Annotated in this window: 37 protein-coding genes and 8 pseudogenes; 27 read left to right on the forward strand and 18 right to left on the reverse strand. The window is 60.4% G+C overall.

What is annotated here, in order from left to right; translation table 11 throughout:
• Nucleotides 1-287 precede the first annotated feature (287 nt).
• Together DH10_RS15855 and DH10_RS15860 are read right to left on the reverse strand one after the other, a co-directional pair.
• The gene (locus DH10_RS15855) at nt 288-1370 is read right to left on the reverse strand and encodes a site-2 protease family protein (RefSeq protein ID WP_192384956.1); all 1083 of its coding nucleotides are present in this window, start codon (nt 1368-1370) and stop codon (nt 288-290) included.
• A 407-nt stretch (nt 1371-1777) separates the two neighbouring features.
• Nucleotides 1778-2291: pseudogene (locus DH10_RS15860) on the reverse strand (ABC transporter permease subunit); the annotation flags it as partial.
• 89 nt (nt 2292-2380) lie between these two features.
• Here DH10_RS15860 and DH10_RS15865 point away from each other — a divergent pair.
• Entirely contained in the window at nt 2381-3013 is a 633-nt protein-coding gene (locus DH10_RS15865) for an AraC family transcriptional regulator (protein WP_192384957.1), read from the forward strand.
• A gap of 576 nt (nt 3014-3589) precedes the next feature.
• On the opposite strand, the gene DH10_RS15870 is transcribed toward DH10_RS15865, so the two are convergent.
• Nucleotides 3590-5317 (reverse strand): adenylate/guanylate cyclase domain-containing protein, encoded by a 1728-nt coding sequence (locus DH10_RS15870; protein WP_192384958.1) that lies wholly within the window; start codon nt 5315-5317, stop codon nt 3590-3592.
• Nucleotides 5318-5396: 79 nt separating this feature from the next.
• Here DH10_RS15870 and DH10_RS36980 point away from each other — a divergent pair.
• A pseudogene (locus DH10_RS36980) lies at nt 5397-5588 on the forward strand (adenylate/guanylate cyclase domain-containing protein); the annotation flags it as partial.
• Between the two features lie 129 nt (nt 5589-5717).
• Here the strand turns inward: DH10_RS36980 and DH10_RS15880 are convergent.
• On the reverse strand, nt 5718-6323 hold the full coding sequence (locus tag DH10_RS15880; RefSeq protein ID WP_192384960.1) for a methyltransferase family protein: 606 nt from the start codon (nt 6321-6323) through the stop codon (nt 5718-5720).
• Between the two features lie 354 nt (nt 6324-6677).
• On the opposite strand from DH10_RS15880, the gene DH10_RS15885 reads away from it, so the two are divergent.
• Together DH10_RS15885 and DH10_RS15890 are read left to right on the forward strand one after the other, a co-directional pair.
• On the forward strand, nt 6678-7691 hold the full coding sequence (locus DH10_RS15885; protein ID WP_192384961.1) for an ABC transporter ATP-binding protein: 1014 nt from the start codon (nt 6678-6680) through the stop codon (nt 7689-7691).
• A complete protein-coding gene (locus DH10_RS15890; RefSeq protein ID WP_192384962.1) occupies nt 7688-9115 on the forward strand; it encodes an ABC transporter permease in 1428 nt (475 codons plus the stop codon). The genes DH10_RS15885 and DH10_RS15890 overlap by 4 nt, the downstream gene beginning before the upstream one ends.
• Before the next feature lie 88 nt (nt 9116-9203).
• On the opposite strand, the gene DH10_RS15895 is transcribed toward DH10_RS15890, so the two are convergent.
• Nucleotides 9204-9941, reverse strand: a complete 738-nt coding sequence (locus DH10_RS15895; protein ID WP_192384963.1) for a hypothetical protein — start codon at nt 9939-9941, stop codon at nt 9204-9206.
• A gap of 1044 nt (nt 9942-10985) precedes the next feature.
• On the opposite strand from DH10_RS15895, the gene DH10_RS15900 reads away from it, so the two are divergent.
• Nucleotides 10986-11843 carry a hypothetical protein gene (locus DH10_RS15900; protein WP_192384964.1) on the forward strand — a complete coding sequence of 286 codons (858 nt, stop codon included), beginning with the start codon at nt 10986-10988 and terminating at the stop codon, nt 11841-11843.
• A gap of 104 nt (nt 11844-11947) precedes the next feature.
• Nucleotides 11948-12412, forward strand: a complete 465-nt coding sequence (locus DH10_RS15905; RefSeq protein ID WP_192384965.1) for a hypothetical protein — start codon at nt 11948-11950, stop codon at nt 12410-12412.
• 160 nt (nt 12413-12572) lie between these two features.
• Here the strand turns inward: DH10_RS15905 and DH10_RS15910 are convergent, their stop codons facing one another.
• Nucleotides 12573-13865 (reverse strand): hypothetical protein, encoded by a 1293-nt coding sequence (locus tag DH10_RS15910; protein ID WP_192384966.1) that lies wholly within the window; start codon nt 13863-13865, stop codon nt 12573-12575.
• Between the two features lie 446 nt (nt 13866-14311).
• Between DH10_RS15910 and DH10_RS15915 the strand changes: the two genes are divergently transcribed.
• From DH10_RS15915 to DH10_RS15930, 4 genes are all read left to right on the forward strand, one after another.
• Nucleotides 14312-17428: an efflux RND transporter permease subunit gene (locus DH10_RS15915; RefSeq protein ID WP_192384967.1), complete on the forward strand. Its 3117-nt coding sequence runs from the start codon at nt 14312-14314 to the stop codon at nt 17426-17428.
• Nucleotides 17415-18293 carry a hypothetical protein gene (locus DH10_RS15920; RefSeq protein ID WP_192384968.1) on the forward strand — a complete coding sequence of 293 codons (879 nt, stop codon included), beginning with the start codon at nt 17415-17417 and terminating at the stop codon, nt 18291-18293. The genes DH10_RS15915 and DH10_RS15920 overlap by 14 nt, the downstream gene beginning before the upstream one ends.
• 74 nt (nt 18294-18367) lie before the next feature.
• On the forward strand, nt 18368-21532 hold the full coding sequence (locus DH10_RS15925) for an efflux RND transporter permease subunit (RefSeq protein ID WP_192384969.1): 3165 nt from the start codon (nt 18368-18370) through the stop codon (nt 21530-21532).
• A 293-nt stretch (nt 21533-21825) separates the two neighbouring features.
• Nucleotides 21826-22854 carry a metallophosphoesterase family protein gene (locus DH10_RS15930; protein WP_192384970.1) on the forward strand — a complete coding sequence of 343 codons (1029 nt, stop codon included), beginning with the start codon at nt 21826-21828 and terminating at the stop codon, nt 22852-22854.
• Between the two features lie 119 nt (nt 22855-22973).
• On the opposite strand, the pseudogene DH10_RS15935 reads toward DH10_RS15930, so the two are convergent.
• Together DH10_RS15935 and DH10_RS15940 are read right to left on the reverse strand one after the other, a co-directional pair.
• Nucleotides 22974-23156: pseudogene (locus DH10_RS15935) on the reverse strand (transposase zinc-binding domain-containing protein); the annotation flags it as partial.
• A 3-nt stretch (nt 23157-23159) separates the two neighbouring features.
• Complete coding sequence (locus tag DH10_RS15940; protein WP_343221551.1) at nt 23160-23498, reverse strand: tyrosine-type recombinase/integrase; 339 nt, start codon at nt 23496-23498, stop codon at nt 23160-23162.
• Nucleotides 23499-23526: 28 nt separating this feature from the next.
• On the opposite strand from DH10_RS15940, the gene DH10_RS15945 reads away from it, so the two are divergent.
• Together DH10_RS15945 and DH10_RS15950 are read left to right on the forward strand one after the other, a co-directional pair.
• A complete protein-coding gene (locus tag DH10_RS15945) occupies nt 23527-24045 on the forward strand; it encodes a DUF3363 domain-containing protein (protein WP_343221554.1) in 519 nt (172 codons plus the stop codon).
• A 192-nt stretch (nt 24046-24237) separates the two neighbouring features.
• Nucleotides 24238-24645: a hypothetical protein gene (locus tag DH10_RS15950; protein WP_192384972.1), complete on the forward strand. Its 408-nt coding sequence runs from the start codon at nt 24238-24240 to the stop codon at nt 24643-24645.
• A gap of 179 nt (nt 24646-24824) precedes the next feature.
• Here DH10_RS15950 and DH10_RS15955 read toward each other — a convergent pair.
• Nucleotides 24825-25016, reverse strand: a pseudogene (locus DH10_RS15955) (NADH-quinone oxidoreductase subunit D-related protein); the annotation flags it as partial.
• Between the two features lie 583 nt (nt 25017-25599).
• Here DH10_RS15955 and DH10_RS15960 point away from each other — a divergent pair.
• From DH10_RS15960 to DH10_RS15980, 5 genes and pseudogenes are all read left to right on the forward strand, one after another.
• Nucleotides 25600-26397, forward strand: a complete 798-nt coding sequence (locus tag DH10_RS15960; RefSeq protein WP_192384973.1) for a phosphodiesterase — start codon at nt 25600-25602, stop codon at nt 26395-26397.
• Between the two features lie 541 nt (nt 26398-26938).
• Complete coding sequence (locus DH10_RS15965; RefSeq protein WP_343221552.1) at nt 26939-27553, forward strand: protein-L-isoaspartate O-methyltransferase family protein; 615 nt, start codon at nt 26939-26941, stop codon at nt 27551-27553.
• Nucleotides 27477-27722: a protein-L-isoaspartate O-methyltransferase family protein gene (locus tag DH10_RS38205; protein WP_425515332.1), complete on the forward strand. Its 246-nt coding sequence runs from the start codon at nt 27477-27479 to the stop codon at nt 27720-27722. The genes DH10_RS15965 and DH10_RS38205 overlap by 77 nt, the downstream gene beginning before the upstream one ends.
• A 663-nt stretch (nt 27723-28385) precedes the next feature.
• A pseudogene (locus DH10_RS15975) lies at nt 28386-28510 on the forward strand (IS6 family transposase); the annotation flags it as partial.
• Nucleotides 28511-28812: 302 nt separating this feature from the next.
• The gene (locus DH10_RS15980) at nt 28813-29250 is read left to right on the forward strand and encodes a hypothetical protein (protein ID WP_192384975.1); all 438 of its coding nucleotides are present in this window, start codon (nt 28813-28815) and stop codon (nt 29248-29250) included.
• Between the two features lie 121 nt (nt 29251-29371).
• On the opposite strand, the pseudogene DH10_RS37920 reads toward DH10_RS15980, so the two are convergent.
• Nucleotides 29372-29579: pseudogene (locus DH10_RS37920) on the reverse strand (hypothetical protein).
• 588 nt (nt 29580-30167) lie between these two features.
• Here DH10_RS37920 and DH10_RS15985 point away from each other — a divergent pair.
• The 4 genes and pseudogenes from DH10_RS15985 to DH10_RS16000 all read left to right on the forward strand — a co-directional run bounded on the left by DH10_RS15985 (nt 30168) and on the right by DH10_RS16000 (nt 32994).
• The gene (locus DH10_RS15985; RefSeq protein WP_192384976.1) at nt 30168-30482 is read left to right on the forward strand and encodes a co-chaperone GroES; all 315 of its coding nucleotides are present in this window, start codon (nt 30168-30170) and stop codon (nt 30480-30482) included.
• Between the two features lie 50 nt (nt 30483-30532).
• Complete coding sequence (gene groL, locus DH10_RS15990; RefSeq protein ID WP_192384977.1) at nt 30533-32176, forward strand: chaperonin GroEL; 1644 nt, start codon at nt 30533-30535, stop codon at nt 32174-32176.
• Nucleotides 32177-32344: 168 nt separating this feature from the next.
• A pseudogene (locus DH10_RS15995) lies at nt 32345-32596 on the forward strand (4a-hydroxytetrahydrobiopterin dehydratase); the annotation flags it as partial.
• A 65-nt stretch (nt 32597-32661) separates the two neighbouring features.
• Nucleotides 32662-32994 (forward strand): GMC oxidoreductase, encoded by a 333-nt coding sequence (locus DH10_RS16000; protein ID WP_343221555.1) that lies wholly within the window; start codon nt 32662-32664, stop codon nt 32992-32994.
• 96 nt (nt 32995-33090) lie between these two features.
• Here DH10_RS16000 and DH10_RS16005 read toward each other — a convergent pair whose 3' ends face one another.
• From DH10_RS16005 to DH10_RS16040, 8 genes and pseudogenes are all read right to left on the reverse strand, one after another.
• Nucleotides 33091-33795: an SDR family oxidoreductase gene (locus tag DH10_RS16005; RefSeq protein WP_343221553.1), complete on the reverse strand. Its 705-nt coding sequence runs from the start codon at nt 33793-33795 to the stop codon at nt 33091-33093.
• Between the two features lie 71 nt (nt 33796-33866).
• Nucleotides 33867-34595 (reverse strand): SDR family oxidoreductase, encoded by a 729-nt coding sequence (locus DH10_RS16010; RefSeq protein WP_192248623.1) that lies wholly within the window; start codon nt 34593-34595, stop codon nt 33867-33869.
• Nucleotides 34596-34619: 24 nt separating this feature from the next.
• Nucleotides 34620-35384, reverse strand: coding sequence for a glucose 1-dehydrogenase (locus DH10_RS16015; protein ID WP_192384979.1), 765 nt, complete (start codon nt 35382-35384; stop codon nt 34620-34622).
• Between the two features lie 38 nt (nt 35385-35422).
• Nucleotides 35423-36691: a D-tagatose-bisphosphate aldolase, class II, non-catalytic subunit gene (locus DH10_RS16020; RefSeq protein WP_192384980.1), complete on the reverse strand. Its 1269-nt coding sequence runs from the start codon at nt 36689-36691 to the stop codon at nt 35423-35425.
• Nucleotides 36691-37680, reverse strand: a complete 990-nt coding sequence (locus DH10_RS16025; RefSeq protein WP_192384981.1) for a tagatose kinase — start codon at nt 37678-37680, stop codon at nt 36691-36693. Before DH10_RS16025 ends, DH10_RS16020 begins: the two co-directional genes overlap by 1 nt.
• A 34-nt stretch (nt 37681-37714) precedes the next feature.
• Nucleotides 37715-38932, reverse strand: coding sequence for an ROK family transcriptional regulator (locus DH10_RS16030; protein WP_192384982.1), 1218 nt, complete (start codon nt 38930-38932; stop codon nt 37715-37717).
• A gap of 124 nt (nt 38933-39056) precedes the next feature.
• A pseudogene (locus tag DH10_RS16035) lies at nt 39057-39281 on the reverse strand (ATP-binding cassette domain-containing protein); the annotation flags it as partial.
• 110 nt (nt 39282-39391) lie between these two features.
• Nucleotides 39392-40279: a sugar phosphate isomerase/epimerase family protein gene (locus tag DH10_RS16040; RefSeq protein ID WP_192248639.1), complete on the reverse strand. Its 888-nt coding sequence runs from the start codon at nt 40277-40279 to the stop codon at nt 39392-39394.
• A 294-nt stretch (nt 40280-40573) separates the two neighbouring features.
• Between DH10_RS16040 and DH10_RS16045 the strand changes: the two genes are divergently transcribed.
• The 6 genes from DH10_RS16045 to DH10_RS16070 all read left to right on the forward strand — a co-directional run bounded on the left by DH10_RS16045 (nt 40574) and on the right by DH10_RS16070 (nt 46251).
• Nucleotides 40574-42025, forward strand: coding sequence for an extracellular solute-binding protein (locus DH10_RS16045; RefSeq protein WP_246811571.1), 1452 nt, complete (start codon nt 40574-40576; stop codon nt 42023-42025).
• Nucleotides 42026-42145: 120 nt separating this feature from the next.
• Nucleotides 42146-43024: a carbohydrate ABC transporter permease gene (locus DH10_RS16050; protein ID WP_192384984.1), complete on the forward strand. Its 879-nt coding sequence runs from the start codon at nt 42146-42148 to the stop codon at nt 43022-43024.
• Between the two features lie 3 nt (nt 43025-43027).
• Nucleotides 43028-43864 carry a carbohydrate ABC transporter permease gene (locus tag DH10_RS16055; RefSeq protein ID WP_192248648.1) on the forward strand — a complete coding sequence of 279 codons (837 nt, stop codon included), beginning with the start codon at nt 43028-43030 and terminating at the stop codon, nt 43862-43864.
• A 4-nt stretch (nt 43865-43868) separates the two neighbouring features.
• A complete protein-coding gene (locus DH10_RS16060; RefSeq protein ID WP_192248651.1) occupies nt 43869-44120 on the forward strand; it encodes a DUF2160 family membrane protein in 252 nt (83 codons plus the stop codon).
• A 4-nt stretch (nt 44121-44124) separates the two neighbouring features.
• Complete coding sequence (locus tag DH10_RS16065) at nt 44125-45171, forward strand: NAD(P)-dependent alcohol dehydrogenase (protein ID WP_192384985.1); 1047 nt, start codon at nt 44125-44127, stop codon at nt 45169-45171.
• Between the two features lie 18 nt (nt 45172-45189).
• Nucleotides 45190-46251 (forward strand): ABC transporter ATP-binding protein, encoded by a 1062-nt coding sequence (locus DH10_RS16070; protein ID WP_192248656.1) that lies wholly within the window; start codon nt 45190-45192, stop codon nt 46249-46251.
• Nucleotides 46252-46660 lie beyond the last annotated feature (409 nt).

Here is a 46660-nt window from a genome sequence, read left to right on the forward strand (position 1 = left end):
TCTGGATCAATGAGTCCTGACCCTAGCCGTGAGACGGCCACAGGGGCGAAACGGCGCGGTCCTAGTTCAAACGCTGCAATACCGAGAAGGCGCGTCAATCAGTCTCGCGCGGGGTAGCCCGCAATTCGTGGGTCCTTCAGTCCGCGCCAACTCGTGAGAGAGAATGCCAGTAGAAACATGGTGGCAAGTGGTATTGATCTCCCGTCGAGCCACCTCCGCGAACGCCAGCGCAAGTGCATCTCACGCGCTAGCCGTATATCCATGGGCAGCGGCCTGACCGAGATCCGTCAGCTTGCGACGGCGCTGCGCAGCAGCATGAGCTCGCCGATGTTTTCGATGGTGACGTAGCCGATCAACCGGCCCCTGGCATCCACCACGGCGACGGCAGGTGCAGCTCCATTCTTCAGGGGCTCGAGCGCCTTGATGAGCTTCTCGTGGTCGCGCACCACCGGGATATTTGCGACCATTGCCTCGATCACAGGAGCCTGACCGCCGCGCTGCTGCAGGCCGGCGACGAGCCCTTCACGCGTCAGCACGCCGCGCAGCCTGCCGCCACTGTCGACGATCGGGAACTCGTGCTGCGTCGTGCGCAACAGCGCCTGTGCCGCCTCGTCGAGGGCCGCGGTCGCCGCCAGGCTTTCGAACCGGCTGATCATGACGTCGCGGACGTTAACGGCGCGCGCCGCTGCCTCGAGCCCCATCGCCTGCGTTTCGGCAGTGGCAGCGAGGTAGACGAAGATCGCGACGAATATGAGCAGCACGTTGCCAATGACGAGACCGATGAAGCCGAAAGCGAAGGCGGCGAACTGACCAACGGTCCCCGCAATCTCCGTCGCGCGCACGCGGTTGTAGCGCGTGGCGAGCAAGGCGCGCAGCACACGTCCGCCATCCATCGGAAAGGCCGGAATGAGGTTGAACAGGACCAGCCAGATGTTGACGGCGGCCAGGCGAGCCACGAACGCGACACGCGGGTTATCCATCGACGTCAGCGCGTCGATGCCGACGGTGGTCCCGAGCGCGACGACGAGGAAAGAGGCGATGACGACATTGACCAGCGGGCCGGCGAGCGCCACGGCGATCTCTTGCGACGGCTTCTCGGGCAAGCGCTCCAGCTCCGCGACGCCGCCGATCGGCAAAAGCGTGATCTTTGGAGTTCGGATGCCGTAGCGACTAGCGGCAGCGGCATGGCCGAGCTCATGCAATACCACGCAGGCGAACACGGCGCCGATGAAGCCGACGCCCTCGATCGCAGCCGACGTTCCACCTTCCTGGAAATAGGCGATGCCGATCCAGGCAAGCAGCAGCAGGAAGGTCAGGTGGATGCGGATCTCGGTGTCGCCGACACGGAGGATCGGGTAGGACCACTGCATGATGTGACTCCGTCGGGGTCGGGAAGCAGGCCGCGCCCGCCGAGCATGCCCCCGTTTGCAGTCGCGTCAAGTGGCTGGTCATTCGTTAGAGCGCGTCGCTCCGGCCGGCTGTCAATGCAGGGGATTTCGGCCGGTGCGCGCCTTCATGTCGGCGATAGAGATCAGCTTTGCGGTTTCCCGAAAGCTGACCACTTCGATGTGAACCCGCCTTTGACGAGCAGGCTTCCTACACAAAGGACATCCCGTGAAGATCGGATCATCGGCGCCGGAAATATCGGCACGACTTTGGGGGCGCCCTGCCAAGGGCGTCTAGACGACCTCTGTCTCTTGCTTGGCTTGCATTCGCTTTATCTGGGCCACATGGACACGATGAGCATCACCCCACGCACATAGCGGCACAAGTGCTGCAGCCAGTAGATCGTCATCCGTCGTGTTGTAGCATCGTAGACGTTGAGCGAAATCAACGATGTTCCCGTTTCGCCCTGCACCAGCCGGCGAGATTGACCAGCAGATGCGTCAACGCCGCGATCACCCACATGCCGATGGCGAATTCGCCGTTCCTCAGCCGCAGCATGAACAGCGACAGCGGCACCGACACCACGCCTACGAGGATCGCCGAAACGAAAAGCGAGGCGAAAGGGTTGAGGCCGGCATCGGCCAGCCGGATGGCGAAATAGGCGCCAAGTCCGAAGAACACCTGCTGCCCGACAGACACCAGCCCGCCAAAGCCGGCCAGCGCGTTCCACATCGCCGCCAGGATCACATAGATGAACAGTGCGGTCATTCGATCAACCGCGCCGGCCGACCGGAACTGCGCTGCAATCGCAAGCAGCGCGCGATGGTGACAACGACAGCCAATTCGGCGATCCGCGACGCCGGTGTGCCGCGCTCGATGGCCGGCGAGGACGAGGCTGCGCTCATGACGCGCTCCGGGAGGGCAGCCGCAACAGCCCGCGCAGGCCGAGGCCGGACGCTGAAAGCCGCACGAACAGCACGACGAGGAAGACAGCATGGCCGCCGATCAGAGCCGGCCAATTCAGCTTAAGATCGAACCAGGATTCCACTTTTTTGCGGTCCGCATTCGGGCCGGAATGGGTGAACATCTGCTGGGAATGCCCATTTCTGAACTTGCCGACAGAATTGTTCCGCTTGAGGCTGTTTGGGGACGCGAGGCTACGGTTCTAGCGGAACAGATCACAACTGCCGCGCTCGACAGTGCTCGTGTCAGATTGCTGAACCGCTTTCTCCAGCAACGCCTCATTCCTCCAACGGAGCGGCGTCCGCTAGTTGCCGCTTTCCGTTTTCTCGAGGCGGAGGCTTTGTCGATCACGGATGTCTGCGACCGGGTTGGATTGAGCCAGCGACAGCTTGAGAATCGCTTCAGGAGGGCGACGGCAAATTCGCCGGTCCGCTTTCGCCAACTTGCGCGGCTGAGACGAACTATCAAGGAGATATTGCAAAATCAAAACGAAAGACCGGCGCAGTTTGTTGATGACGCTTACTTCGACCAATCGCAAGTCATTCATGAGTTCCGCCGCTTTACAAATCTGAGTCCTATGGAATTTCAAGCATTGGCTAGAAGGTCCGCTCACTTCTACGAATTGAAGTCGCCGGTGTTGGCTCACCAGACCAATAGTGGTTGAGTTGATTTAAAAGCGCGCAGGCTCCGATAGCGTCAGGGCCGGGCCGGCTGATCAACAATTGGCGCAACGATCCGACGCACGATCGGAAGGACAATCAGCAGGCTGGGAAATGAAGGCGGTAGTTTTCTAATTTTCAAAACCTTGTCCCGTGACGTTTGCGTGGAAATCTCCCGATCAGAACAAATCTCCCAATCAGAACTATGTCGAGTACACGATTATGCAGAGCTGTCGACCCTCTGCTTCTAACGTCAAGGTAATGGGCAAATTTCTCTCAACATAACCGATATGATTTCCGAATAGAGAGCAAAAATAGCGATAAGATGAAAGAAAGTGTCGCTCGCCGTTCCCACACGGCTAAACCTACGGCAATAAGAAGGGTGGGTTTTCTGCGGTAGGTCTCATCGACAGGAACGAACAGCGAGCGCCACTTGCCGCCATTCTCAATCTGCCCCACGGACGGCCGCTATCGGTGCAAGGCGGGCGTTCCCTCCTGGAGGTAAGCGGGACAGCTGAACCATGCCTGCCATCCAATATCAGCCAAGATCATGAAGATGCCGTCGATTCAGCGGTTCTCGTTCAGTCTGGCAGGCCCGCTTTGCGATATCCGTCGACGAAATGGTCACGCGTTGCCTGATCTCGAAAGGGCTGTGAAGCGGCCCAATGGCTGATCGTGAAATGTGGATTGCTCGCCATGAACAGCGCGCCTTCCTGGTGGGCCTCGTCCGTTCGTCCCAGTTGTGCAAGGCTTGCTGCAAGCACGCGCCGCGAAATCGTTCGGTACGTGGCCTCATTGCGTAACGTGACGACTGCCAACTCATACTGGCGGGCGGCGTATTGCGCGAATCCCAGATCCCAATAGTACCATCTGGGCGGGTGCGGGTTCAGGCGCAGTGCCTTTTGGACCTGTTCAATCGCGGTGGCCGGCTTACCGCTCAGCACTGAAAAGTCCGAAAGGTCCGCCCAGGCATCGGCGTAATTCGGGTCAATCTCGAGCGCGGTCGCGAACTCCGAATCCGACGCGGGCCAGCGCCGTTCATATGCCAGCAAATGGCCAAGGACGAAGCGGCAGCCGGCATCGTTCGGGTCGAGCTTCACGGCTTCTTCTGCCATGGCAACGGCCACAAGCCGGTTGGGCACTTCTGGCTCGCCCCACTGCGCCCAAGCCTGCCAAAGGTGAAAGGCCAGGAGCCGATGCGCCTCCGCATAGTCCGGGTCGAGCGTGATCGCCCGCTGCAACAAAAGACGCGATTCGCGCGACGCCGTCGGCGAAATCCCGATCAGCGCCCGGCCACGCACGCAAAGATCATAGGCTTCCATGCTGTTTGGCCGGTTACGCGGCGGCCGTGTCACCAGGCGGCCGATCAGAGCCTCGACGATCTTGGCGGTCACCTCGTCCTGCACAGCAAAAATATCTTCAAGATCGCGGTCAAAGCGGTCCGCCCAAAGATGATTTCCACTGACGGCATCGATCAACTGAACGTTGATGCGCACACGACCGGCGGCACGGCGGGCGCTCCCTTCCAGCAAATAGCGGACGCCAAGATCACGGGCAATCAGCCGGATGTCGATCGACTTTCCCTTGTAGGCAAAGGTCGAATGGCGCGCGATCACGAACAGGCTGGCGTTCCGCGACAGATCGGTGATGAGGTCTTCAGTCAACCCGTCTGTGAACACGTCCTGTTCGGCGTCGCCGCTCATGTTGGTGAAAGGGAGTACAGCGATAGATGGTTCTGACGGTAGAGGCAGTGGCCCGGTTTCGCCGTCTTTCCGGTCTGCCAAATGCCGCACCCGGTAGACGCGCACGGGCTCATCGATATTCTTCAACGACTTCTGCCCGAGATCGTCGAACCCGGTCTCCATCTTCCGCTTGACCTGATCGTAAACGCTACCCGAAACGCAGATGTCTCCAGGTTCGCCCAATGTCTCCAGCCGAGCGGCAACGTTGACGCCGTCGCCGTAAAGATCGCTACCGTCCACAATGATATCGCCGAGATTGATGCCGATGCGCAGGATCACCCGCCGGGAGTCCGGCAAACTATCGTTTGCCTCGGCCGTGCGGTTTTGGAGGTCGACTGCGCACTGGACGGCATCGACCGCGCTGGCGAACTCGACCAACACGCCGTCACCCATGACCTTAACCAGGCGGCCTCGATATCGAGCGATCAGGGGAGTCAGAATATCGCGCCGTCGGGCCTTGAGAACCTCGAGCGTTCCTTGCTCGTCCGCTTCCATGAGGCGGCTGTAGCCAACAACGTCCGCGGCCAGAATTGCGGCAAGACGGCGCTGGACGCGTTGTTCGGCCATTGAGGTAGGCGCCTCAGAAAATTCACTTGCACAAATGGTATTGGGACCATGTATGTCCATCGGGCTGCCTGATTGCGACAGCATAGAAGCCTATCATTACGAGCTTCGAGGGCGGCAGTTGGCGCTCGAGCTGACCAAGCCGTACCTCGTATTGGCTCGACGCATGTTCGCCAAGGCGATCGAACTCGACCCTGGCTACGCCCGCGCATACGCCGGGATGGTGCTCTGCGACTGCTATCTATGCGACTGGCACGGCGAAGATATCGGTCTGCCTTTCACAGATGGGGACAACCTGCTCCCCCTGCGAGCCGCCCTGTCCGGCAAGGCCGTCGATTCAGAGTCCACAATCATTGTGGCCATTTGTCCCTGCTGCTGAGAGACTCTAGCACTTGGCGGATCCTCAGTAGATCGTAATGAGGATCGGTAGGTATCTGGCTGCTCGCAGTTGTTCGATTGCTTCAATCGCGGGAAAGGCTGCGGGGAAGTACAGTCCATCCAGGAAGTTACGCTTGAGCGCTTTCGGGGAGAAGACAACTTCCGGAGAGTCCGTATATTGGGACAGTTTCGGCCAGAACATCGGCGTACAGCGCTCATAGGAATCGTATCGCGAGCCGAAGATCGTCTTCAGGTGTTCGGCCTCCTTGGCTGCCGTGATGACAAAGATCAAATAGCTGAGAAGTCCTAGCACTAGAGCGACGGCGATCGATCCATGGATCAATCCGATCCCCGCTGCGCCAAGCGTAGAAAAGAGATAGAGCGGGTTCCTGGTCAACGAGTAGGGGCCGGAGGTAATCAACTCCAGGTTCTTCTTTGAACCGACGTAGAGAATGCTCCACATCCTGCCGACGAAGCAGGTGAGGACCAGGCCGAGACCCGCCATCTGGATAAGCTCGTGTACGCCCCTACCCAAACCGGGCTGCGAAAACAGGATAACGGTTGCAGCAACCAGCCCCGCTGCCCGAGCGACATGGATTCGCCTGCTTTGATTGACTGGCTGAACTCTCATGGTGGTTCCCGGGAATGAATAGGCCGCGTTTCTGGTTGGCTCAGCAGACCCAGGGCACGGTTCGTATATCCTTGATGACCGTCTCCGCGGGCGGTTTCGGTGTCCCGGCTTTCTGTCTCATCTTCGCTCCTTTGAAGCGCTACGATGAGCCAGAAAACCTCCTCTCTCAAGCAACCCCAGTTTGTCTCATTGGCGCTGACGCCGGACGCCACGGATGAGGCCCACTCGCCAAAAGGGGTAATCCTCCGCAAGCGAGTCGGCTCAACTGCCGAATCGTAAAGCCTGACGACTGCAGCGATAAATATCCGCGTCAGCCTGAAAACGTGCTGGCAGGCAACAGGGAGCCTGTACTGAATGTCGCACGGAAGTGTCGCCGTAGAGCCCGGCTCATCCGCTCACGTCTTGGTGGCCGAAGACCTTAGCAAGTCCTATGGGTCACGAAGGGCGCTTCTGGGTCTATCGTTCTCCCTGCGCGCCGGCCGGATTCTTGGCTTTCTCGGCCCAAACGGCGCGGGCAAAACGACCTCCATCCGCATCCTGACGACCATTCTGGAGCCTAGCTCGGGATATTTCGTCGTGGACGGAATCCATTCCCGGCACCCCGAGAGGATACGCCAGAGAATCGGGGCGCTTCCGGAGAGTCTGGGATTTCACAGGCAGATGACCGGGCTCGAGTGCCTGACGTTCTTCGGCAGGCTCTACGGACGGCCGGCAGCCGCAGCCACGGCTCACGGCATGGAACTCCTCCGTGAGGTCGGCCTGGAGAATCGCGCGAAATCCTCGGTGGGCTCGTACAGCCGGGGGATGCGGCAGCGCTTGGGGATCGCACGTGCGCTCGTCAACGATCCGGTGGTCGTCTTCCTGGACGAACCCACGCTCGGCCTGGACCCGCGCGGCCAGCAGGAGCTGCTCGCCCTCGTGCGGTGCCTTGCGCGCGAGCGCGGCGTGGGCATCGTCCTGTGCAGCCACGCGCTCGCAGAAATCGAAAGCGTCTGTGACGACGTCGTCATTTTGAACGCCGGCCAGGTCGTCGCGACGGGAACCGTCGCCGAGGTCCTCGGGAACGTTCAGGGACAGTCGGCCAAGCGCAACGCCGTCAGGATCCAGATTGTGGGCTCCCAGATCGAAACAGCGCGGCAGGTCCTGGAGGCGCTGCCGAGCACGGGGGACATCGCGCCCGTCAACGGAAATGCGGGCTGGCTGCGCGTCGAGCTTCTTGATCCGACGAAAGCGCTGCCAAGCCGCCACCTCAACAACGAAATCCTTAACGCCCTGATCCGCGCCGAGATACCGATCCTCGCCTTCGAGGCCGAGGGGGGACGGCTCCACGACGTCTTCCTGCAGCTGACCGAGGAAACAATCCAATGATCGATATCCCTGTTCAGCCGCACGGCAAACAAAGCCCGGGCAAGCGCGAGGGAGCGGCGCCCGTGTGGTGGATCGTGTTTACGCGCGAACTGGTCGATCTCTGGGTCTGGGGGAAGGCGCTGGTCCTGATCCTCCTGTTTAGCCTTCTGCTCAGCATCATGGCTTACATGCTCGCAAGCAACAGCGAGCTCAATTTGATCCCGCCGAAGGAAATGGTCTTCCTGACCCTCCAGACTTCGATCGCGGTTAGCCTTTTCATCGCCGTGATCATCGGCGCGGACACCATCAGCGGCGAGCGGGAGCGGGCGACACTCGAAAGCCTACTGCTCACCCCGGCAAGCCGTCGGCAGATCGTGGTCGGCAAGTTTCTGGCTGCCGCTTCGCCTTGGCCCGCGGCCATGGCCATAACTATTCCATACCTGCACGTCCTTGCACAGGGTGATCCCGTGTTCGGTCAGGGGGTGCTGTGGGGTGTGATCCTGGGGACGCTGCTGGTTCCGGCCTTCGCGGGGTTCGGAGTGCTCGTCAGCCTCTGGTCGAGATCGAACAAGACCAGCCTGACCGTGAGCCTAGTCGTCTACCTCCTGTTTCTCCTGCCGACGCAATTCCCCGGGAATGCGCAGACCGGAACGATGGGAAGGTTCGTCAAGAGGATTAATCCGATGGAGTCGATCAACCAAGTCCTTCAGAAGGTCCTTGTCAACAACCGTACGATTGACGAAATGCAGTCGTTTCTCCTGGCGCCAGTTGTCTTTCTCCTGATCGTGCTGGGGCTGCTGTTCCTCTATGCAGCTCCCCGGCTGAATCTCGATGGAGGCACGTCGATGCTATCGCGGCTGAGATGGAGCCGTCTCGCCCAGACGATTTTGGCTGCTAGCCTGTTAAGTTTGCCGGCCCTGCATTCGGGCCTAGCCGAGGAAACCGCGGCCCGGGAGGAAGCAGCGGAGACCGAGGCGCTGCCTTTGCAAATCGCCGTCGATATGGAGCACAGGGTCATCAAGGACGGCAAATCGGTCTACTTCAACACCAAGGTCACAAATGGGGGCACGGAAGCGTCGCCTCCCCTGATCCTGGCGATGAACATCATCAACGTCGATTCCGAGGGGGATGTCGTCGACCCTGAGGACTGGTCACCCGTGCGGACCCAGTACATCGATGAGCTGGCGCCAGGCGGATCAGCGTCCCATGCCTGGCGGATCGACCCGATCATCGAGGGTGACTATGCGGCTTATATAGTCGTCATTCCCGAGCCTGAAAGCGCCGAGGCCACGACCCACCCGATCGCAAGTCCGGCAATCCATCTGACCGTTGAGCGGTTCGTCCGGATCAACCCGGGCGGTGTGCTCCCCTATGCAATCGGAGCGCCGATCGTATTGCTGGTGGGCATCGCCCTCGTCTACCGCCTGCGGTACCGGAAGACGTGAAGGACGGCATCGGAGACAAGCTTCACCGCTTGCCCCCATCTCGCCGCCGCTGTCAGCGGCAGCCTTCAAATCTGTGCAAATCCGGCGCCTACTTGGTCCTGAACGCGCTTGATGAGAGGGTCTGATTGCCACTCTCCTCGATGGCGAGCACCTCCCATTTGTAAGGGGTTGCCGGCTCGAGAAAACCCCTTGGAATCTGAATCTGCGTCACCGTGGCGGGAAGATACATGCTCAGGCCAAGCTTGCCGATCATGTGCTGGTGCGGCTCTTCGTCTTTCTCGATGGTCAGTTGGTAGGAGATAATCTTGACGTCCTCGCCCTTGATGCTCTTGGTCACTGGCGACCAGCTGACCGTGAGTTCGCCTGCGGGAACCTCCGCATCCTGAGCAGGGGCCGTTAGCTTCGGGCCTTCGGGTATGACGTGCGAGAGCCAGGCCTTCGCGATCGTCCGGCCTCCCTTCTCGCCGTTCTCCATCACGGTGCCCTCGAACGTGTATTCGCCTTCGGGCAGCTTGGAGAGCATTTCCTCGATCGGCGTGTCCGCGTTTTCGGGCTCCACGGATTCGAAGAACAGTTCCGTCAGACCGAGCTGACGAAGTGCGCCCCTTCCCCGGAACGATGCCACCTCTCCGCCGGGCCCCTTCACCACGAGCTGTTCCCACCCCTCGCTGTCAACAAAGCCCTGGAAACCCGTGTCGCCGTCAGTGGCGTTGTGCTCGATGTTCAGTTTCGCTTCCTTGAGGCGGACGCTGTCCTGAGCGAAAGCGGCCGAAGACAGGACAAGCGCAATGCCGGTCAATATGTACGTGCTTCGCGGGAAAATCATCTGCGACTCCCTTGTCTGGAAGAGATGGTCCGCTTCCTTTCGACACGGGGCAGGCTCGGCGAGCATCCGTCGCGGAAGTCGAGACGGATGGCTGGCCGATCCGGCCGAGGCCCATCGCTTTCGATATCTTAGGCAGCGGTCACGAGACACCGCAACTGCCGCTATCTGCCGGTGTTCGGCCAGCGGAGACATTCGGACATACCGATCGAGGGCAATTGCCCTACCGCTTTCGGGTTGCCCACCGCCGGACTTGGATGATCCGCTACAAGCAGCCTTGCGTCTGCGGCTCTACCTCGCGGCCGTCGCCGAGCGCGGCGAGGTGGAAACGGAGGGTCGATCTCCATCCGCTTTGGGCATATCTCGCAGCCCTTGAGCGCGGCCTACGCCGTGGACCGGACATTCGAGGCGCTCGAGTCGTGGCTCGGCTTTAAAAGACTCCTGAAGATTTTAGGGTGCGCCGGCCGACAGATCGTTGAGCCCCGAGCGGGGCGGCTGTCAGCCGCACACGGCCTCGGCCCAGGCTCAGGTGCTCCGCCTACCAACTTTGAGATATCGCGGCTGGGCGGAAGGTCCATTGCGGCTGCGAGGTGCCCCGAGGGATAATGACGGCTCGGAGCGGCTGACTATCGGGCTTGGGCTACTGGCTCTGGATCATATGACGTTCGCTGACCGGGCGGGCAGCACTGTTTGGGTAAGATCCGGCTGCCCTAAGGCGGCCGGTTCTTTTTGGGGCGTCCGGAAACTTCGGACGGGCCGTTACGGCTTTCGGCTAGGCTGGCAAAGCCGTTTTGGGCTATCGGTCCGCCGGCGCGTTTTGTCCTATCTTTGGGACGCCTGATTTCCAACATCGGGTAGTGGTCGCGCTGGCCCCCCAGTCCACCCAACGCTCCGCCAGCTAGCGCGGCCGCTGGGGCGCGACACTCGTCAACTTGGCGAATCGCGGGGCTGCAGGCGGGAAGCCACTACGACCGAAGGAATGCAGCGGGAGAAGTTTCGGTGGACCTATCCAGGGACAGGCGTCCCTCTTGCGCATGGAGAGATGACATGACGATTTCTCGCATTGTTCTCGCGGCGGCCGCCTCGCTGATCGTGCCAGCTGCATCGGCAGGAACCGGCGTATCGCTGCTTGATGTCCCGACCGAGACACTCGATCCGAGCAGCTTCGATCAAACCTCGTTCCAGGTCACCAACGAGTGGCTACCACTGAAGCCCGGGACGCGGCTCGTATATAAGGGCGTCACGATGGAGGACGACGAGCAAATCCCCCATACCGAAATCTTCACCGTGACCGACCTCACCAAGGTCATTGATGGCGTGCGCGCGGTCGCCGTCTCGGACAAGGACTATCGCGCGGAGGTGATGATCGAATCCGAGCTCGTGTTCTTCGCACAGGACAAGGAGGGAAACGTCTGGCATCTCGGCCAGTACCGCGAGACCTACGACGAGGAGGAATTCGTCGGCGGCCGCGCCTGGCTTTCCGGACTGGAAGGCGCCAAGGCGGGCATCATGATGAAGGCGAAGCCCACGCCGGGAACGCCGAGCTACTCGGAGGGCTATGCGCCACCTCCATACAAATGGGTCGACCGGGCGCAGGTCGACAAGGTGGGGGAGAAGACCTGCGTGCCAATGCGCTGCTACGAGGATGTGCTCGTGACCGACGAGTTCGAGCCGCACAAGCCGGACGCCCATCAGCTGAAGTTCTACGCGAAAGGCGTCGGCTTCGTTCGTGTCGGCTGGAGAGGCGAGAAGGAAGCGGAGCGGGAAACGCTGGAGCTCGTCAAGGTCGAGCAGCTCGGCCCCGACGAGATGGCAGAGCTTCGCGCCGAGGCTCTGATGCACGAAGCCCGGGCCAATACATACAGCCGCACACCGCCCGCGGAGCCGATGACCAGCGGGGAGTAAGCGAACTCGGCGCCGCGGCGGAGGCGGCAAGGCGGCACGGCGTCCTGTCTGGTCGACGCCGGTTGACGCGAAAGCCGACGAGATCGTACGAAGGAGGTCCCCCCATGAAACCTGCTCGTTACTGCCTGGCGCCCGGCGCGTTCGTCCTCTTGCTTGCCGGGGCTACCGGCGCGTTGGCCGCGGAACAGCCGATCGCCTGCAAGAAGGTGCCGTCGGTGGTGCGGGACATGTTCCACAAGGATTTTCCCGACGCCAAGGTCAAGGCCTGCGCCCAGGAGGTCGAGAACGGAAAGCTGGTCTTCGAGATCGCAAGCGTCGAAGGCACAATGACGCGCGATGTGCTCTACCATCGCAGCGGGAAGGTCATCGTCGTCGAGGAATCAATTCCGATGGAAGCGGTGCCTCAGCCGGTGCGTGCGGCCGTCGATACGAAATTCGCAGGCGGAAAGATCAAGCTTGCGGAGAAGCTGATGCGCGACGGAAAGGTGAGCTACGAGTTCCAGATACGATACAAGGGCAAGAACGTTCAGCCCGTCTTCGATCCGGATGGAAAGGAGGTGAAGGGCTGATGGACGAAACTCTTGCACTGAAGGGTCGCTGACATAGCATCAATCAGCCTGAGGGAAGGAACAAGTCGGGCGCATGCAGACCGGCTTGCAGGTTGGCGCATCACTCGAGTTCAGCAGAAGACAGCTGTCAACAACCGCCGGAACATCCGGACGATCGAGCCTACCTGCCGAATTTCACGTCTCCGCCGAATTCGAGCGTCGCGCGCACACTGAAAGTGTGCGTTCTCTCGTCTTCAGCATTCTCCGCGAATGTGTAGGCGGCGCCGAGGTTCCATTTCGCCCCGTCGAACGGCGTGTCTTCTCCGGACTTATAAATCATTTCGAAATCCGCCAGGTGCTCGCGGGTATCCGGACCGTCGGCGACAAAGTTCCGCTGCTGCGTGTAGGTGGCTATGTAGGTCAAAGGTTCCACTTCCAGTGCGACAGAGCCGGTGAGAAGCAGAGCGTCGTCCGGACCGCTGTCGAAATGCTTGAGGTAGGCCGATTCGCCGAGAAGCCTCAGTGTGTTCCCGTTGAGGTCGAAACTTCCAGTGGCGGCAGCAAGGTAGGCCAATTCATTGCCCGGCGCCGGCTGCGGTTCCTCTTCTTCTTCCTCCCCTGTGTCGGCGGACAGCCCGGCCTTCTGGTATCGAATGCCAAGGCGATAGCCGAATTCACCGTCCTTATAACAATCGCCCTTTTCCGCCCCTTTGCAGCCATCAAGGGTAACTGAGAATGAGGATAAACCGGTGGTGTTGCCGGCACCGCCATCCGCCAGCGTGGTCCGTCCACGGTTGGTAAAGAGCGACTCGCTGAGGAACGTGCGGTCGGTTGTGAATGCCGTCGCGGCCAGGGCATGGTTCAGCCCAAAGCCCTCGAAGCCAACAACAGCTTCGCCACCCAGACGTTCGTCAGCATCGAAAGCAGACACCAGATCCGTGGAGCTTATCCCCGGCAGGGCTTCGCTGGCCAGGCTGAACACCGTGTCGAACTTTCCGGCCCTCACAGTCAAGGGATCGGCCTTAGCGAGAGCGTAGAGTTCACCGACATATGTGCCGATCCCTTGAAAGGCCGCATTCTTCCCGGGTTCCGGGTCGACCACGGGCTCGGTAACGATGGCACTCACGAACCGAAGATAATCCGTCGGCGCGTAGAAAAGATCCACCTCGAACTTCGGAGACAACACATCGGATCTCAGGAAAGACGGATCTGCGCCAAATATCCAGTCGTTCTGCAACTCCGCGGTAGCCTCGTACCCCGCGCAGGGCGCAGCGCATTCTTCGGCCAGAGCCGGTATCGCTTCTTCGGCCAGAGCCCGCTTCTGGTTCTGGGCCAATACCGAAGCCGAAGAGTACAGCAACCCTATGCCGCCGAGCGCTAAGATAAAAATTCGAATGACCGACGAGCCCCCATGAGATGCACCACGCGTCGATGATATCTGGCGGTTCCTCTGTGGCAACTGCGATTTCGTCATTTTGTCCCTTACAAATGCAACTTGTCCCTTACAAACGCGACGTGTCGGGCGCATCTCTACAACGCCTCTTCGCCATTCCAGGCCCGATACGCTCGCCGAGGACTGTCGGCGCAGCAATTGGGCGATCCCGCTTCGCCTTCCTCGATTCAGTATCCACATGGCATCTGCCGGGCCGAGGCAGATTGCGCCAGGGCACGTCCAGCCTTTGCTGGAAAACAGACGCGCACGCATGCAGACGACGCGAGCACTCAATCCTGATTCGCTCTCATAATAAATTTGTATGAACTATTTCTCTACTACGAAAGTTAGAGACTGTCGGATATACGGTAAAAGCGCCTTGCAATATTGAGTAATTATGCGGCGCCCTCCCGCATGATACCCTTTGGTACTGTTTCTGATCTGTCGCAGGCGCGCTTTCGCACGCCGCCGAATCGCGGGGGGTTGCCGTGCTGGAAACGCTCGTCAAGCTGAGTCTCGAATTTCGGCATCTGGTCCTAGCAGCCGCAGTACTCTTGGTAGCGGCGGGCGCCGTTCTGCTTCCCAAAGCCAAAATCGATGCTCTTCCCGAGTTCGGGGCGCCGATCGTGGAGGTGCAGACCGAGGCGCTCGGCTTGTCGACAGGCGAAGTGGAAAGCCTGGTGACCATCAATCTCGAAGAGATTCTGACCGCGACGCCCTTCCTCAAATCAATTCATTCCAAGTCGGTGCCGGGGATGGCTTCGGTGTTGCTCACCTTCGAGCCCGGCATGGATCCAATGAAAGCCCGACAAATGGTGCAGGAGCGTCTTACGATGGCTTGGGCCCTGCCCAATGTCTCGAAGCCGCCCACCATGCTGCAGCCGAAGTCGGCGGCAGGCCGGGCCATGGTCATCGGACTGTCGTCGAAGACCGTGTCGCTGATCGACATGTCGGTGCTCGCCCGGTGGACGATGACGCCGAAGCTGCTCAGCGTACCGGGCGTCGCCAACGTCGCGATCTGGGGCCAGCGCGCTCGCCAGCTGCAGGTGCAAATCGGACCTCATCGCCTGGAGTCGGCCGGCATCTCGCTCGAGGAGGCCATAGAGAGCGCCGGGGATTCGCTCTGGGTCTCGCCGCTGACCTATCTCGAAGCGTCAGTACTGGGAAGCGGAGGCTGGATCGACACGCCGAACCAGAGGCTCGGCATCCAGCATGTGCAACCGATCACCAAGGCCAGCGATCTGACGAAGGTCGCTGTCGCGTCTTCTGCTCTCAAGCTCGGAGACGTCGCCGACGTCGTCGAAGGCCATCCGCCGCTGATCGGCGATGCCATGATCAACGGACAGCCTGGCCTCATCCTCGTTGTCGAGAAGCTTCCCAATATCGACGCCAAGGCGGTCGTAGCGGGGGTCCAAGCCGCGCTCGCCGAGTTGGGCCAAGGCATGCCGGGCATCGACATCGACCCCTCCCTCTACCGCGCCTCCGACTACGTCGACAGCGCCTTCGCCAATCTTGCCCGGATGGTTATCGCCGCCGCGGTGCTGCTGTGCGTAGCCGTCTTCCTGTCCTTGACGCCGGTCGGCGCGGCGAGCATCGCCGTCGTCGCGATCGTCCTGTCGTATGTCGCGGCATTTGTGACGCTCTATTTCACCAGCCCCACCTTCAACCTGATCCACCTGGCCGGTCTCGCGGCCGCGCTTTCCGTCGTGGTCGACACCGCCGTAGTGGTTGCCGAGGCCATCGGGCGTCGCCTCCGCGCCGGTGGCGGCCGTCCGCTCGCCGCGGCCGTATTCGATGCGATCGGCGAAATTCGCAAGCCGATGATCTATGCATTGGTGATCGGTCTGCTGGCGGTCGCCCCGATTCTCGGACTCGACGGCGAAGCCGCGGCATTCTTCCGCCCGCTGGCCCAGGCCTATGGCTTCACCGTGGCCGCGGTCACGGCCGTGGTGCTCCTGGGAGCGCCCGCCCTCGCGATGGTTTTCCTCCGCTCGGGCAGCGCAGCAGAAACCAGTTCCGAACCCGTGGCGGCGCGGCTGTTCGGTGCGGCCTACGGGCGGCTGCTGGGGAAGTTCTCGGCGACGGCCCGTCCTGCCTATGCCGTCGCCGGTCTCGGTGCGTTGGCGCTACTCGCGGCATCGCCCTTCCTGAAGTGGTCGCCGTCGCCGCCCTTTGACGAAGGCACCGTCCGCGTTTCGTTCGAGGCCATGCCGGGTGCATCCTTGCCCGCCATGACCCGGACGATGGCGCAGCTGGAATCCGAAGTCCGCTCAATCGACGGAGTCAGCTCTGTCGCTGGCCATCTCGGCAGGGCCATCACGGGCGACCAGGTCACCGGCATCGAATCCGGGCAGCTCTGGGTTGGCCTCGACGAACGGGTGGACCGGGCCGCCACACTGTCGCGAATCCGCGACACGATGGCAGGCTTTGCGAACCTTGACGTGCAGGTTGAAGGCTATCTGGCCAGTACTGCTGGGCGGATCTTCGCCGACGCCGGCGAACCAGTGGTGGTCCGCATCGAGGGGGCCGAAACGACTGTGCTTGAAGAGCAGGCAAAGCTCGTTGCTGCGAAGATCGCCGCCATTGACGGCGTCAACTCCGTGCGTATCGACAAGAACGCTGTTTCGCCCGAAATCGAGGTCAAGGTCGACGTTGCGAAGGCGGCTGCACGTGGATTGAAACCGGGGGACATCCGGCGCGCGGCAGCTACGGTTTTTGCCGGGCTCGAGGTTGGCAGTCTCTTCGAGCAGCAAAAGGTCTTCGAAGTGGTCGTTTGGGGTGCTCCCACCGCACGCGGGAGCATCACCGACATCAAGAATCTTCTGATCGAAACGCCTGATGGCCCGCATGCACGCCTTGGCGATGTCGCCGAGGTGCGGATGGTTCCGCAACTGCGCACCATCGAGCGTGACGGCGTCACGCGCAGCATCGACGTTCACGCGAGCGTCGCAGGCCGAAGCGTCACGGCGGTGGCGAACGACGTGGCGGGTGAACTTAAGAAGGTGCAGTTCCCCTTCGAATACCATGCCTATGTTCGAGGCGACTATGCCGAAAGCCGTGCAGCCATGCTGCAGGTGGAGCTCTTCGAAGCCTCGGCGGCGGTCCTGATCTTCTTCCTGCTGCAGGCGGCGCTGCAAAGCTGGCGGCTGGCAACAGGCATGTTCCTTTCACTGATGGCGGTGTCGGGTGGCGTCGCGGTGATCCTCCTGGCAGTGACAGGCACTGTTTCGCTTGGGGCGCTTGCCGGGCTGCTCGCCGTCCTTGGGCTTGCACTCCGCAACAGTCTGGTTCTGGCCAGCCGCGTCGATCAGACCAGCGAGCAAACCAGTGGCGGGTCCTGGCCGGACCTTGTGACGGCGGCCGCGCGCGAGCGCTTCGCGCCTGTGCTGACGAGCACGCTGATCACCTGCCTCGCCTTCCTTCCCGCGGTGGTCATGGGCAGCGCCACAGGTCTGGAGATCCTGCATCCAATGGCCTGGGTTGTGATCGCAGGCGCAGTCATTTCAGTCCCGATCATTCTGTTCGTCTTACCGGCCCTGTTGCTCCATTCCGCTGCCAGCCCGGTTTCACGACGCCTGGGAGGAGTTGCGCATGCTTCGCAATAAGCTTTTTCTCACGTCATCCGCCGTCGCCGGTGCGACCTTCGTCGTGGTGGCGATGGTACCCTTCGCGGCCGCGGGGTCGCCCGCAAGGGCTCCTGCCCGGCTGGAAGAGGTCGCAGGTTCCCCATTTCCACGCGTGGTTCTGACTGAACAGGCCGCCAAACGGCTGAGCATCCAGACCGAAGCGCTGCGGGAGGAGATGGCGAAGCGGTGGACAATGATGAACGGCAAGGTCGAGATCGCGAGTGGCGGGTCGTCGGCGATGGCCGTTACGGAGACGGCTTCAATCGCGCCAGTCGGTGAAAGCGACCAAGCCCTGCAATCGCTGATCAGGGTGCCTGTGGACGCGGCGAGCCAGATGTTGATCGCGGTTGTCGTCGAAGAGGATGAAGTAGGCGAGATCCGCGAGCATGACGAGTTTGTCGAGTTTTTCGGCGTCGATAACCCTGCCGATGAGGATAAGGATGATCTGGTGGTCGTGCTGCTGACCGGCGAGGGCCACTCCGGCAAATATTACAAGGCGCGGCCGGTCGAGGTGAAGGACAGGGACGACGGGCGGTTCTTCGAACTCCTCGAGGCAAGCGGCGGCGCCAAGCCGGGCGATCAGGCGTTCGTGGCCATGAAGGCACCGGAGAGCGGCAGGATGGCGAAGGTCGTACCCTACTCGTCGGTCATCTACGACGAGCATGGAGACAGCTGGCTCTACTCCAATCCGGAGCCGCTCGTTTTCGTTCGTCAGAAGGTGGCTGTCGAGCGTGTCCTCGGCGACATTGCGGTTCTGTCGGACGGACCAGCGCGCGGTACGATGGTCGTGTCGGTCGGGGCGGAGGAGCTCATGGGGGTCGAACTGAAGGTTGGCGGGCACTGAGCGGGCGTGAAAGATTTCGCCGCTCGCGAACGCTGAGTTAGCCAGATTCCAATCATCGGACAAAGGATAGGGCCATGTTCCGCTGGATCATCGGCACGAACCTCAAATACCGGTATCTCGTCCTGGCCACGGCAGCGCTGATGGTGCTGCTCGGCCTGGACGTCTTCCGCAAGATGCCTGTGGATGTCTTCCCCGAATTCGCCCCGCCGCTGGTGGAGATTCAGACCGAGGGTATCGGCATGTCGACCGCCGAGGTCGAGGAGCTGATCACCATTCCCCTCGAGGATGCACTGCGCGGCACACCTGAACTCGACGTCATCCGCTCGAAAAGCGTGATGTCGCTGTCCTCGATCGTCATGATCTTCAAGCGTGGAACCGACATCATGCACGCCCGGCAGCTCGTCCAGGAGCGCGTGCAGCTTGCGTCGGCCAGACTGCCGTTCGGCTCGAGCCCGCCCGTGATGCTGCAGCCCTTGTCCTCGACCAGCCGCACCATGAAGATCGGCCTCTCGTCGAAGGAGCTCACTCCGCTCGACCTGTCGATGACCGCCTACTGGAAGATCCGCTTCCGCCTGCTGCGCGTGCCCGGCGTCGCCAACGTGGCGATGTGGGGCGAAAAGCTCAAACAGCTGCAGATCCAGGTCGATCCCGCACGCATGCTGAAACATGGCGTGACGCTGAACGAGGTCATGGAGGCTTCGGCCGATGCGCTGGACTTCGGCCTCCTGCCGATGGCGAACTCAGCCAAGAGCCAGACCGTAGGCTTTATCGACACTGCCAACCAGCGGCTGGATATCAGGGCCGAGATCGCGGCCGACGTGAAGTTGGACGACGTCAAGAGAATTCCGATCGAGTCAAAGGCCGGCGGGCAGCTGGTACTGGCAGACGTTGCCGATGTCATCTGGGGGGAACCGCTGCCGATCGGCGACGCGGTGATCAATGACGGTCCCGGCATGATGCTGATCGTCGAGAAGTTCCCGTGGGCGAACACGCTGGAGGTCACGCGCGGCGTCGAGGCCGCCTTCGCCGAAATGGGGGACGGCATCAAGGGCATCGATGTCGACCTACAGATCTTCCGCCCGGCGACGTTCATCGAGCTCTCGGTCCATAATCTGACAATGGCCTTGCTGGTCGGAGCGATCCTGGTGGTCTGCGTTCTCGGCGCCTTCCTGTTCGAATGGCGGGTGGCGCTCATCAGCCTGCTGGCAATTCCGCTGTCGCTGGTCGCTGCGGGACTTGTTCTCTACTGGCTCGGAACGACCATCAACACGATGGTGCTGGCCGGCTTCGTCGTGGCGGTGGGATCGGTGGTGGACGACGCCATCATCGACGTCGAAAACATCACGCGGCGATTGCGCGAGAATCGCAGGGCCAGCACGGGCAGATCGGTGGCATCGGTAATTCTGGAAGCGTCGCTCGAGATCCGCAGCCCGATCGTCGCCGCGACCCTCATCATCGTGGTCTCGGTGCTTCCGGTATTCTTCATGGGCGGGTTGTCCGGCACGTTCTTCGTGCCGCTGGCGACATCCTATTCCATCGCGCTCCTCGCTTCGATGGCTGTGGCGCTGACGGTGACGCCGGCACTCTGCCTTATCCTTCTTCAAGAAGCGCCGATCGAGCGCGTCTCGCCGCTGGTCGGGTGGTTGCAGCGCGGCTATGCCGCCATGCTGTCGCGGATCATCGCGGCTCCTCGCGCGATCTTTGCGACCACCGCGTTCGTCGTGATCGCGGGGTTGGCCGTTTGGCCGCTGCTCGGAACCTCGCTGCTGCCGTCCTTCAAGGAACGCGACTTCCTCATGCATTGGCTGACGCCGCCCGGGACATCGCATGCCGAGATGTACCGGATGACGGTAGCTGCCAGCAAAGAACTGAGATCCATTCCGGGCGTGCGCAATTTCGGCGCTCACATCGGTCGGGCCCTGGTGGCCGACGAGGTGGTAGGCATCGATTTCACGGAGAACTGGATCAGCGTCGATCCGAAGGTCGACTACGACAAGACCCTGAATGCCGTTCGGGACACGGTTGATGGCTATCCCGGCATCTATCGCGACGTCCAGACCTACCTCCGCGAGCGCGTGAAGGAAGTGCTGACTGGCTCGGGCGAGTCAATAGTCGTTCGGATCTTCGGACCCAACGCGGCGGTGCTGCGCGAGCAGGCGGTCAGGGTCCGCGACGCCCTGACCGGCATCGAGGGCTTGGTCGACCTACACGAGGAGCCGCAGAAGACGGTGCCACAAATTAAGGTCACCGTGGATATCGACAAGGCGGCTGCCAGGGGTCTCAAACCCGGGGATGTTCGCCGCGCCGCTGCCGTGATCTTCGCCGGCCACGAGGTGAGCGACGTTCATCGCATCGGAAAGGTGTACGACGTCATGGTATGGTCGACACCCAAATCGCGGCGCGGCCTTGACGACGTGCAGAACCTCCTCCTGGATACGCCCGACGGCGGCCAGGTCCGGCTCGGCGACATTGCCGAAGTCAAGATTGCTCCGGTGGCCAGCACCATCAAGCGCGAGAACGCCTCGCGCCGCCACGACGTGCATGCCAATGTGCGCGACCGCGATCTGGGCTCGGTCGTCCGCGAGGTCGAGGAGCGACTGGCCAAGATCGACTTTCCACTCGGCTATCATGCCCAGCTGCTGGGCGAGGCGGCGGAACGCAAGGCGGCGCAAAGCCGGCTCTTCTATGCCTCGGTCGTCGCCGCGGTCGTAATCTTCATGCTGCTGCAGGCCTCCCTGAGAAGCTGGAGGCTCGCTGCCCTGGTTTTCCTGTCACTGCCGGCCGCCCTGATCGGCGGGGTCATCGCCGCCTATCTGGGCGACGGCATCATCTCGCTAGGCGGCCTCGTGGGGTTCCTGACGGTATTGGGCATCGCGGCCCGCAACGGGGTGCTCTTGATCCACCATTTCCTGCATCTGGAGCGCGAGGAGGGCGAGCCCTTCGGACCGGAACTTGTCCTGCGCGGCGCGCGCGAACGCCTTTCGCCCATTCTCATGACGACGCTGGCGACCGGCCTTGCACTCGTCCCCCTGGTCGTTACAGGCAACATTCCGGGCCAGGAAATCGAACATCCGATGGCCATCATCATTCTCGGCGGGCTGATCACGTCAACGCTTCTCAACCTCTTCGTCGTGCCCGCCATCTATCTCAGACTCGGTTCGCTGCAGGCACGATCGCCGGCGCGGACCACAGGTCTCGGCCTGGAACCCTCTCCCCTTTGGATGCAAAAGGAGATTTAGACTAAGGTCCGATGAAGGGCACAGCGATCGGTCGGCCGCCGCGCGCCGACCTGACCCTTTCAAGCACCTAGAAAATTCATAATATCAAATTGTTACGCCATTTTCGAATGGGGTTGATCTTCGGCACCCATTCACAGCTGTGAGAGAGCACGTCGATGCGGTTCGATCCCGATGGATCTGCCAGTACATTCGTGACTCTACCGGATCCAATCCACCGGCTATACCGTCGGCGATCGTCTCGATCGCGCAGCGAAACGGAACCCGGAGCACTTGGAGCAGCAAGGAACGCGTCCATGATTTCGTTCTCACAAAGCGCTCGATCGCTGGTTCTGATCGGACTAACTTACACAAGCCTCACCGGTCCGATGGAAATCGCATCGGGTCAAGAACCAAAAGCGCGTATTGGTATCCTACTTGCTGCCGGCGATTTCATGTCCTGCGCGGGGCCCAGTCGGCTCCACGCCAGCGAAAATGTCACAGGAATGGTTCGTGCAATCAAAGCCGCGAGGGATGAAGGACTTCCGGTTGCGGTCCTTCTGCTCGGCGACCTCGCTTATGAGGACGGGGGAAAAAATGCCTTTGGTTGCTTCCATGAGGAGGTGACCCAAAAGCTCTCCGATGCTCTATCCGATCCGAAAACGACTGTCATGCCAGTGCCTGGGAACCACGATCTGAAAACGCATTCTGGCAAGTGGTTTTACACCGAGTTTAAGGACAACCAGTGGATCGGCGATGGTAAGGCGGGTGACGATAAGGGGTACTATGCCGCTGCGTTTCCGGAAGGGGCAGCCGGATACTGGCGCCTCTTCGCGATCAACAGCGAGATCGACACGAAAGCTGGGGGTAGTCAGTATCTTTGGCTCCAAGAGGCCCTGAGAGACTCGCCTGAACGATGTGTCCTCGCGTTTTGGCACGCCCCAGTATTCAGCTCGGGGCGTCACGGCCACGACGAGAGCGATGACCTCGAATATGCAAAGCCAGTCAGGCAGGAAGGCCTGTCTCCTATTTTCGACCTATTCTATGCAGCACATGCGTCGTTGGTTCTGAATGGACATGACCACGATTTTGAGCATCTGGCGCCGCACAACTCCGCAGGCGAGGCAGTCGAAGGCGGCCTCCGCGCGTTTGTAGTAGGGACTGGGGGCAAAAAGCTCTATAAAGAGTACGCACAAAAACTCCCGATCAAAATTGATTTCGACGCCAAGTACTATGGCTTCCTCAAGATCGACATGTATCCGGATAGTTATGATTGGCAGTTTCTTAAGGCCGGCGGAACCTCACAGAAGCTCTACAACGGTTCCGGCACCTGTAACACGCGATAGCGCCGTCTAGTGGATTGAACGAGACGGACGAGTTCGATTTGCGATTCCTGGCGAGATGAATTGTGCGAATCTGAGGGATGGCTCACGAGAATCATGATCGAAGTCGCGGATTCGGACAAGGCGATGCGCCAATGGCCACAGTCCGCGCAGGCCTCGACGTGACCGCCAAGGGCTGCGGTGCGGCAATGTTCGATCGCCGACATCACCTTGAGCTGATGTAAGCTCAGATGTCCGGCATGGGCGGCACGGTATGCGGGGCCTGCAGTGCGGAAGATGTCGGCGACCTCAATCGAGGCGCGCACGGCTCAGCCGTCAGGCGAGATCTCTGCCTCCTTGAACAGGCCGAGCTTGTCGAGCGGGCTCGTGATGGCACGCACCGTGCGGGTCGCGACCTTGGCGTAGAGGGCTGTATTGTCGAGCTTGGCGTGCCCGAGCAGCACCTGGATGACCCGGATGTCGGTGCCGTCCTCCAGCAGGTGGGTGGCGAAGCTGTGGCGTAGCGTGTGCGGCCCGATATTATTACATATCAGTATGTTATGCTTAATTCTTCGAGTTTGAATTGAGCGTTGTCGGATAAATCTACGAGTTTTCAAGAAAATGATTTTGGGCCCGTTCGTCAATTTTCTCCGTCTCGTTGATGGCACCCGTCACACGTAGCTCAAGCCCCCCGGTATCCGCATGCTCTCGACGCTCGATCTTGACGCGCAGATCGGCAGCGACGGCGCCACCTGGCTCGATCGGGAGCTTACGGCCAAGAACCCTGTGCCGGTGGCCCGGTCAGGCTTTGGTCTCGACGTGGACAACGCTCTCGACAAACGTGCTACCCAGCTCGTCAGGATGGGCCATGCCGAACGCGACGCGACGAGCCGGACCATCACCTTCTCGCGCGACCTTGTAGTCACGCTGGAGCGCCAGGAGGTCGCGCGCGTCGGCAAGGAAATGGCCGCTGCTCGCGGCCTCACCTTCGAGCCCACACAGCCCGGCAACTATGTCGGCGGCACACTCCTCGGCTCCGTCCGTCTTGCCAGCGGGCGCTTCGCCATGCTGGACGATGGTTTCGGCTTTCAGCTCGTTTCATGGCAACCGATCCTCGACAAGCGGATCGGCCAGCACATCACCGGAATGGTACAAAACAGGGGCGGCATCGAGTGGAGCTTCGGCAGAAAGCGCGGCCTGGGGATCGGGATGTGACCGTCCGGTCGAAATCCCAAAGACCGTGGCCCTGGCACTGTTCCACCAACTGCGCGAATGGCCGGAGAACTTAGCCAATAAATGCCACGGTAAATGCGCCAATCACTCATACCCGCGAAAACTGGTGCCCGCGCGCGTGGGGGAACCCTCAACGCGTATGCACCGTTAAGACGATTGCCAGGGAGAATCGCCATGAATAGCGCGGACCCGACCCACCGAATTCAGCCTGAAGTGCGCGCCGCAATTGGCGCCTTCCTCAACGAGGTCCAAAGAGACCCGAAACCATTTGCTCTCTCGGAAGCCCTAGCAGCAATAAGACAGATCTTTCCTGAACTGGAAATCTCCGACGCCGATCTTGCCGACGCCATCGCAAGTGAAGCTCTATCGGCTGGCGTTGGCATTGAGTTCGACGTGCTTAAGACGCGTAAGGCGCTCGAACGGAGGGCGATCGAGCGATGGGAGAATGAAGGCGGCGCTAGCGGAAGGAAGAAGAACTCAGATCGGGCTCAAAGCGACGCGACGCAGCGAGCTAAAACCAATGACACCAATGGCACGAGGCGACGGGCAAACGAATCTAAGGAGCGGCATCGGTTGATCTAGCCAAGTCACTTCCTTAAGCCGCCTCTTTCTTCCGCCGGCGTTCGTTGCGCTTGGTAGCCAAGGGAACTCCATCAACGCAATAGCGCTGCTTGTGCGTGAGTTTTGCGCGACTTCGATAAACCACGGATGATCCTGCGATTGTAGGCCCATCTTCCAGCAGCCGAGATGTGCAACTCGGCTTAACGATCGATCTCTCCGAACACGATGTCGAGCGAACCAATGATCGCGGAGACATCGGCGATCATGTGGCCCCGACACAAGAAATCCATTGAATGCAGATGGGCGAAGGAGGGTGCTCGGATCTTGCACCGGTACGGAACATTGCTGCCATCGGAAATCAGATAAACGCCGAACTCACCCTTCGGAGTGTCTCACCCAAGGGTGCAGTCCACTGGGTTACATCTGGGGGAAGTTGCGCGCCCGGGGATTGAGCGTAAACTGGCGACGCCACGCCGAGTGCCAAAAGGACGGCGATTGTCGTCAGCATGCGCATGATCTTTCCGTTCCCGTTTGCTCGAAGGAGGATCATCTTGATGGCAACAAAGAGTATCCCTTAGTTGTGGCCCTCGGCTGCCACAGATGTGGCCAAATGGTGAAAGCCGTGCCTCGGAGCTGTTGCCTTGGACATGAACCGTGAGACCGGTAATTTTGCTGGGGTAGTGTCTACAGGGATTGGCAGCAAGGTCCGATCAAACACGGTCGTTTTCGTCATGGACGCGACGATCGAATGGATTACCTCGATCAAGGGGCGGAATTTACCCCAGCAAAATTACCGGTCTCCCCCCGAGGATGGCCGAACGCCTTGCCAGGAAACTCAGGCTCTGATGAGATAGCAGGGCTCCGAAAGCTCACGGCTTCGGAGCAGGTAAGGTACCGATCCGCATCGGCGCCACTCCATTCACCGCACGGGCGCCAACCGGCGCCCCCCTTATCCCTCCACTTGGACTTCTTTCCATGCTCGTTGCGCAGATTAGCGACTTCCATGTCCATCCCGTTGGCCAAATGGTATATGGTGGCATCGACACCAATGCCATGACGCGGCGCGCCATTGCCACGATCGCTGCCCTGGACCCTGTTCCCGATTGCGTCCTCGTCACGGGCGATCTTGCCGATAGCGGGGGCCTGGACGAGTACGCTCTCGTGGTTGATATCTTGTCCCGCCTGGCAATGCCGGTATTCGTCATTCCGGGCAATCACGACCGGCGCGAGGCGATGCGCGACGGCCTCGCCGCGGCCTATCCCTATCTGCGCCAAGCTGAGGATTTTCTGCATTACGTTGTCGAGGATTTTCCAGTTCGGCTCATCGGCCTCGACACGGTGGTGCCGGAAAAGGTCGGCGGTGCTATCTGCGCCGCACGAGCGGCTTGGTTTGCCGATCGTCTCGCTGAAGGCGACGGTCGCCCGACGCTGGTCTTCATGCATCACCCACCCTTCGTTACCGGTGTCAGCGGGATGGACGCGACGATGTGCCGAACCGACAGCGCATTCGCGGGGCTTGTCGAAAGCCATCCTGAAATTGAATGCGTGGTCGCCGGCCATCACCATCGCCCCATCACCCGTCGCTGGGCCGGCACGGTCGGCTTCGTTGTGCCCGGAGTGGCGCATCAGCTGGCGCTTGATCTTCGCCCGGGCCAGCCCATCCGATTTATCCTCGAGCCTCCGGGCTTTGCGCTCCACGCCTGGTCGCCCGAGACCGGCTTGGTCTCGCATGTCGCCCCAATCGGCGACTACGGACCGAGTCGCGATTTTTAGCTTTATCCCGGTTGTCCGTGGAAGCTCGAGAAATGAGCCGCTACTGCTGGCCTCGGCGGAAGCGGAGGCCGGAACGCGCATCCAAACAGCGCCGTAGTGACGGTCCGGAGGCGGCGTAAATGCAACGGGAGCGCCGCGCCGGCTGTGCCGGCGTTCGCCCTCGCCTCGCCTGCAGCGCGAATAGCGCTGCTGGCTCGCCCAGGTTCGGTCATCGTCAATTACCAGATCACGCACGATCAGCACGGGAAGGAGCCAGTGAGCGACAGCGCAGGGTTCGGCGTCGTTTTGGCCTTCCTATTGGTGCTCAACTGGCTGGCGATCCGCTATATTGATGTTGTCGCCTGGCTGGCGAGCTTCTGATGCGCACGCCGTTCCACCCCCCCGGTGCGAGGAACGGGAGAGCACCAAGGACGCGACGAAATAGCAGGGCGGTACAACCCGCCCCAACCGAAGCCGCGTTCTCGACGACATGGTTACTGTGACAAGACGAACAGGGTATAGGCTATCAGGCAGCAGACTGGTCGCGGAAAGCCCCACCGTCATGAAACCGATGAACGAAGAGCAGCTCGCGGTTCTACGTAGGCACATGGTCGAGATGATTGCGATACATGCCGACCTTGCAAGCGAAGAACTCGGCAAGGCAACGCTCGATGAGCGGGTGCTGGCAGCGATGCGGCGGGTCCCGCGACATCTCTTCGTGCCAGCCCCGGTCGCGCCTTATGCCTACCAGGACATGCCGCTGCCGATCGGTTTCGGCAAGACTGTCTCGCAGCCCTTCATTGTCGCTCTGATGACCGATCTCCTTGCTCCCCAACCGCATGAGGCAGTGCTCGAGATCGGCACCGGCCTGGGCTATCAAACCGCAATCCTCGCGGAACTCGCCGAGCAAGTTTGGAGCGTCGAAATCATCGAGGAATTCGCAAGCCATGCCGAGGCCCTCCTGCAGGACCTCGGCTTTTCCAATATCACCATTCGTGTCGGAGACGGGTCTCGCGGCTGGCCCGAGCACGCCCCATTCAACAAGATCCTGGTCAGCGTGGCGGCGCCTCCTGCAGGACCTCGGCTTTTCCAATATCACCATTCGTGTCGGAGACGGGTCTCGCGGCTGGCCCGAGCACGCCCCATTCAACAAGATCCTGGTCAGCGTGGCGGCTGAACGGACGCCGTCGGCTTTGCTTGAGCAGCTCAAGCCAGGGGGACGCCTGGTACTGCCTGTTGGATCTGAAGAAGTACAGTTGCTGACTGTCATCGACAAGGGCGCGGCAGGGCAACTCAAGACTCGGAAACTCATCCCAGTTCGGTTCAGTCGGCTCGAAACGGTCTAATGAGGGGTGCGGCTGCGCGGAGCCGTGCTGGAAGATCAGGATAACGCGCGCCGCATCGATCACACGGGCGCTGGATGGCATCGCCGATCTTTTGACATCCATGCCGCAACGCTACTCGTCGAGCACGCCTGCAGCCGCCGGTCGCAGCCGCTGGCGATCATGCCGGCGCGGTCGTATTGCGCGCTTCTCAAAGACCCTTATCCAGCCTACTGTGCGCCTACCAGAGGGCAAATGGGTCGCTCATCTGGGAAATGACGGCCAAAGGCTCAAGGAATTCGCCCAGTGGCCAACACGTAGGGGGCAGGAGGTAACGATGGATCTCAAGGACAGGCGCCTCTGGTACGGCGTGGTAGCCGTGATCGTGGTATTGGTCGTGATTGCGTATGCGGCTGGTTGGTTTGGCGGCACACCGATACCAGCGCCGCAGCAGTGAGAGCGATCGTCATTCTCGCTTGTCGGCAGCTGACTGCTCAGTCTCTAAAGGTCGAAGGAAGGGATCCCTGATTGGCTGTTTCGCTGGTTCGGCTACCATCCTGACGACGCACAGCCTGGACCGGTTTTGAGATGGCTTCCGCTCAACCTGTTGGACGGACCGGTTCCTGGATCGCGCGCAATCCGCAACACTCCGCCATCGGGCCGGGTAACTTCGATAATGGTTTCGACACGGACAAACTGCGATACTACGGAGTAGCCAGGCGCCAGGTCATGCCGGAAGTCGTACACTGGAGCCACAAGGGCCTAACGACCGGGCGGAGAACTCGCATCAGCCCGGCCTTCGGCGGTTTCGAAGCTAAACTGCCACTCCCTTGATCCCGCTGCCCGGCCAGCAATGGAGCCGGGCTACTCCAGCACAGACTCTGCCCGTCGATCACCTCGATCGGCACGGACTCCAGACCAACATCGTCGCACAGCCGCGCATTTGACCGCGTTCGCCAAATTATGGCCGGGTCTTTGCGAAGCCTCTACATCTGCGTGAACGAAGCCCTCCAGGCATCATCGTGATTGGACTTGATGATCCGTTGGAGTCACGTTGGTCCCAGGTATAAGTAGGAAATGGGTGGACCAACTATCGTCCGAATAGGAGGCCAACATGAAGCACCAGACGATCGAGCAACTGCAGATCGTCGCCGAGATCGATCAGGCCTACCCGCGCCAGGCCATGTCGCGCAGCGAACGTCTTGAACGCTGGGCGGAGCTCCTGGAACGGAACCCTGACCGGCGTCTCTCGACACTGCCTCAGACCGAGTATCAGCCGGTTAGAGTACGCGCGGCCATGCGCGGCGACGGCTCGCCGATCTCAGTCGCTTTCGAGGATCCTGTCCTCCGCGCCGCCGGGTTGGAAAACGACAACTACGGCGAAGCGAAGCGGTTCTTCGAACTGACCGACAGGCAATTGCATGAGATCATCTGCTATTGTCATTTTGGCGCGACGGTGACCGCCGCAACGGCCGCCCATCACATCCGTGCGGTGCCTACCGGGAGACAGCCCGGCATGTTCGCTCGGTTGCGTGAGGCGTTCGTCGGATAAAGCCAGCGCCGTTTCGCAGCATCATTTTTGAAGCGGCTCGCATGGAAAGCCGCCGCCGCAGCGCAGGCAAGCGCTCCCCACGCGGGAAGGCTGCGTTGCATGAAGAATGGTGCGGTCATGATTATCCAAGGTCCTTTTCGAGAGCGGCGTCAAGGTCTGCTGGGCTGAGCTGCACCATCTGTTGCGCCGAACTCTGCAGGGCGATTGCCGGCAGGTGAATGAACGCGCCGACGCGTCGCCAGGCAAGCCTGGAGGATCCCCTCAATCGATTCCTCGTCGTGATCGACGCGGTAGTCTCCGGCAGGTTGCGGCGCCTCAAAACCCGGCAGCCGGAACGCGGATGAAAAGTCAACGACGGTCTACGTGGTGCGACTGGCCATGGGTGCGGCTTTCCGCAGGAGCACGCCGACGCCCCTCCTGCATCTTTTCCATCCGAACCGGAAAGGTCCCAATGCTGCCAGTACATCCGTGGTCAGCGCCGTGGTTCAAAGGCTCGAACAGAGCGACATGCGTGCCGGATAAGCGCTATACATTTGCTGTCGAAAATTCGGTGCTTCATGGCGGGTCGAAGGTCGCGGACCTATGTCGATCGGGACCGCGAAAACCAAATCTGCCAAATCCACGCGATCTATATATGTGTCTCGAATGCACATTAAATAAAGTATAAATACGGTTTGTTCGTAATTTAGGATTAATATAGTCTGTTTTTCTGAAAAGTTAAGATGGATGAATTATAATAAAATTGCTTATTGCTCCGCCTTTCTGGCGGTCAAAAGCGCCGGTAACAACGAGTGATTTACATTTCAAATATTTTCGGCTTGAGGAATTAAATATTTGGCACTCCTATCATTCGAGTGCCAAAGGGGCTATGGTAGGTGTTGCAGTCGCTCTATGTGCGGCGGCAGAAAGAACCCCCAATGAAATTCCGACCACTCCACGACCGCGTCGTCATTCGACGCGCGGAAGGCGATACCAAATCCAAGGGCGGGATCATCATTCCCGACACCGCCAAGGAAAAGCCCCAGGAAGGCGAAGTGATCGCCGTCGGCCCAGGTTCACGTGACGAAAGCGGCAAGCTGATCCCGCTCGACGTCAAAGCCGGCGATCTCATCCTGTTCGGCAAATGGTCCGGAACCGAGGTCAAGATCGACGGCGAGGATCTCCTGATCATGAAGGAGAGCGACATTATGGGCATCGTCGAGAAGACCAAAGCGACCAAGAAAGCCGCCTGACCGGGCGATTTGCGCTCTGCTAATTTCTAGACTGAACTGGACGTAAAATCATGTCTGCCAAGGAAATCAAATTCGCTACCGATGCCCGCGACCGGATGCTGCGTGGCGTCGAAATTCTCAACAATGCCGTCAAGGTGACGCTCGGCCCCAAGGGCCGCAATGTCATCATCGACAAGGCCTATGGCGCGCCGCGCATCACCAAGGACGGGGTCGCCGTCGCAAAGGAAATCGAGCTTTCCGACAAGTTCGAGAACATGGGCGCGCAGATGGTGCGTGAAGTGGCCTCGAAGACCAACGACCTTGCCGGTGACGGCACGACGACAGCGACGGTGCTTGCCGCTTGCATTCTGCGCGAAGGCACAAAATTTGTTGCCGCCGGCATGAATCCGATGGATCTCAAGCGCGGCATCGACCTTGCTGTGGCTGCCGTGGTGAAGGACATTCAAGCCCGGGCCAGGAAAGTCAAATCCTCGGACGAGATCGCCCAGGTTGGCACGATCGCCGCCAATGGCGACGCGTCGGTCGGCGCCATGATCGCCAAGGCGATGAACAAAGTCGGCAATGACGGCGTCATCACCGTCGAGGAAGCCAAGACCGCCGAGACCGAACTCGATGTCGTCGAAGGCATGCAATTCGACCGTGGCTATCTTTCTCCCTATTTCGTCACCAATGCCGACAAGATGCGCGCGGAGCTGGAGGACCCCTACATCCTCATCCACGAGAAGAAACTCGGCAATCTGCAGGCGTTGCTGCCGATCCTCGAAGCGGTCGTACAAAGCGGCAAGCCGCTGCTGATCATCTCCGAGGACGTCGAAGGCGAAGCGCTGGCGACGCTGGTCGTCAACAAGCTGCGCGGCGGCCTCAAGGTCGCGGCCGTCAAGGCGCCAGGCTTCGGCGACCGCCGCAAGGCGATGCTGGAAGATATTGCCGTGCTCACCGCCGCCCAGATGATTTCCGAGGAGTTGGGCATCAAGCTGGAGAACATCACCATCGACATGCTCGGCCGCGCCAAGCGCGTGCTGATCGAGAAGGACACCACCACGATCATCGACGGCGCCGGCACCAAGGCGACCATCCAGGCGCGCATCCAGCAGATCAAGGGACAGATCGAGGACACCACCTCCGACTATGACAAGGAAAAGCTGCAGGAGCGGCTGGCGAAGCTTGCCGGCGGCGTTGCGGTGATCCGCGTCGGCGGCGCCACCGAGTCCGAGGTCAAGGAAAAGAAGGACCGCATCGACGACGCGCTGAATGCCACGCGCGCCGCTGTCGAAGAAGGCATCGTTCCAGGCGGCGGCGTGGCGCTGCTGCGCGCCAGGTCGGCACTCAAGGGTCTGACCGGCGCCAATGCCGATGTGACGGCTGGCATTTCGATCGTGCTGAGGGCACTTGAAGCGCCGATCCGCCAGATCGCCGAGAATTCCGGCGTTGAAGGCTCGATCGTCGTTGGGAAACTCATGGACAGCAAGGATCACAATCAAGGTTTCGATGCTCAGACCGAACTCTACGTCGACATGATCAAGGCCGGTATCGTCGACCCCGCCAAGGTCGTTCGGACGGCCCTGCAGGATGCCGGCTCGATTGCCGCGCTCCTGATCACCGCTGAAGCAATGATCGCGGACATTCCGCGGAAGGATGCGCCCGCTATGGGTGGCGCAGGAGGTATGGGCGGAATGGGCGGAATGGACTACTGAGCGGCGCCTGAAATTATAGCCAGGACGACGGGAGGCCAGCGACGCGGGCACATGCGAGTCGATATCTCGGCGATCATCGGTTCGCTCGACATCGTGTTCGGGGAGATCGATCGATAGGCGCTCGTCGCTGTCGTTTTTGCTGCTAAAAATGGTCTTGGAGATAAGAACATGACCGACACTCTTGCCGAGAAAACATGTACGCCTTGTCGCGGCGGCGTCCCGCCGCTCACGCGTGATGAAGCCCAACGCTTCCAGGCACAGGCTCCTGATTGGGAGCTGGGTGACGATGCCCACCGCATCCAGCGGAGCTTCCGATGCCGCAATTTCCGGGACGCGCTCGCCCTTGTTTAGGAGATCGGTGAGCTCGCCGAAACCGAAAGCCATCACCCCGACATCAGCTTCGGCTGGGGTTATGTGACGGTTTCCCTGAGCACCAAGAAGATAAAAGGACTGCACGAGAACGATTTCATCATGGCGAAAGATCGATCGGGTGTTCGATCGCTCGGGCCGGCCCCTCGACCGCCAGCAGTGACACGGCAAATCCATCGCAAAGCGACGGCGCGCTGGACGCTTTCATCCGCGAACGCGTCGGCACGCTGTTTCATCCGGTCGGCACATGCGCGATGGGACGCGGCCCGGAAGCGGTCGTCGATCCCGAAACGTTGCGCGTGCATGGCGTGCAGGGGCTGCGGGTTGTCGACGCGTCCATTATGCCGACCCTCGTCTCAGCCAATACGGTAGCGGCGACTTATTGCCTTGCTGAGAAGGCCGCGGACCTGATCAAACAGGACATAGCCGAGTTTGCATCTGCGGCATAAGGGGAAAGGACACGAGTTCGAGAACCTGTTCTGGAACGCCTTCGCTCTGGCTCCCCTCGAGCGGGAAAGCTTACGATACGGCGAGAGGTGAAGCTTCTATTTCACGCTGAAGCCGCCGTCTGCCATCAGCACCGCCCCATTGATGATTCCAGCCTCGTCGGATGCGAGATAGCGTGCTGCGGCCGCGATCTCCGAAGGCTTGGCAAAGCGCCCGACAGGAATATCCCTTTTGGCCTTTTCTCCTTTTTCGCCAGACCACCCGACAAGCGCCATCGGCGTTTCGACTACCGTTGGTGCGATTGCGTTGGCGGTAATGCCAAACCTGGCCCATTCAATAGCCATCACCTTTGTCAGGTTGATCAGGCCTGCCTTGCTGGCGCCATAGGCAGCATGCTCCTCGATGGCGATAACGCCGGCTTGCGAGGAGATGTTGATGACGCGACCTCGCCCCGAGGTCTTGAGATAGGGCAGGGCAGCGGCGGCGACGAGCCAAGGACCTCGGAGGTTGATCCGCATCGTCTTGTCCCAAACCTCGACATTTGCTTCTTCCGCAGGGAAAACAATGCCCAACCCGGCGTTGTTGACGAGGATGTCGATTCCCATCGCCGCGCCGATCTGGTCGACGACGGAAGCGATGGCAGCCGGATCTTCAAGATCGAGGACGAAGCTTCTATGGTGGGCCCCAAGGCGCGATGCCAACCCCGACGGGTCGTTGATGTCGACAAGGGCAAGTCGTGCCCCGGTCGCCGCGAAACACTCCGCCATTGCCTTGCCAATTCCGCCGGCGGCGCCGGTAATCACGACCGTACGACCCGCTAGGTCATTCATGGGAACGCTCGCTCCTGGTCACGCGACGGCTGCCCGCTTCCGGTTCAGATGTCGAAATTGGTCGGCAGGACGACCACGTCCCGGATCGTGACGTTGCGCGGTCGGGTCAGCATGAACATAACCGCATCCGCGACCTCCTTCGGTTCAATCAGGCTACCATTCTCCTTAGCCTTGCGGAGATTTTCTTCCGGCCAATCGGCAAGAAGGGCGGAGATCACTGGACCCGGAGAAACCTGTCCGACGCGAATCCCGTGCTTGTTCAACTGGCGGCGCATCGTCTGCACAAAACAGGTCATGGCCCATTTGGATGCCGAATAGACCGGCTCCCACGGCACTGGAAAATGACCGGCAACCGAACTGGTGACGACGATGTCGCCACCGCCGCGTTCGATCATGTGCGGGATTACGGTCCGGACGTTCTTCATGACCGCGTTGACGTTCAGGTTCAGCATCCGGTCGATGGCATCGAGGTCCGTCTCGGTCAAATCGCCCCCGATGTATGAACCTGCATTGGCATGAAGGATGTCGAGATGCCCCGCTTTCTCGACGATGCCATTCAGAAGCGTTGCGCAGCTCGCCGGATCGAGCAGGTCGATCGTGAGCGGAATGGCCTTTTTACCCAGCTTCTCGCAAAGCGCTTCCATAGCCGTCTGGTTACGATCGATCATGACCACGGTCGCGCCTTCACCAAGCATGGCCTCCACGCTTGCCAGTCCGATGCCCGACGCGCCTCCAGTAACTGCTGCAACCTTGCCTTCTAGTTTCCCTACCATGATGTCTTTCCGATCCCTGTTGGTTCAGTGAGTGGTGTAGCCGCCGTCCGCCGTGAGCACGGCGCCGGTGACATAGCTTGCCGCGTCCGAGCACAGGAACAGCGCGCAGGTGGCCATTTCCTCCGGTTCAGCGAAGCGGCCCATCGGCGTATTCTCGGTCCAGACGCTGTTCCACTGCGGGTTGGCTATGCCGCCTTCGGTCATGTCGCTGATCACATAGCCAGGTGCCAGGGCGTTGACGCGTATGTTGCGGGCCGCATATTCGAAGGCCATGACCTTCGTCATTTGGTGAATTGCGGCCTTCGAGGAATTGTAGGCGACTTGCAGTTGCGGCTTGTTGGCCACATCGGCGGAAATCGAGCCGATGTTGAGAATTGCGCCGCCAGCCTGGCGCAGCATCGGCTTTATCGCCTCTCGCGCAATGCGAAATGGAGCAACACGATTTGTCTCGAGAATGAAGTTGAGGCGCTCGTCATCGAATTCATGGAAATTGCCATTGTCGGCAACGCCGGCGTTGTTGACGAGGATGTCGAGCTGACCGAACCGTTCGAGCGTCGCGCTGACCAGTCTGCCGGGCGTTTCACGATCGCGGACATTCCCCGCGCTCCAGGCGACACGGTCGCGATGCTCCTCCAGAAGGTCCTTCACCGCATCTGTGCAGGTCCGGCCTGTGATCACCACGTTTGCGCCGGCCTCCACAAAGATCTTCACGATGGCCAGGCCGATGCCACGGCTTCCGCCCGTAACCAACGCGGTTTTCCCGTCGATCCTGAATTTGTCCAACGCCACCGTCTTCCTCCGTTTGCGTTATCCGTAGCGCTCGACGGTCAGGTGCCGCACGCCCGACCATAGGTTTCAATGCTTTGCCGGATGTGACCGATCACGATCTCTTCGCCGTCGCAGTCGAGGTCGGCCCAGGCAGCTGCCGAAGGCAGGTGCTGTAGAAAGAGAGTCACCGGCACGATCCGACCTTTCAGCGTCATGAAGAGCCGGTCACAAGCTTCTCTGGCTTGCGGGGTGGCCCAATAGTATCGGATCCGATCCGAGTAAGAGTAATGGCGCAGGACGCGTTTTTCGGCATCGTCGCCGCGATAGTGACTTTCCCAATTCTTCGAGGCGACGCGCATCAGAGCCTCCATGGCATGATAAAGCGGGCGTTCGCCATAGCCGGGCACGAGGTCGGAAGCGATCAGGTCGAGTGCGTAAAGCGCTTCGCGCAGCTTGAAGGTAAGTTCCGGGCCGACCTTGAGGATGGCAAAGCCGTCCTCGACGAGTTCACGCAATGGGCCTTCGCCCTGATAGTCTGTCGAATGGGCTTCGAAGATCAGCGTCGGCAATTCGCTTAGCGTAGCCGCCAGAGCGTGGGCTTTCACCCGATCGTAGAAAATCACGTTCTGGTTGCCGAACTCCACGCCCGGCTGCACCACAAGGCCAATGGCGCGGGAAAACGCGTCGTCTAGCCCGGCAGACTGGAACGCTTTCGCGTGAACGGCGTGCGTTTGACGGGCAGCCGCGGGGCTGGTCGGGGTGATCGCATCCAGCGCATGATCGGCACCACCGGGCGGCGGCACTTCCGTGCCAATGATGTAGATCGGACTCGCCCCTCCACTTTCTCTCGCCGCCCGTTCCGCAACGCCCGCCAGTCTGGCCGCGCGCTCAGCCACGATGTGGTCATCGAGCGCGATGGGTTCCCCCTTGCAGCCCATCGAGGCATCGAGATGGATCTTTCGGAAGCCCGCTCGGACATAGGCATCCACCATCGCCCCCGCTTGCCCCATTGCCTCACTGGCATCCCGGTCCTTCCACGGATTGGGCCCGAGATGGTCGCCGCCAAGCACGATTAGATGCTTCGGACATTGCTCCGCCGCCGCGAGCGTCTCCACCATGGCCGCGAAGTCAGACGGCGTCATGCCGGTATAGCCACCCAGATGGTTGACCTGATTGCACGTCGCCTCGAGCAGAACGGTGGTGCCTGTGTCCCGGCCGCGGCGCAGTGCGGCTTTCAGCACCAACGGGTGTGCGGAGCAGACCGAGGTCACCCCCATTTTCTTTCCTTGCCTATGCAGGGACGGCAAATCTTCGATCGCCACGCGCATCAGCTTCTTCTCGCCGTTCGTGCAATGAAGTCTTCCAGTTCGGCGCGCGTGCCAGCGCCCTCCATTGGACCCAGGCGCGTCACGTTGCGTGCGCCGGCCGCATTGCCGAATTCGAGCGCCCGCTCGATGGGCATGCCCAGCCGCCGGCATGCGACATATGCTCCGCCGAAACAGTCGCCGGCGCCGGTCGGATCCGTCTCATCGACGAGAAAGCCGGGACATTGCGCATGCGCGCCGGATCGATGGTAGGCCGACGATCCATCCTTGCCGCGCTTGATCGCGATCTCTTTGACGCCGTGGTTGAACAGCGCCTTTATCGCGGGCTGCTCGGTGTCCACACCTGCGGCGAGGAACAACTCTTCGCCCGACGGCAGCAACAAGTCTGCCTTGTCGACGAGGGCCGCGAATTTCTCCTCGGTCTGGCCGTGGGTCAGCAGTTCCTTGCGCAGGTTCGGATCAAGCGACATCGTGCCGCCGCGCGCCTTGATCACAGCGATCGCATGTTCGGTGATCGCCCAAGCTGCGGGGCTGGCGAAGACGGTTCCCATGACGTGGATATGGCCGCAGCGTGTGATGAGTGCCTCGACCTCGCGAGTCCATTCCAAGCGGGCCGCTGCGGACTTGGCGATGTTGTATACAAAATCTCGGCTACCGTCCTTGCGGTACCGGACGAAGGCGCTGCCGGTCGGGAAATCCGACGAAACGGCAATAGCGGAAATGTCGACGCCGTCCCGCTTCAGACGTTCGGTGTTGACGACACCGAAATCGTCATCGCCAACCGCACCGACAATCGCGGCCGCTCCGCCCATACGAGCGCATTGATCAATGAAGATTGCGGGCGCGCCGCTCGGGAACGGGCCAATGAACTCGATGGGCTCCCTAAAGCCAGCGCCGGCTTTGCTCGCGACGATCTCGACCAGTATCTCTCCGACAGTGACGGTCGGCCCGAGTGAATCCGGCGCCAGTGTTTGGGTAGGGTCGTTCGTCAAATGTCAGATCCTGCGTTTGAGGCCGTCTCGCATTTCAGGCTTCGGAAGTCTCGGAGCCCGAAACCGCGTCCCTGCTGAACATCTGGTTGTCGAGCGACATGAAGCGCTGGTGCATGATGCAAGCGGCTCCGAAAGCGGATCCGTATGCGGCGCTCTCGTTGAAGACGATCTCTGGAATGGGAAAGGTTTCGGCCTGAAGGCTGCGGATATGCGCGTCGACCCGTGCGGCTACCAATGGGTAGAGTTCTGCTACAGACCCGCCCAAAACGATGCGGTTGGGATCAATCAACCGCGATATCTGAACGACGGCAAATGCAAATAGGGTGGCCCATTCCTCTGCGAGTTGCACTGCTTGCGGGACGCGGTCGCGGACGTTGCGCAAAAACGCGTCAAGGTCGGCGTCCGGATTGAATTGTCGGTAGGAAGACAGAATTCGATCGCGTCCGAAGGCCTGCTCCAGATTGCGGTACGTCGGGTTTCGTGTCTTGAGGTGGCCGACTTCGCCTGCAAGACCATTGCCGCCACGAAACAGCTTGCCGTCGATCACGATTCCGCCGCCGACGCCGGTCTCGATGACCATGAAGAAGGTCACGCCGCTCGCCGCTTCCGGCTGGCTGTAGGTGATGCCGATGCCGAATGCATTGCCGTCATTTTCCGCGCACACCGGAATTTCAGCGGGAAGAAGGCTTCGGGTGAGGGCTGTGAGATCAAGATTTCGCCATCCGAGTATAGGTGCGACATGGATGAAACCGTTCTGATCCATTTGCCCCGGCACCGTAATCCCGAGCCCTTGGCACCGCACCAGCCTGTCCTTGCCGATCTCGGCGAAAGCCCGGTTGATGGCGACGCGAACCGCGTCTTGCGGATCGCTATTGTGCCCGTCGAAGCGGTTTGTGGCGCTGTGGATGATCTTGCCGGCAAGGTCAATCTCAACGCAGGTCATATGCTCAACGCCTATTTCGACGCCGATAAAGAAAACAGCCTCGGGTACAATTTCCACGAGGATGCCCGGTCTCCCGGCTCTGGGTTGACCTGCCGAATTCGTAAGGTTGGTCTCTGGGACCTCACGAACAAGCCCGACCTCCACGAGTTCCAGAACGATATTGCCAGCCGACGAACGGTTCACCCCCATGTGCCTGGCAAGTTCTGCCCGGCTCAGCGGACCGAAGCGATGGAGGGCGTTCAATGTCGCCACCGCGTTGCTCTGACGAATCCTGCGCGGAGAGCTGCTGGCAAAGGTCGCATGGTTCATGGCAGGCTCCTGCATATTCGCTCCCAGCCTATACCGCACCAGAGCCCGGTTTGCCGCCTTACGACGGCAAACGCCGGACCGTTTTGTCTCGATAAACTGCCGCGCGCCGATAAAATGTGCGCTACACCGCCTCGGCTGGTGAGGACAAGTTCACCTCGCGACCCCTGACCACTACAGACCCTGCGTCGCGTCGCAGTATGCCCATCAGAATACCGAGGAAGGTCGACTTGCCGGCGCCGTTCCCGCCGCAGAGCGCATTGACCGTGCCGGCGCGCAGCTGGATCTGGCCGTCGATTAGCGCCGGGACGCCGCCAAAACTCTTGGCGACATTGCTGGCGCCAAGGAGCAACGGCGCAACACCGGTGCCTCGTTCGTCGGCATTGGCTATTCCTGTTCCATCCTCCCATCCTCTTCGATCCCGGCGGCGCGGGTCGCGACCGGCCCACAGTCCTTGACCCCTCAGGCAGCCTTGTTGATCTCGGCCCGACGCACGGCCTCCGCCCAATGGCTTTCGATGAAAGCCCGGGCGTGCGCGGCGAGCGGATTGTTGTCATCCCAGGTATCGCGCCAGATAGCACAGACGCGTGACAGCGCTTCATCGACGATGGCGCTTGAGAAGCTTTCGAAGGTGATGTCGCGGTTGTGAAAGCCGATATCGACCAGCGCGGAAAAGATGCTCGGAAAGTCGATCGTGCCGGTGCCGAGATAGCCACGGTAGTTTTCGTTGAAGTGGAAATAGGCCACCTTCTCGCCGGCCATGCGGAGGGCGCCGGCCGGGCTGGCCTCCTCGATGTTCATGTGGAACGTGTCGAGATGCAGGAAAACGTCGTCGCGGCCGGTATCCTTGATGAATTTCAGGCCCTGCGCGGCCGTGTTCAGCAGGTTGGATTCGAAGCGATTGACCACTTCGAGAACGATTTGCACGCCACAGTCCTTCGCTACGTTTGCGGTCGCGGCAACGGCTTCGGCACTGTTCATCCAGCCACCGCGTGTCGGCATCCGGTCGTATTTGCCGTGCTTCGAATACAGGATGCCGCCCAAGCGGATTCCGCCAATGTCGCGGACTGCCTTGACAGCGTCGGACAGCATCAATGTTCCCTTGGCGACCACGGCCTTGTCTTCGCTTGAGACGTCCGCGTCTGCGGGCAGGCCCATCGTGACGACGACCTCGACATCCAGTGCCTTGGCCTTTTTGGCTAAGCGATCAAGGTCGAATTTCTCGGGGCGCAGATAGGCGAATTCGATCAGGCGAAAGCCATGCTCCGCCGTCTTGTCGAGCGCCATTTCGAGGCCTTCCTGGGTCTGGCCGTTTGTCCAAACAAACGAATGGATACCGAGACGCCGCATTGGTTCCCCTCCTGCAAAATCATTTTGCATGCTGAAGATACAAACTGGGAGTCAAATGCTCCAATTTTGACATCGACGCAAGAGGATCCCGTAGCATTCCGCATCGTCATCAGAATCGCCGCATCGAGAAAAATCATTTAGAATCATGCATATAGGATGGAGAAAATTGGCGTTAAAAATTTTTCTCTTCGCAGTTGCAGCAAAAATAATATGCAGCCTTGCACAACAAAAGTTGCGCGAATTAGATTTTTGTTCTAGGGAAAAGGCAGTCGACGGCATTGGGCCGCTCGTTGTTTGGGAGGAATGCAGATGAACGTTCGAGTGAAGCTCGGCGTGACTGTTCTTGCGGTCGCGCTGATGTCGGGAACCGCGCTGGCAGCCGGTAATGACGACTTCTGGGCAAAGGCAGCCGAACCCTACAAGGGCGTCGTCCTGCATGGCGTCACTGAAAGCACGCCGCCGTCAAATTACATCAAGGACGTTCTCGCGCCCGAATTCGAGAAGAAGACGGGCATAAAGGTCGACATCGAAACCACCTCATGGGACCAGATGTACGACAAGGCCATCAAGGATATGGAAGCCGGCACCGGCATCTACGACGTGGTCTATATCGAGCAGGACATCATCTACTCATACCTGGCGCGGAACTTTCTGACCGACATCACGAAGGCGCTGAAGGACAAGCCTGAACTCAAGGCGTCGACCTATGACGATGCCAAATTCACCAGCTTCGCCAACTATTTCAAGCAGGATGGCGACCTCTATGGCGTGCCGATGGAGGCGTTCCTGAAGATCTACTGCTATCGCAAGGACCTGTTCAACGACCCGGAGATCAAGGCCGCATTCAAGAAGCAGACCGGGCATGACCTGAAGCCGGCCACGACCCATGAGGAATACACCGAAATCGCCGACTTCTTCACCAAATGGGGCAAGGACCACAATCTGCAACTCTGGGGCTCGACCGCGCAAGCCCACACCGGTCATCCGGCATCATGGTATGAGTTCTTCGAGTCGGTCGCGCCAACCTTTGGTGTCTACAGCTGGGGTATCGACGCGAGCAAGAACTACGCGGCCACCGTCGAGCATGGCGGCGCAATGAACAGCGACAAAGCCAAGGCTGCCCTGAAATGGTGGTTGCACCTGCGCGACATCGCACCGCCGGAATCGGCGCAATCGACCTGGAGCGAGGTTGCCACGACCTTCGCCGCCGGTCGTGCTGCTCAGGGTCTGGTCTATGGTGAGAACGCCGCCTGGATCGAGACCGACACTTCGAAGTCGAAGGTTACAGGCCAGGTAGGTTTCGCCCTGCCGACGCTTTCGCCGGGGGTGATGGATGACGCCAAGTCGGGCAAGGGCTACGTCGGCTATTACGACGGCGGCGCCTTCGGTCTTCCGGTCACCTCGAAGAACAAGGAAGCGGCGCTGCTGTTCCTTGAATATATCGGCCAGGACGAGGTGCAGCCCGGTTGGGCGGTCGCTGCGCCGCGGATCACGAACACCGCGACCTTCGATGCTCCTGAGGTCAAGGACATGGATGTCAAGCTCGGCGGCTTCTATACGATGCTGAAGGACGAGGGCAAACTCTTTGCCGGCGCTCCGCCCTATCCGTTCCACGCCCAGGTCCGCGAAGCCACCGCGCCGATCTTCTACGACATCCTGACCGGCAAGATCGGGCCTGACGAAGGTCTCGACAAGATGGCGGCCAAGGCCGAAGAGGAACTGACCTCCCTCGGCTACCGCAAGTAAGCTACATCCTCCCGGTAGTCGAGCGGGCCGCCGCCCTCGCGAGGCGGCGGCCCAACCGTCACGGGACATGGTAGCATGCGACAGGTGCCGGACAGGTTGATCGCAAGGGGAGGATGGGAAATGAAATCCAACACGTTTGGCTGGATACTGCTGGCTCCGACCATAGTCGTCCTGTTCTTCTTCGGTGTCCTGCCGTTCCTCTACGTGGTTTATGTCTCGTTCCACCAGTGGAACCCCTTCGCCGCCAATCCGTACATGATCTACAACGGCGCCGGAAACTTCCGGCAGATCGTCTTCGACGGCGCGTTCCTGGCCTCGCTCGGCGTGACCGTCGCCTTCGTGTTCTTCGCCGTCCTGACCGAGGTCATCGTCGGCTACCTGCTTGCGCAGGCCTTCATGTCGGACTTCCCGGGCAAGGCCTTCTTCCGCACCATTCACACCTTGCCGCTGATCATCGCGCCAATCATCGTCGGCTCGATCTGGAAGCTGATGACGACACCATCCATCGGCATCATCCCGCATCTGCTCCAGTCAAGCGTCGGTTTCGACTTGAACATCGGCCAGAGCGCCGCCGCCGCCTTCATCATCACCATCATCATGGACGTTTGGCACTGGACGCCTCTGGTGACCTTGACCCTGATCGCCGCGCTGGTTTCGCTACCGCCCGACCCGTTCGAGCAGGCTCAGATCGACGGGGCGGGCAAGTGGCAGATCTTTTGGCACATTACCCTGCCGATGATTGCCCCCGCCGTGATGGCCACCGTCTTCATTCGCCTTATGGATGCTCTGCGCATCGTGGACGAGGTGCTCATGCTGACAGGTGGCGGCCCGGGCTCGGCCACCCGCTACATCGGCGTGCACATCTTCCGGGAGGTCTTTCCGCGAACGAACTACGGCTACGGGTCGGCGATTTCGGTCGTCGTCCTCTATCTCACGATTGTGGCCTGCTGGCTGCTCTACACGGGCATGCTCGCGCCGCGTAAACCCAGGAAGAGCTAGTCGATGAAAAAGAAGACGCCCTGGCCCTATGTCTTCTTCTGGGTCCTCATCAGCTTCCTGACGCTGTTCCCGATCTATTGGCTGTTCGTCATCTCGGTGACGCCGTCGTTCGAACTGTTTTCGACACCCAGCGTGATCCTGCAGCATGTCGACTGGCAGAACTACACTGAGGTCATCGGCAATCCCACCCTGAGGGGATACATGATGAACTCGCTGCTCATATCGTCGGGTAACGCGATCCTAACCACGACGTTCGGCTTCTTTGCCTGCTACGCGCTGTCGCGCTTCAATCTGAGCGGCAAGGAAAGCATCTTCTTCTGGACGATTACCAACCGGATGGCGCCGCCGGCGGTGTTCCTGCTGCCACTCTTCCTCTTGCTGACCAAGGTCTACAGGATCGAGGGGTTCACGCTGCTCGACACACGGATCGGCATGATCCTAGTCTACTGCACGTTCAACCTGCCCTTTGCGATCTGGACGCTGCGGCCGACCGTGGACGGCATTCCGAAAGAGCTCGATGAAGCCGCCTTTGTGGACGGTGCGAGTCCGTGGAAGGTGATCACCGAGGTCGTCTTCCCGCTCTGCCGTCCTGGCCTTGCGGTCACGTTGATCCTCACCTGGGTCTTCGCCTGGAATGAATACCTGCTGGCGGCCACTCTGACGAACTTCAACGCTCGTACGCTGACGACCGGACTGTCGGAGTATGTCACGACGACCGGAACCGCCTGGGGCATCATGGCGGCGATCTCAATCTTCACGCTGATCCCGGCGCTGATCGTCTTTTCAGTCGTGCAACGGCACATTGTGGCCGGCCTGACGTTCGGCGCCGTCAAAGGGTGATCTCATGGCCAGCAAAATGGAAAACATCGACAAGCCGATCGACATCCTCGACGATGCGAACGCTCCGCCGATAGCGGAAAAGAGCGGCTTTCTGCCGATCGAAACGAACTGGTTCGATCGGCTCTTCATCTCCGTCGTCATCTGGGTGGCGATGTCGCTTCTATGGTTCCGGTTCATCGAACCCTTGGGCTTGTCGATCTGGATCTCCAACGTGATCGCACTGGCTCTGGCAGCGTTCATCATCGCAAAGGGCTGATCACATGGATGCGCTTGTTCTCGAGGAAAAACTGAATCTCTCGCTCCGCGATTTTCCGATTGAGCGTGAGGAAAAGCTCGGCCCGCGCGACGTGCGCATCAAGTTGCACACGGTCGGTATCTGCGGCTCTGACGTCCATTATTATACCCACGGCAAGATCGGCCCCTTCGTTGTCAGGGAGCCGATGATCCTCGGCCACGAGGCCTCCGGCACGGTCCTCGAGATTGGCTCCGAGGTGACTACGCTGAGGGAAGGCGACCGTGTCTGCATGGAACCAGGCATCCCGGATCCGAATTCGAGGGCGACGCGACTCGGTAAATATAATGTCGACCCAGCCGTGCGGTTCTGGGCAACCCCGCCCGTCCACGGAATCCTGCGGCCGGCCTGCGTCCATCCCGAAGCCTTCACCTTCAAGCTGCCGGACAATGTGTCCTTTGCGGAGGCAGCGATGGTCGAGCCGCTTGCGGTCGGCGTCCATGCGGCCACGAAAGCCCGTATCAAACCGGGCGATATCGCGGTCGTGCTTGGGGCCGGGCCGATCGGCCTCGTAACTGCACTCTCCGCCCTGGCTGGCGGCTGCGCGCGCGTTTATGTGAGCGACCTGGCCGAAAAGAAGCTCGAGATCGCTGAGAGCTTGAGCCGTGCCATCATCGGCGTGCAGGTGGGCAAGGACGACCTTGCTGAACGCGTGAAGCGCGATACCGACGGTTGGGGCGTGGACGTATTGTTCGAGGCGTCCGGCTCACCCAAGGCCGCCTCGACGGTGTTCGAACCGCTGGCTCCCGGCGGATGTGTTGTCATGATCGGCGGCCAGTCCGATCCGATCTCATATGATACCGGGGCAGCGATGATCCGCGAGGCGCGGGTCGAGAACATTTTCCGCTACGCGCATGTCTTCCCGCGCTGTGTGGCGATGCTGTCGTCCGGCGCCATCGACGTCAAGCCGCTGATCACGCGCAAATTCGAATTCAAGGACAGCGTGCGGGCGTTCGAGATTGCCGCGTCGGCCCCGCCGGCGGACGTGAAAATGCAGATAGAACTGCCGCAATGACCATAGGGAGACGCGTTCGTGGCTGATGTCAAAATCGAAAAGGTCTTCAAGCGCTACGGCAGTGTGCAAATCATGCATGGTGTCGGCGTCGATATCGAGGACGGCGAGTTCGTCGTGCTCGTCGGACCGTCGGGCTGTGGAAAATCCACGCTCCTGCGCATGATTGCCGGTCTCGAGGAGATCAGCGACGGCACGATCAGCATCGGCGGGCGCATCGTCAACGACATGCCGCCGAAGGATCGCGATATCGCGATGGTCTTCCAGTCCTACGCGCTCTATCCGCACAAGACCGTGTTCGACAATATCGGCTTCCCGCTGAAGATGGCCAAGCGCTCGCCAGCGGAAATCAAGGAGAAGGTCCACAAGGCGGCGGAGATTCTCGATCTGACGAAATACCTGGGCCGTTACCCGAAGCAGCTCTCCGGCGGTCAGCGCCAGCGTGTCGCCATGGGCCGTGCCATCGTTCGCGATCCACAGGTCTTTCTGTTCGACGAACCGCTATCGAACCTCGACGCGAAGCTGCGTGTGACAATGCGCGTCGAGATCAAGGAACTGCATCAGCGCCTGAAGACCACGATCGTCTATGTGACGCACGATCAGATCGAGGCGATGACCATGGCGGACAAGATTGTCGTCATGCGTGACGGCCGGGTCGAGCAGATCGGCGCGCCACTCGATCTGTACGACAATCCCCAAAACGTCTTCGTCGCCGGATTTATCGGGTCGCCGTCAATGAATTTTGTGCAAGGCACTATCAAAGGCTCCGGGACAAACAAGCAGTTTGTGTCCGACAGTGGGCTGGCACTGCCGGTCCCGGCTACCGCTGCTGCCGATGGCCAGACAGTCACCTACGGCGTCCGGCCCGAACATATTTCCGTCGGCCCCGAGGGTATTCCGCTCAGAGTCGTTGTGACTGAGCCCACTGGAGCGGAGACTCAGATTTTCGCAAAGGCTGGCAAGGACATGATGGATGCCGTCGTGAAGGAGCGAATTTCCGCAGCTCCAGGAGAGGAAATCGGCTTCGTCATCGATCCAGCAAATGTGCACTTGTTCGATCGCAAGACCGAGCAGCGCATATGAAACAGGGCGCCATAAGCGAATCCGAAAATCTCGTGAAAGATTGAAGGGGTTGCGGCCGAAAATGTGCGCAGGGGACGGCTTGGGCGTTATCGGATAGCCGATCACAGTTAAAACCCTTCGCCGCCGTGAACGAGAGGGGCGCCCTTAGCGACAGTGTCCTGAACGAAGTCATCCATAATGGAGAGCCGCCCGGCTGGTGATAAGCGGGCCTATCTGAACGCCCGCTCAAGACCTTTTCCGGCAATTATCCTTATGCTCCGTTCCATGAAACCGACGATGAACGATTCGTAGGCATCTTCGTGAATGTAGAAGCGAGTATCGCCGACGCCGTCATCGGCCTCTACCTCATCTGTCACAAACCGGCAGCGTCAACAAAATGCTCGTAACCGCCCGGTTGTTACCGCGGAGA

The sequence above is a fragment of the Mesorhizobium silamurunense genome, from assembly GCF_014843825.1.
Lineage (GTDB): Bacteria > Pseudomonadota > Alphaproteobacteria > Rhizobiales > Rhizobiaceae > Mesorhizobium > Mesorhizobium silamurunense.

Excerpts from the sequence above, each read along its gene's own strand:
- DH10_RS15895 (WP_192384963.1), bottom strand. The coding sequence starts at position 9,941 with ATGATTTTCCCGCGAAGCACGTACATATTGACCGGCATTGCGCTTGTC.
- DH10_RS15965 (WP_343221552.1), top strand. The coding sequence starts at position 26,939 with ATGAAACCGATGAACGAAGAGCAGCTCGCGGTTCTACGTAGGCACATG.
- DH10_RS15985 (WP_192384976.1), top strand. The coding sequence starts at position 30,168 with ATGAAATTCCGACCACTCCACGACCGCGTCGTCATTCGACGCGCGGAA.
- DH10_RS15905 (WP_192384965.1), top strand. The coding sequence starts at position 11,948 with ATGAAACCTGCTCGTTACTGCCTGGCGCCCGGCGCGTTCGTCCTCTTG.
- DH10_RS15890 (WP_192384962.1), top strand. The coding sequence starts at position 7,688 with ATGATCGATATCCCTGTTCAGCCGCACGGCAAACAAAGCCCGGGCAAG.
- DH10_RS15930 (WP_192384970.1), top strand. The coding sequence starts at position 21,826 with ATGATTTCGTTCTCACAAAGCGCTCGATCGCTGGTTCTGATCGGACTA.
- DH10_RS15920 (WP_192384968.1), top strand. The coding sequence starts at position 17,415 with ATGCTTCGCAATAAGCTTTTTCTCACGTCATCCGCCGTCGCCGGTGCG.
- DH10_RS15865 (WP_192384957.1), top strand. The coding sequence starts at position 2,381 with ATGGCCGCCGATCAGAGCCGGCCAATTCAGCTTAAGATCGAACCAGGA.
- DH10_RS15885 (WP_192384961.1), top strand. The coding sequence starts at position 6,678 with ATGTCGCACGGAAGTGTCGCCGTAGAGCCCGGCTCATCCGCTCACGTC.
- DH10_RS15925 (WP_192384969.1), top strand. The coding sequence starts at position 18,368 with ATGTTCCGCTGGATCATCGGCACGAACCTCAAATACCGGTATCTCGTC.
- DH10_RS15880 (WP_192384960.1), bottom strand. The coding sequence starts at position 6,323 with ATGAGAGTTCAGCCAGTCAATCAAAGCAGGCGAATCCATGTCGCTCGG.
- DH10_RS15870 (WP_192384958.1), bottom strand. The coding sequence starts at position 5,317 with ATGGCCGAACAACGCGTCCAGCGCCGTCTTGCCGCAATTCTGGCCGCG.
- DH10_RS16030 (WP_192384982.1), bottom strand. The coding sequence starts at position 38,932 with ATGAACCATGCGACCTTTGCCAGCAGCTCTCCGCGCAGGATTCGTCAG.
- groL (WP_192384977.1), top strand. The coding sequence starts at position 30,533 with ATGTCTGCCAAGGAAATCAAATTCGCTACCGATGCCCGCGACCGGATG.
- DH10_RS16060 (WP_192248651.1), top strand. The coding sequence starts at position 43,869 with ATGGCCAGCAAAATGGAAAACATCGACAAGCCGATCGACATCCTCGAC.
- DH10_RS16065 (WP_192384985.1), top strand. The coding sequence starts at position 44,125 with ATGGATGCGCTTGTTCTCGAGGAAAAACTGAATCTCTCGCTCCGCGAT.
- DH10_RS15900 (WP_192384964.1), top strand. The coding sequence starts at position 10,986 with ATGACGATTTCTCGCATTGTTCTCGCGGCGGCCGCCTCGCTGATCGTG.
- DH10_RS16010 (WP_192248623.1), bottom strand. The coding sequence starts at position 34,595 with ATGGTAGGGAAACTAGAAGGCAAGGTTGCAGCAGTTACTGGAGGCGCG.
- DH10_RS15950 (WP_192384972.1), top strand. The coding sequence starts at position 24,238 with ATGAATAGCGCGGACCCGACCCACCGAATTCAGCCTGAAGTGCGCGCC.
- DH10_RS15855 (WP_192384956.1), bottom strand. The coding sequence starts at position 1,370 with ATGCAGTGGTCCTACCCGATCCTCCGTGTCGGCGACACCGAGATCCGC.
- DH10_RS16040 (WP_192248639.1), bottom strand. The coding sequence starts at position 40,279 with ATGCGGCGTCTCGGTATCCATTCGTTTGTTTGGACAAACGGCCAGACC.
- DH10_RS16055 (WP_192248648.1), top strand. The coding sequence starts at position 43,028 with ATGAAAAAGAAGACGCCCTGGCCCTATGTCTTCTTCTGGGTCCTCATC.
- DH10_RS15980 (WP_192384975.1), top strand. The coding sequence starts at position 28,813 with ATGAAGCACCAGACGATCGAGCAACTGCAGATCGTCGCCGAGATCGAT.
- DH10_RS16050 (WP_192384984.1), top strand. The coding sequence starts at position 42,146 with ATGAAATCCAACACGTTTGGCTGGATACTGCTGGCTCCGACCATAGTC.
- DH10_RS15960 (WP_192384973.1), top strand. The coding sequence starts at position 25,600 with ATGCTCGTTGCGCAGATTAGCGACTTCCATGTCCATCCCGTTGGCCAA.
- DH10_RS16020 (WP_192384980.1), bottom strand. The coding sequence starts at position 36,691 with ATGCGCGTGGCGATCGAAGATTTGCCGTCCCTGCATAGGCAAGGAAAG.
- DH10_RS15910 (WP_192384966.1), bottom strand. The coding sequence starts at position 13,865 with ATGACGAAATCGCAGTTGCCACAGAGGAACCGCCAGATATCATCGACG.